The organism is Brevundimonas sp. UBA4553 (assembly GCF_002387245.1).
GTDB lineage: Bacteria > Pseudomonadota > Alphaproteobacteria > Caulobacterales > Caulobacteraceae > Brevundimonas.
On the sequence record NZ_DGLD01000002.1, the window covers coordinates 1 to 54,967 of the forward strand.

Sequence of the window (54,967 nt, forward strand, 5' to 3'; positions counted from 1 at the left end):
ATCCACCGCCGCCAGCCACTCTCTGGCCCAGGAGGCCGACGTCCTGGCCGCCTCGGTGTCGCGTTTCCGCACCGGCCAGGCCGCTCCCGTCGCGGCCGCCCCGAAACCCGCCCCGGCCCCCGTCCGCGCCCCGCAACCCGTGGCCCAAACCGTCGCCGCGCTGAAGACCGTCGGTCGTGGCGGCGCCGCACTGAAGCCGCAGGCCGTCGAAGACGGCTGGGAAGAGTTCTGATGACGACGCTTCTCGCCCTTCCGGCCGTGCTTGACCTGCGCGCGGCCGAACCTCTGAAGGCGCAACTCCTGGCCGTACGCGGCCAGGAGACGGCGCTGGACGCCTCGGCCGTCGAACGCCTGGGCGGCCTGTGCCTCCAGGTCCTGCTGTCGGCGCTCCAGACCTGGCGCGCCGACGGTCAGGCCTTGACCTTCGTCAATGCCTCCGAGGCTTTCACCTCGCAATGGAGCGCCTTCGGCGCCTCCGCCTCCGATCTCGCTATGCAAGGCGAACCCGCATGAAGACCGTTCTGACCGTCGACGACTCGCGCACCATGCGCGACATGCTGATGCTGGCGTTGAAGGACGCCGGCTATCGGGTGGTGCAGGCCGAGGACGGCGTCCACGGTCTGGAGGTGCTCCAGGCCGAGAGCCCGGACATCGTCATCACCGACATCAACATGCCCCGGATGGACGGCTTCGGCTTCATCGAGGGCATGCGCGCCGATCCCAACCACAAGGCCACCCCGGTGCTGGTCCTGACCACCGAGAGCGACGCCGCCAAGAAGCAGCGCGCCCGCGACGCCGGCGCCACCGGCTGGATCGTCAAGCCCTTCGACCCGGCCAAGCTGGTCGACGCCGTCCGTCGCGTCGCGGCCTGAGGACACCAGACTTATGAGCGACGATCCGTTCGAGGCCATCAAGGTCACCTTCTTCCAGGAGTGCGCCGAACTGCTGGGCGACCTGGAAGCCAACCTGCTGGCGCTGGAAACCGGCGAGGGCGACATCGAGACGATCAACGCCGTCTTCCGCGCCGTTCACTCGGTCAAGGGCGGGGCGGGGGCCTTCGGCCTGGAAGACCTGGTGCGCTTCGCCCACGTCTTCGAGACCCTGATGGATGAGCTGCGCTCGGGTCGGAAAGAGTGCGACGACGTCACGATCAAGACCCTGCTGCGGGCTTCCGACGTCCTGGCGGACCATATCGCCGCAGCGCAAGGGACCGGCGCGCCGGTGGACGCCGCGCGCTCGGCCGGTCTGGTCGCCGAGCTGGAGGTCCTGACCCACGGCGTCGTCGCCGCGCCGGCGCCCGTCGCTGCAGCCCCGGTCGAAGACGACTTCGGCTTCACGCCCCTGACGCTGGATCTGGCCGACTTCGGCGCGCCCGCCGAACTGCCGGCGCTGGATCTGCCGCCCCTCGACCTGCCGGACCTGGCGGCGCCGTCGGCCGCCGGCTGGCGCATCGTCTTCCGCCCGCATCCGCGCCTCTACGCCAGCGCCAACGACGTCAGCCTGCTGCTGCGCGAACTGTCGCGCCTGGGTCCGACCTCGGTCGAGCTGGACGCCAGCGGCCTGCCGATGCTGGACGCGCTGGACGCCGAGGACGCGCACCTGATCTGGACCATCGTCCTGAACGGCGACGCCGCCGAAGCCGCCGTCCGCGACGTCTTCGACTTCGTCGAGATGGATTGCGACCTGAGCATCACCGCCCTGGACGGCGGCGCCTCGATCCAGGCGGACCTGCCGCCGCTGCCGGTGCTGGACGCCGCCCCCGCCGAGCCCGAGTTCGACCTCGCCGCCCTGCTGGCCAAGGCCGCCGCGCCGGTCGAGACGCCCGCCCCGGTCGCCGTCGCGGCTCCGGCCCCAGTCGCTCCCGTCCCGGCGCCCGTCGCCGCCGCGCCGAAACCTGTTGCGCCCGCCGTACCGACGCCCACCGCCGCGCCTTCGGCCCCGGCCGCCGTCGCGCCTGTCACCATTCGCGTCGACCTCGACCGCGTCGATCGCCTGATCAACGTGGTCGGCGAACTGGTCATCCAGCAGGCCATGCTGGCCCAGCGCGTGATGGAGAGCGGCCTGGCCCGGTCGTCCGACATCGCCCTGGGTCTGGAGGATCTGGAACTGCTGACGCGCGACATCCAGGACAGCGTGATGGCCATCCGCGCCCAGCCGGTGAAGTCGGTGTTCCAGCGCATGCCGCGTCTGGTCCGCGAAGTCGCCGAGATGACCGGCAAGCGCGTGCGTCTGGTCACTTCGGGCGAGGACACCGAGGTCGACAAGACCGTCGTCGAGCGCCTGGCTGAGCCGATCACCCATATGCTGCGCAACGCCATCGACCACGGGCTGGAAAGCCCCGAGGAGCGCGAGGCCGCCGGCAAGCCGGCCGAGGGCACGGTGCGTCTGGCCGCCCTGCATCGCTCGGGCCGCATCGTCATCGAGATCGCAGACGACGGCAAAGGCATCAATCGCCCCCGCGTGCGCGGCATCGCCGTGGATCGCGGCCTGATCGCCGAGGACGCCGTCCTGACCGACGACGAGGTCGACAATCTGATCTTCCTGCCCGGCTTCTCGACCGCCGAGACCGTCACCGACGTCTCGGGCCGCGGCGTCGGCATGGACGTGGTCAAGCGTTCGATCCAGGCCCTGGGCGGGCGCATCTCGATCAGTTCGGTTCCGGGTAAGGGTTCGACCTTCACCCTCAGCCTGCCGCTGACCTTGGCCGTTCTGGACGGCATGGTGGTGGGCGCCGCCGAACAGACCCTGGTGGCCCCCCTGTCGGCGATCGTCGAAAGCCTGACCCCGCGCGTCGAGGACATCCACTACGTCGGCGGCCATGACGCCGTGATCCGCTTCCGTGAAGAGTTCGTGCCTCTGGTGGATGTGGGCCGCGTCATGGGCTTCCGTGACGACGCCACGCCCCTGATGGGCGGGGTGGTCATGATCGTCGAGACCGAGGCCGGCTCGCGCGCCGCCCTGCTGGTGGATGCGATCAACGGCCAGCGCCAGGTGGTCATCAAGAGCCTGGAAACCCACTACCGCCACGTCGACGGCGTTTCCGCCGCAACCATTCTGGGCGACGGCAGCGTCGCCCTGATCCTCGACATCGACGCCCTGGTCATCGCCGGGCGCCGCAAATCCAACCGCCCCGAACTGAAGATGGCGAGCTGAGTACCATGACCGAAGTCACCTCCAACGTCGCCGGCGCCGACCGCGAACTGATCGCCTTCCGCATCGGCGAGCAGGAATTCTGCGTCGACATCATGAACGTCCGCGAGATTCGCGGCTGGACCCCCGCGACGCCCCTGCCGCGCTCGCCGTCCTACATGAAGGGCGTGATCAACCTGCGCGGCATCGTCCTGCCGATCATCGACCTGGGCGCCCGCTTCGGCCTGGCCACGGCCGAGCCGACCGCCCGCCACGTCATCATGGTGGCCCACATCGGCAGCCGTCTGGTCGGCCTGCTGGTCGATGCGGTGTCGGACATCGTGCAACTGACGGACTCTACCATCCAGCCGACGCCGGATGTCGCCAGCGACCACGTGAAGACCTTCGTCAAGGGCATCTTCGCCGTCGAGGGCGGCCGCATGATCAGCCTGATCGATCTGGAGCACGTCCTGCCGGCTGAAAGCGAAGCCGAAGCCGCATGACGACCGCCGCCGGGCGCACGTCCCTGGTGGAAGGCGAGTTCGTCTTCACCGCCGAGGATTTCCGCCACATCGCCCAGACCCTGCACGCCCACGCCGGCATAGCCCTGAGCGAAGGCAAGGCCGCCCTGGTCTATTCCCGTCTGGCCAAGCGCCTGCGGGTTCTGGGGCTGCGCAGCTTCCGCGACTACTGCGCCCTGATCGAGGGCGTGGAAGGCGTCGACGAGCGTCAGGCCATGACCGCCGCCCTGACCACCAACGTCACCCGCTTCTACCGCGAGCCGCACCACTTCGATCACCTGCGCGACAAGGTGATGCCGGAACTGGCCGCACGGGCGCGGGCCGGCGGGCGCGTGCGGCTGTGGTCGGCCGCCTGTTCCAACGGACAGGAGCCCTATTCGATGGCCCTGACCGTGCTGGACGTCCTGCCCGAAGCGGCGGATCTGGACGTGCGCATCCTGGCCACCGACATCGACCCCAACATGGTGGCCGAGGGCGCGGCGGGCGTCTATTCCGAGGAACTGCTGTCGCCGGTCCCGGCGTCGGGCCGCAAGCATTTCACGCCGGTCGCCGGCTCGCCCGGACAGTTCAGCGCCGACGCCACCCTGCGTCGCCTGGTCTCCTTCCGTGAGCTGAACCTGATCGGCGACTGGCCCATGCGCGGCAAGTTCGACGTCATCTTCTGCCGCAACGTGGTCATCTACTTCGACGACGCGACGCAGGAGATGGTCTGGGGCCGCTTCACGCCCATGATGACGCCCGGCGCCACCCTCTATATCGGCCATTCGGAACGTGTCAGCGGCCCGGCGATCTCGCAGCTGCAGACCTGCGGCCTGACCGCCTACAGACTGGGCGCGCGGGCATGAGCCAGACCCCCGTCCGCGTTCTGGTCGTCGATGACAGCGCCACCATGCGCAGTCTGATCAGCGCCGTCCTGCGTCGCGATCCCGAGATTTCGGTGGTCGGCTCGGCCGCCGATCCACTGGAGGCCCGCACCGCCATCAAGGAGCTGAATCCCGACGTCATCACCCTGGACGTCGAGATGCCCAACATGAACGGGCTGGAGTTCCTCGAGAAGATCATGCGGCTGCGGCCCATGCCCGTGGTCATGGTCTCGACCCTGACCCAGGCGGGGACCGACGTCACCCTGGCGGCGCTGGAAGTCGGCGCCGTGGACGCCGTCGCCAAGCCCGCGCCCGGCGTCCCGGCTCAGGAGGCCTTCGCCGACCTGGCCGAGAAGGTGAAGATCGCCGCCCGCTCGCGGGTGCGTCCGCTGGAAACGCGTGAGACGCGCGCGGTGGACGGCGCCTATCGCGCCGACGCCAACCATGTTCTGGCCATCGGCGCCTCGACCGGCGGCGTCGAGGCCCTGCTGAACATCCTGTCGGCTTTCCCGGCCAACTGTCCCGCGACCGTGGTGACGCAGCACATGCCCGCCACCTTCACCAAGAGCTTCGCCGCGCGCCTGGACAAGGCGTCTGGGGCCACGGTCACCGAGGCCGTCGACGGTGCGCCCCTGGCGCCCGGCCACGTCTACATCGCCCCCGGCGGCGAGCGGCACCTGGAGGTGTCGGGCGGACGTTGCCGTCTGGTCGCCGCTGACACCGTCAACGGCCACCGCCCCTCGGTGGACGTCCTGTTCAACTCAGTGGCCCGCCTGGGCCGTAACATGACCGGCGTCATCCTGACCGGCATGGGCAAGGACGGGGCCAAGGGGCTTCTGGCCATGCGCCAGGCCGGCGCCCGCACCCTGGGCCAGGACGAAGCCTCCAGCGTCGTCTACGGCATGCCGCGCGCCGCCTTCGAACTGGGCGCCGTGGAGCGCCAGCTGTCTCTGCCCCGTCTCGCCCCCGCCATTCTCGAACTGTGCGCCGCCGCTGCGCCCGCCTCAAAGCCTGTTGCGTAAGGACCGCCTATGCCTGCCGCCTCCGCCCTCAATGTCCTGGTCGTCGACGACCAGCTGACCATGCGTTCCCTGATCCGCAACAGCCTGCAACAGATCGGGGTGCGTGAGATTTCCGAAGCCGCCGACGGCGAACTGGCGCTGCGCGCGATCATCGCCAAGCCGGTGCACCTGGTGATCTCCGACTTCAACATGCCGAACCTGGACGGCCTGGGCCTGCTGCGCGCCATCCGCGCCCACCCGCCGACCTCCAAGACCGCCTTCATCATGCTGACGGGCCGCGCCGATCGCGAGTTGGTGCAGCGCGCGGTGCAGTTCGGCGTGAACAACTATCTGGTCAAACCCTTCACCACCGCCCAGCTGAAAGAGAAGCTGGAAGGCGTGTTCGGCCCGCTGACATGATTGGCGTCGGCGACCAGCAGATGACGGAGCGTCGGATCCACGTCGGCCAGGGCGATCACTATGTGACGTCCGACCGCGACGTCGTGCTTTCGACCGTCCTCGGCAGCTGCGTCGCCATGTGCCTGCGCGATCCCCTGGCCGGGATCGGCGGCATGAACCACTTCCTCCTGCCCGAAGGGGCGGGGGCCGGAACGGACGCGGGGCGTCGCTACGGCGCCTACGCCATGGAACTGCTGATCAACGACGTTTTGAAGGCGGGCGGGCGTCGCGACCGTCTGGAAGCCAAACTGTTCGGCGGCGGCCGGATGTTCGACTCTCTGAAGGACGTGGGGACGTCCAACGCCGACTTTGCGGAACGTTTTCTGGCCGACGAGGGCATCCCCGTCGTCGGCGCCAGCCTCAGGGGCGCCGGGGGGCGTCGACTGCATTACTGGCCGGTGACCGGTCGGGCGCTGCAACGCGCGGTTACGGATGCGGTCGCCCCGCGCCCGACGCCGCCGCCGCCGCCGCCCGTCGACTCCGGTGCGCTGGAGCTGTTCTGATGAACGACTACGACACCAAGGGACTGCTGACGGCGGTGGCCGCCGAACTGGCCGACATCCGCACCGGCGTGGACGAGGCGGGCGGCCTGGTGGCCGAACTGCTGCGTCTGGCGCCGCCCGAGCAGCGCCTGACCTTTCTGACGCGGATGCAGGCCTTCGACGTGCTGAGCCAGCGCGTGGACGCCCTGTCCGGTCTGGCCGGCGCCCTGGCGGCGGACCAGCCGATGGACACCGCCCTGGCCGCCCTGCCTCTGGCCGAAATGGCCGATCGCCTGCGCGAGCTGTCGCTGCGGGTGAAGTCGCCGGCGACTTCGGCTCCCGTGGCCGTGTCCGGCGACCTGCTGCTGTTCGACTGATCCGATGAGCGCTCAAGACCGCGTCAATCTGGAGCAGTCGACTGTTTTGCTGATCGACGACAATCCCCAGGCGCTGGACATGCTCAGTTCGGTGTTCCAGGGCTTTGGCGTCAAGGAACAGATCAAGTGCGCCTCGGCGACCGAAGGGGTGCGGGTTATCCAGAACCGCGCCGTCGACCTGATCGTCATCGACTGCGCCGACCCCGAGATGGACAGCTACGCCTTCGCCCGCTGGCTGCGGCGCGAGACCCCCGCGCCCATGCGCTTCATCCCCATCATGCTGCTGACCGGCCACGCCTCGCAGGCCAAGGTCCAGGAAGGCCGCGACTGCGGGGTCAGCTTTGTCGTGACCAAGCCCCTGACGCCCGCCGTCCTGCTGCGACGCATCCTGTGGCTGGCGGGCGACGAGCGCGAGTTCGTCGAGAGCGCCAACTACGTCGGACCTGATCGACGCGTGCGGAATTTCGGTCCGCCGCTGGGCGTTCCGGGTCGCCGCGAAGGCGATCTGTCGACGCACGTCGGCGCCGCCGTCGAGGAAAACATGGACCAGTCCGACATCGACATGCTGATGAAGCCCCAAAGGGTCGCCCTGTGAGCACCGCCAAGTGACCGAAGCCCGCACCCTGAAGATCAAGACCACGCTCGCGCGCCAGATGGCCCAACCGGGCGGACGCTCTGTCGCCGACATCGAGCGCCGCGCCAACGAGCGGCTGGAGCGCCACCGCGACGACGTCATGATCACCGTCGGCGGCACGATCACCGAGCTGGAGCTGGTCGTGGCGGCGGCAGCGCCCGGCAGCGAGGCTCAGGTCTACCGCCTGGCCTCATCGCTGCTGGACACCGCCGGGTTCTTCGACACAGGCCCGCTGTATGACGCGGGCTACAGCCTGTGCGACGTGGCCGACCGGATGCAGACCGGCGGCGCCTGGAACTGGCCCACAGTCGCGGTCCACGTCCAGGCCATGCGGTTGATCCTGACCGGCGGCTGCAAGGCCGACGCCGTCAGCGACGCCCTGCTGCTGGGTCTGCGCTCCGTAGCCGCGAAGGCGAGGCAGGAATAGGTCCTTCTCCCGCAAGGGGAGAAGGGATGATTAGCCGTAGCGGGCGATCCCCAGGTCGGCCGTCTCGATGTCCGGGGTCTTGCCGCTGATGATGTCGGCGATGACGCGGGCCGAGCCGCAGGCCATGGTCCATCCCAGCGTCCCGTGGCCGGTGTTCAGGAACAGGTTGTCGAACTTCGTCTTCCCGATGACCGGAGTGCCGTCCGGCGTCATCGGGCGAAGGCCGGACCAGTAGGTGGCCGCCTTCAGATCGCCCGCGCCGGGGAAGAGCGAACCCACAGAGTGCTCCAGGGTATTGCGGCGCTGCTCCGGCAGGACGTTGTTGTAGCCCGATATCTCGGCCATGCCGCCGACGCGGATCCGGTCGCCCAGACGGGTGATGGCCACCTTGTAGCTCTCGTCCATGATGGTCGAGACGGGAGCGGCGGGCTCGTTCACGATCGGGGCGGTGATCGAATAGCCCTTCACCGGATAGACCGGCAGGGTCAGGCCCAGCGGCTTGACCATCTGCGGCGAATGGCTGCCCAGGGCGAGAACATAGGCGTCGGCGGTGATCCGGCCCCGGCTGGTCTCGACGCCCGCGATGCGGCCCTTGTCGGTGATCAGGGCCTTGATGGCGGTGTCGTAGAGGAAGGTCACGCCTTGCCCGATCGCCACATCGCCCAGAGCATTGGTGAACTTGAAGCAGTCGCCGGTCTCGTCCCTGGGCAGGCGCAGGCCGCCGACGAACAGATCGCGCGTGGCCGCCAGGCCCGGCTCGGCGGCGATGCAGCCATCCTGGTCCAGCACCTCGAACGGCACGCCGCCCTGACGCAGGACCTCGGTGTCCTTGTAGATGCCGTCCAGTTGCTTCTGCGTGCGGAAGAGCTGCAGGGTGCCCTGCGTGCGGTGATCGTACTGCAGGTCCAGTTCGGTATTCAGGGCGGTCTGCACCTCCTGGCTGTATTCGGCCAGACGCACCATCCGCGCCTTGTTCAGCGCATAGCGGGCCGAGGTGCAGTTGCGCAGCAGGGCCAGAAGCCAGCGCACGGTCGCCACGTTCATGTGGGGCTGCAGGATCAGCGGGGCGTGGCGCATGAACAGCCACTTGACCGCCTTCGCCGGAATGCCCGGCGCGGCCCAGGGCGAAGAATAGCCGGGCGAGATCTCGCCCGCGTTGGCGAAGCTGGTCTCCAGCGCCGGACCGCTCTGGCGGTCGATCACCGTGACCTCGTGGCCGGCCCTGGCCAGATAGTGGGCGGTCGTCACCCCGATGACGCCGGCGCCCAGGACTGCGATCTTCATGGTCTTGACCTTACGCGAAGTTGCCCGCGCCGTTTCCCTAGACCAGTTTTTGCGTTTGTCGAGCGTTGGAGGGGTGTGTGCATTGCAACATGGGGCGGCCGTGAAACGGTTTGGCTCGGACCCGCCCAAACATGAGCGGAAATTCTCTCGCCGCGGCAAGGCCTTGAATGCGGGCTAGGTCTCTGTCCGGCGCAGCAGCACGCCGCCCAGCGGCGGCAGGATTCCGGCTTGCGTGACATTGACGCTATCGACAACGACATAGCCTTCGGGGACGCTCCAGTCTTGCGCCTCGTGTCCGGGGTTGAAGGCCGCCAGCAGGGTCTCGCCGTCGCCTTCGCGCGTGATGGTCAGAAGGGGGTGGGTCGTCAGCACGGTCATGTCCCCGATGCGCAGAGCGGGACAGGCCCGGCGCAGGCCCAGGATGCGGCGCGTGGCCTTCAGCATGGAGTTCGGATCGGCCTCCTGCGCGTCCACCGCCAGCGCCGGATGGCGGGCGTCGATCGGCAGCCAGGGCTCAACGGTCGAGAAGCCGGCGAAGGGCGCGCCGGCTCGCCACGGCATAGGGGTGCGGGCGCCGTCGCGGCCCAGGGTCTGCGGCCAGTTGGCGATGGCCTCGGGATCGACCAGGCGGTCGTAGGGCACCTCTCCCTGAGGCAGGCCCAGCTCCTCGCCATAGTAGACGAAGACGTCGCCGCGCAGGCAGACCAGCAGCAGCATCAGCATTTCGGCCAGCGCCCGTTCGTCGCGGCCCTCGGCCCAGCGCGACACGACGCGCGGCGCGTCATGGTTGGAAAAGGCCCACGACGGCCAGCCTTCGTCCGCCTCGCCCGGCCACATTTTCGCGCCCGTCCTGACCAGATCCGCGGTCAGCCGGTCGGCGTAGAGGTAGAGGAAGCCATAGGCGCTGTTCAGCCGCCCCTCGGCGGTGAAGGCCTTCATCTCGCGCGCGGCGTGATCGCCGGGAATCTCGGCCACGGTGAAGCGGTCGCCGTCGTAGCGCTCTGTCAGCGCCCGCACCCGTTCGAGAAAGGGCAGGATGTCGGGCGACGACTGGTTGTGGACCTTGTCCTGAAAATCGAACGGCCGGGTGCGTCTGCCGCCGGGGGGCAGGGGCGGATTGTCGCGCAAGTCGGGGTCGCCGATCATGAAGTTGATCGCGTCCAGTCGAAAGCCGTCGACACCCCGGTCCAGCCAGAACTCGGCGGCGGCCAGCAGGGCGTCCTGCACCGCCGGGTGGCGGCCGTTCAACTGCGGCTGCTCGGGCAGGAAGTTGTGCTGATAATATTGCCCGCGCCGCGCGTCCCAGGTCCAGCCCGGCCCGCCAAAGACCGACTGCCAGTTGTTCGGCGGCGATCCGTCGGCCCTGGCGTCAGCCCAGACATACCAGTCGGCATGGGGGCCGGTCCGATCCCGTCGGCTGGCCTGAAACCACGGGTGCTGGTCCGAGGTGTGCGACCACACCTGATCAACGATGACCCTCAGCCCCAGACCGTGAGCCTTCGCCAGCAGGGCGTCGAAATCGGCCAGGGTCCCGAACACCGGATCGACGCCGCAATAGTCGGCGACGTCATAGCCGAAGTCCTTCATCGGCGAGGGATAGAAGGGCGAGATCCACACGGCGTCCACGCCCAGAGAGGCCACGTGGTCCAGATGCGCCGTAATCCCCTTCAGGTCGCCGATCCCGTCGCCGTTCGTGTCGGCGAAACTGCGCGGGTAGATCTGGTAGATCACGGCCCCGCGCCACCAGTCGTGACGGGCTTGGGGCGGCGTCATCAGGACGACCGCGTGGCGTCGGTCAGAGGCTCGCCGTAGTGGCGATCCTCGTGCAGGTTGGCGGCCAGCGGGGCGGTGGTCCGCTCGATCAGGCGGTGCACCACCGGCTTGTCCGGGCCCTGATGCAGGGCGTAGATTCGCTGCGAGATGTCGGCGTCCGCCTGGGTGATACGCTGGTTGTGGCGCACATAATCCAGCCAGGTCGCGGTCTGATACTTCTCGACCCAGATATCCGGCTCGGCCAGGTCGCGCAGCAGGCGCCACTGGCGGGCGCCGTCGCGGCGGCGCACCCGGCGGCGCTCGTCCATCACGGCCAGGAAGGCGTCGATGTCCTGTTCCCGGATGCGATAGGCGATGGAGACGACGATCGGCCCGCTGCGCGGCTCGATGGGAAGCTGCGTCTGAGGCTCGGTCCAGCGGCGCAGCAGGTCCATGTTCAGGTTGGCGGTCGAGGGCAGGGGGACACGCAGACCGATCACCACCGACAGCAGCAGCACGCCGGCGGACAGGCCCAGGGCGGCGTCCAGACCCTGGCTCTGGGCCAGGGATCCCCACAACCAGCTGCCGCCCGCCATGCCGCCGAACGCGGCCATCTGATAAAGGGCCAGCGCCCGCGCGACGACCCAACGCGGCACCGACATCTGCACCGTGACGTTGAAAGTCGACAGCACCAGAACCCAGCCAGCGCCGGCGATCATCAGGGCCGGCAGGGTCAGGATCAGCCAGGGGCTGTAGCCGATGGTCGCCGCCGCGGCGGCGAAGGCCAGACCGGCGATGCGGACGATGGCCTCGGTCTCGTACTTCGCGCGCAGCTTGCCGACGAACAGGGCGCCGCCCACCGCGCCAATCCCGAAGGCGCCGAGCAACAGACCGAAAATCAGGGGGCCGCCGCCGCCCTCGCGCGCGACCAGCGGCATCAGGGCCTGAACCGCGCTGGCGCCGACGCCGAAGACCACGGCGCGCAGCAGCACCGCCGTCACGCGCGGCGACAGGAAGGCGTAGCGCACGCCGCCGGCCATGGCGGCGAGCAGCCCCTCGCGCGGCAGGGTCTGCTTGGGCCGTTCGGGCTTCCAGCGGAACAGGACGACCAGCAGCCCCAGATAGCTGACGGCGTTGACGGCGAAGGCCGCGGCAGCCCCCGCCGCCGCCACGATCATGCCGCCGATGGCCGGGCCGACGCTGCGGGCCATGTTGAAGCCCATGGAGTTCAGGGTCACCGCCCCGGCCAGGTCCTCGCGCGGGACCATGTCGCCGACCGACGCCTGCCAGGCCGGCCCGTTGAACGCCGTGCCGCAACCGATCAGGAAGGTGAAGCTCAGCAGCACCCAGGGCGTGATCAGGCCCAGCCAGGTCATGGCGGCCAGACCGGCGGAGACCAGCAGCATGAAGCTCTGGGCCGCCAGCATGATCCTGCGCCTGTCCACCGTGTCGGCTAGGGCTCCCGCCGCCAGGGACAGCAGCATGATCGGCAGGGTGACGGACGCCTGCACCAGGGCCACCATCTGAGCCGAGGCGATGGAGGACATCATCCAGGCGGCGCCAACCGACTGGATCAGACCCCCGAAATTGGTCACCAGACTGGTGATCCAGACGGCGCGGAAAATCGGATGGTTCAGCGGCGCGAGCGCCCCGGTGCGGACGCGGGCGGGGGCGTCAGGGCTGGTCATTGGGCGGACCGGCTGGAACTGAACTTCAGGATGGCGGCGCCCGATCGGTGACTGCGGAACGAAGCCCTACTGCACCCCTTTGGCGGCGGCTTGGCAAGGCGTTGGGGGGATATTGGCGCCTTCTCTTGCTCCCGCTCACCCCGGCGTCCGCCGGGATGAGCGGGGAGGGGTGTGGTGCCTATGTCTTCAGCAGGGCGTCCGCCGCCGACTGGTTCAGGCCCGCCTCGCCCGCCAGCGCCGGGCCGTTCAGCAGGGCGGCGTCGGGGCGGGGCGGGGCTTTGCGCCCGGTCAAGACGGTCAGCAGCCGGTCGATCCTCTGGTCCGCCAGGTCCTGAAAGCTGCAGGCCGCGAGAACCCGGTGGAAACTCGCGGCCACCGCCTCGGCGTCCAGGGGCTGGTCCTGCGTTAGCGCGAGGCCCTGTTCGGCGGCGGACAGCAGGTCGTCGGCGGCGATCGCCAGTTCGCGTCTCAGATGATCGATCTCCGCCAGGATCTGTTGCGGCGTCATGGTCAGATCTCGCCCACGACCGAGGTCAGCTTCTGCTTCAGCACCGCCAGGGTGAAGGGCTTGATGACGTAGTTGTTCACCCCGGCCTGACGCGCGGCGATGACGTTCTCGACCTTGGCCTCGGCGGTGACCATGACGAAGGGCGTGGCCTTGGTCTTTTCCTCGGCGCGGACCTGTTTCAACAACTCCAGCCCGGTGACCGGCTGCATGTTCCAGTCCGACAGGACCAGGCCGTATGACTTCTCCTTCAGCAGGGCCATCGCCGCCGCCCCGTCGGGCGCGTCGTCGACGTTGACGAAGCCCAGCTGGTTCAGCATCCCCCGCACGATCCTCACCATCGACTTGTAGTCGTCCACCACCAGGACGTTCATGCTCTTGTCCGCGGCCATTCCATTCCTCGTTGCACGGGCGCGGCCGAACCGGCCGCGGTGATTGAAGGACGCGCCACCCCAGGGATGGCGATACACTTTTAAGCTGCATAAATTTAAGCTTGGCTTAACCGATGCGACTCATGGTTGCGTGCAGGGAGGGCGGCGGCTCGGTCGCTCTGGATGGGGCGATCGACCGTGGACGACGTCATCAACGAATTCGTCGCCGAGGCCCGCGAGGGGATCGAGGCGGTGGACGCCAAGCTGGTCCGCTTCGAGCAGACGCCGGACGACCCGGACCTGCTGGCGGACATCTTCCGCCTGATCCACAGCCTGAAGGGCGGGTCGGGCTTCCTTGGCCTGATGCGGTTGCAGACCGTGACCCATGCCGCCGAGAACGTGCTGGGCCTCTATCGCGACGGGACGCTGGCGGTGGACGCGACGTCGGTCACCGTCATCCTCGACGCGGTGGACGTGGTCCGCGCCGTGATCGAGGGGCTGGCGGACACCGGCGTCGAACCCGAAGGCGACGACCGCGCCCTGATCGCGCGGCTGGACCGTATCCATGCGGGCGACAGCACCCCGGCGGCGCTTGCGCCCGCCGCGTCGCGCCCCCCGCTGGACCGGGTGGGCGGCGAGGCCACGCTGGACGCCGCCTGCGAAGGCGCGCTGGCGGTTCTGGTCACGGCCCCCGACATCGGCCCCCTCTTCGCCGGCATCGACCTCGACCGGGTGCAAGCGGAATGGCGCGAGGCCCTGTGCGGCGTGGCCCGGGCCACGGCGGCGCCCGGCGCCTTGCAGCGTGCTCTGGCCGAGACCTTCGGCGAGGCCCTGGCGTCGCATGAAGCCGCCTTCGTTCAGGCCGTGCGTCAGAACCTGATCGATCTGGAAGCGGATAGCGAGGCGGTCGACACGCTTCTCGCCCCGCCCGTCGAGCGCGAGGCCGAACCCGCCCGCGCCGACCGCGCCGAACCGGCCAAGGGCTCCCAGACCATCCGCGTCGGCGTCGAGACGCTGGAAGGCCTGATGACCATGGTCAGCGAGCTGGTGCTGATCCGCAATCAACTGATCCAGACCCTGCGCGACCAGCCCGAGACCCCCTTCGCCGGGCCGCTGCATCGCCTGAACCAGGTGACCAGCGAACTGCAGGAAGGGGTGATGACCACCCGGATGCAGCCGATCAGCGGGGCCTGGGCCAAGCTGCCGCGACTGGTGCGCGACCTGGCCTCGGACCTGGGCAAGCGTATCGACCTGATCATGACCGGCGAGGACACCGAGCTGGATCGTCAGGTCATGGAGCTGATCCGCGACCCCCTGACCCACATGATCCGCAACGCCGCCGATCATGGGCTGGAAACGCCGGAGCAACGCCGGGCGGCGGGCAAGCCCGAGACGGGCCGGATCGCCCTTTCGGCCCGGCACGAGGGCGGGGCTATCCTGATCGAGCGACGGTCGCGGCCTGCCCGCCGCGCGCATCCGGGACAAGGCGATCGAGGCGGGACTGATCACCCCGACCCAGGCGGCGGCCATGAGCGACGCCGAGGCGCGCCAGATGATCTTCCTGCCCGGTTTTTCGACCGCCGCCTCGGTGACGGCGGTGTCGGGGCGCGGCGTCGGCATGGACGTGGTCCGCACCAATATCGAGGCCATCGGCGGCGCCGTCGAACTGACCTCGGTCGAGGGGCAGGGGACGCGCTTCACCATCCGCATCCCCCTGACGCTCAGCATCATCGCCGGTCTGGTGGTCGAATGCTGCGGCGAACGCTTCGCCATGCCCCAAGCCAGCATCATCGAACTGGTCAGCGCCAACGGCGCAGCCGGCCGCCGCATCGAACAGATCAACGGCGCCGAGGTGCTGCGGCTGCGCAACCGGCTGCTGCCGCTGGTATCGCTTCAGGCCCTGCTGGGACTGGAGGCGCCCGAGGGGCCGCGCGGCGAGGCCTGTATCGTCGTGGCCCGCGTCGGGGCCTTCGACTTCGGCGTCATCGTCGACCGGGTGTTCGACACCGAGGAGATCGTGGTCAAGCCGGTGGCCGCCATCCTTCGCCACCTGAAGCTCTATTCCGGGGCCACGATCCTCGGCGACGGGGCGGTCATCATGATCTTGGACTTCAAGGGCATGGCGGTCGAGGCGGGCGCGGGGGGGCTGCTGACCGGGGGCGAGGACATGGCCGTCGAGGCCGCTGTTTCCGACGACCGGACGGAATCCCTGCTGGTCTTCCGCGCGGCCGACGGCGGGCTGAAGGCCGCGCCCCTGGCGGGGGTGGCGCGCATCGAGGAGGTGGAGCCGGCCGCCCTGGAATGGGCCGACGGCCGCTCTCTGATCCAGTATCGCGGCCAGTTGACGCCGGTGCTCGGCGCCGACGGCGCCGCCCTGAACCAGCGCCCGCCCGAGAAGCGCCCCCTGCTGGTCTTCTCGCGCGGTGACCGCAGCCTGGGTTTGATGGCCGAGGAGATCGTGGACATCGTCGAGGCGGCGGCGACCGCGGAACTGGCGGGGGCGTCCACCGGCGTCAGCGGCAGCGTCGTGGTGGCGGGCCGGGCGACCGAACTGATTGACGTGGACTTCTACTGGCGGCGCTGCGACGGCCCGGCCGATCCGCGCGCCGGGGCTGCTGTTCAGGAGGCCAAGCGCCTGCTGGTCGTGGACGACAGCCCCTTCGTGCGGATGCTGCTGGGACCCTTGCTGGCGCAGGCGGGCTATGAGGTGGAGGTGGCGATCGATCCCGAGGCGGCCTTGGCCCTGCATGACGCGGGCGCCGCCTTCGACCTGATCCTGGCCGACACCAGCACCGCCGGCGCCGCCGCGCGACGGATGGCGGTCGCCTTCGGTCAGGCCTCTGCCTGGCACGCCACGCCCCTGCTGGGGCTCGGCGTCCAGACCCTCGCCGGTCCGTCGCCGGACGCTCTGTTGAGCGACGTGGCCGATGTTCTCTCGCAAGATCAGGAGGCCGCATGACGCCCGCTTCATCCGACACCGGGCTTGAAGGCCTGGTCGCCGTCCGTGTCGGCGACCAGATGATCGGCGTGCCGCTGTTGCGGGTTCAGGACGTGATCGCCCCGGTGCGCATTGACCGCGTGCCTCTGGCCCCGTTCGAGGTGGCCGGGTCGCTGAACCTGCGCGGCCGCATCATCACCGCCGTCGACATGCGCCGTCGCCTGGGCCTGCCGCCGCGCGCGGTCGGCCAGCCGCACATGAGCGTCATCGTCGAGCGCGGGGGCGAGCTCTACGCCCTTCAGGTCGAGGACGTCGGCGACGTCCTGTGGCTGGAGCGCGCGGCCAGAGAGCCTCTACCCGTCACCCTCGCGCCCGAATGGCGGGCCCTGTGCGACGGCCTCTACCGTCACGACGACGCCTCCCTGCTGATCCTCAACATCGAACAGACCTTCACCCTGTCCGCTCCGGCCGTCGCCGCCTGAGCCGACCCTCAAGGAGCCTGCCATGTCGCGCACCGCCGTCGCTGAGCCGCTGGACGACCTGATCGTGGGGCCGGACCCCGACGCCTTCGCCCGCGCGGTGATCCGCTCGACCTCCGCAGCCCTGATGATGGTCGATCGCGACCTGACCATCGTCGATCTGAACGACGCCACCCGCGCCCTGTTGAAGGCCCATGAGGGGGCGTTCGCCAAGGCCTTCCCCGGCGTGTCGCTGGAGCGGATGATCGGGACCTCCATCGACGTCTTTCACAAGGATCCGGCGCACCAGCGCGCCATGCTGGCCCAGCCGCTGGCCCGTCCGCACATCGCCGAGATCAGCGTCGGCGACCTGCGCTTCGCCCTGCGGGTCATGTCGGTGCTGGACGCCGGCGGCGACTACGTCGGCAATGTGCTGGAGTGGAACGACGTCACCGAACTGCGCAAGCACGCCGGGATGCTGGAGGCGCTGAGCAAGGCCCAGGCGGTGATCGAGTTCGGTCTGGACGGCGTGATTCAGAGTGCTAACGGCAACTTCCTGAACACAGTGGGCTATCGGCTGGAGGATATTGTCGGCCGCCATCATTCGATGTTCGTCGATCCGGTCGAGGTGCAGTCCGGCGCCTATCGCGCCTTCTGGGAGAAGCTGGGGCGGGGCGAATACGACGCGGGCCAGTATCGGCGGCTCGGCAAGGACGGGCGCGAGGTCTGGATCCAGGCCAGCTACAACCCCATCCTCGATGCGCGCGGCGCGCCGTTCAGGGTGGTGAAATACGCCACCGACATCACCGATCAGAAGCTGGCCACCGCCAATTTCGAGGGCCAGATCGCGGCCATCAACAAGGCCCAGGCGGTGATCGAGTTCAACATGGACGGCACCATCCGCGACGCCAACGACAACTTCCTGACGACCGTCGGCTATCGTCGCGACGAGGTGGTGGGGCGTCACCACAGCCTGTTCGTCGAGCCGGGCCAGGACCGCTCGCCCGACTATCTGGCCTTCTGGGACAAGCTGCGGCGCGGGGATTATGACGCGGGCCAGTATCGCCGCATCGGCAAGGGCGGGCGCGAGATTTGGATCCAGGCCAGCTACAACCCGATCCTCGATCTGAACGGCCGGGCCTTCAAGGTGGTCAAATACGCCACCGACATCACCGCCCAGAAACAGGTGGCGGCGCGGGTCACGGAAATCTCGGGCATCGTCGCCTCGGCGGCCTCGCAGATGCGGGCCACCGCCGAGGGCATGGCCGGCACGGCCGAGGAAACCACGCGCCAGGCCGGGGCGGTGACGGCGGCGGCCGAGGTCACCTCGGTCAACGTCCAGACCGTGTCCTCGGCGGGCGAGGAACTGACCGCCTCCATCAGCGAGATCGCGCGTCAGGTGGCCGAGTCCAGCAGCATCTCCCAGCACGCCGTGACCGAGGCCGACCGCACCAGCGAGGCCATCCGCACCCTGGCCGAGGCGGCGCAGAAGATCGGCAACGTGGTCACCCTGATCAACGACATCGCCGGCCAGACCAAGCTCCTGGCGCTGAACGCCACCATCGAGGCGGCGCGGGCGGGCGAGGCGGGCAAGGGCTTCGCCGTCGTGGCCTCGGAGGTGAAGAGCCTGTCGGACCAGACGGCGCGGGCGACACACGAAATCTCGTCCCAGGTCTCGGCCATGCAGTCGGCGACCCAGACCTCGGTCGGGGCCATCGGCAGCATCACCGACACCATCCGAAAGGTGGCCGACATCGCCTCCGCCATCGCCGGGGCGGTGGAGGAGCAGTCCGCCGCCACCCGCGAGATCGCCGCCAATGTGACCCAGGTCGCCGAGGGCACGCGTCAGGTCTCGACCAGCATCGCCGGGGTCAACGCCGCGGCGGTTCAGACCAGCGACGCCTCTTCGGAACTGCTCAACGCCTCGGGCGAACTGGCCCGCCAGGCCGAGGCCCTGACGGCGGAAATGGATCGTCTCGCCGCCGCCTGAACCCCGTGGGCCGCGACGCGACGGCGTAGAGGGGGCGAAGGCGGCGCGACACCGCCTTCGCCCCCTGAGTAATTGGCGGGGGCGCTTTCTCTTGATCCGCCCTTGTCGCGCAGCGACGGGGGAGGGGGACCGCGTAGCGGTGGAGGGGGCGAGCCTCGAAGCGGCGCCATTTCTCGATAGGCCAGATCCTGCTTCCGCCCCCTCCACCACGCTGACGCGCGGTCCCCCTCCCCCGCAGGCGGGGGAGGATCAAGATCAGCCGTCCCGCCTGAACACGCCCCTCAGCCCCAGGACCGGCGCAAAGCCGCTCTCCAACCCCACCACCGTTTCCGCGCTACCCAGCACCAGGGCGCCGTGCGGTTCCAGCGCCTGACCGATCTGGGTCAGGGCGGTCTGCTTCCGCTCGCGGTCGAAGTAGATCAGCACGTTGCGGCAAAAGATCAGGTCGAACCGGTCCAGGCCCGCCGTCCCGGCCAGCAGGTTGTGCGGGGCGAAGCGGACCATCGACCGCACCTGCGGCGACAGGCTCCAACCGTCGCCCGCCCGCGTGAACCAGCGCGCCAGCCGCGCCTCGCTCAAACCGCGCCTAACCTCGAAATCGCTGTAGAGGCCGGTGCGGGCGCGTTCCAGAATGGGTTGGGACATGTCGGTGGCCAGGATGTCGATGCGCCAGCCGGGCATCCGCGACTGTTCCTCCATCAGCAGCATGGCGAGGGAATAGGGCTCCTGCCCGCTGGAACAGGCGGCGCTCCAGATACGCAAGGTCCGGTTTTGCGCCCGCGCCGCGATCAGGTCGGGCAGGATGACGTCGCGCAGCTGATCGAAGGGGGTCGTGTCGCGAAAGAAGAAGGACTCATGCGTCGCCATGGCGTCGATGCAGCGTTGGGCCAACGAGCCGGAAGGCTCGGCGCCGACGCGGGCCAGCATCTGATCCAGCCCGTCGAAGCCGTCCTTGCGCGCCAGCGGCTCCAGCCGGCTTTTCAGCAGATAGTCCTTGTCCGCCGTCAGCACGAGGCCGGAGCGGTCCAGCACCAGCTTGCGGAAACCCTCATAGGCGACGGTCATGCGCAGGCCCTCCGAACCCAGGGCGCAATCTGGTCGAGCGGCAGGACCGCCTCGGCCAGACCCGTCTTTGCTGCAGCGCCGGGCATGCCCCAAACCACGCTGGTCGCCTCGTCCTGCACCACGAAACGCCCGCCCGCCTCGGCCACGGCGCGGCAGCCCTCGGCCCCGTCGGCCCCCATGCCGGTCAGGATCACTGCCAGCAGGCCGGGGCCATAGGCCGCCGCCGCCGACCTCAGCATGGGATCGACCGAGGGGCGGCAGAAGTGCTCTGGCGCTTCCTGATTGAGGCGGATGACCGGCACGCGTCCGCTTTGGCCGACCGTCATGTGCCAGCCGCCCGGCGCCACATAGACGCGGCCCGGCAGGACAGGTTCGCCGTCGCGCGCCTCGGCGGCGGGGCGTCCGCCCGCGCGTTCCAACTGCTCGGCCAGCATGGCGGTGAAGGTCGGCGGCATGTGCTGGGTCAGCAGCACCGCCTGCTCCAGCTCGCCCCTGAGGTCGGCGAACAGGCTCATCAGGGCCGGCGGCGCGCCGGTCGAGCCGCCGATGGCGACGACCTGGGGCCGGTTCGGCGGCGACAGAGGAGCGGTGCGGGTGGTGATGGGCGTGGGCGCGGTCGTGGCGGTCGGCGCGGCGCCCCCCCCGCCGAGCGCCTTAACCTTGGCGATCAGTTCGCGCGCAAACTCCTCGGCGCCGACCAGCCCGCCGGTCTCGGGTTTGGGCACATAGTCGGCGGCTCCGGCCTGTAGGGCCTGCAGGCTGATGCGGGCGTTTCGCCGCGTCAGGGTCGAGGCCATGACCACCTTCACGTCCGGCTGGCGTTGCAGGATCAGGGGCAGGGCGGTCAGCCCGTCCATCACCGGCATCTCGATGTCCAGCACCACCACGTCGACGGCGGTGCGCCCCAGTTCGGTCAGGGCGGCCTCGCCGTTGGCGGCGCGCGCCACGACGCGCAGCGCCGGGTCACGTTCCAGCGTCTGCACGATCAGCCCGCGCACGATGGCGCTGTCGTCCACGACCATGACGCGAATGCGGGGATCTGGAACGGGCGCGGCTTCCGGCAAGGCGAACATCCTTCAGGTTGAACGCAAAATGTAACCCATAGTTGTAAACAAGCTGTCGCCGTGACGCGCGGGGCTGCGGGGCCTATAGAGGCCGCTTCCTTTTCATCGCCGCCCGCCGGAACATCCTTCGTGACGCCTGAAACCGCCTCGCCCGTCTGCGTCGCCGCCCTCTATCGCTTTGCGCCGATAGCGGATCGCGAGGCGGTGCAAATGCGTCTGCTGGCGCTGTGCGGCGACGAGGTGCGCGGCACGCTTCTGGTCGCGCACGAGGGGCTGAACGGCACCATCGCCGGGCCGGACGCCGCCGTCGCCCGCGTGGTGGACGGCATCCGCGCCATGCCCGGTTTCGATCGGCTGGAGCTGAAATACTCGACCGCCGAGGTCATGCCCTTTCACCGCATGAAGGTGCGGCTGAAGGCCGAGATCGTCACCATGGGCGTGAGCGACATCGACCCGGTCGAGGGCGTCGGCGCCTATGTCTCGCCGCAGGACTGGAACGCCCTGATCGCCGATCCCGACACCATCGTCATCGACACCCGCAACGACTACGAGGTCGAGGTCGGGACGTTTGAGGGCGCGATCCAGCCCAACACCCGCACCTTCCGCGAGTTTCCCGACTGGTTCCGCAGCGAGGGTCGCGCCCTGCTGGACCGGCCCAACCCGCCCAAGGTGGCCATGTACTGCACCGGCGGCATCCGCTGCGAAAAGGCCACCGCCTTCCTCAAGGCCGAGGGCGTCGAGCAGGTCTTCCACCTGGAAGGCGGCATCCTGAAATACCTCGAGACCATCCCCGAGCCGGAAAGCCTATGGCGCGGCGACTGCTTCGTCTTCGACGAGCGGGTCGCGGTCGGCCACGGCCTGAAGGAGGGCGACCATAGCCTGTGCCGCGGCTGCCGTATGCCGGTCAGCCCCGAGGCGCGCCTGTCGCCCCTCTATATCGAGGGCGTCTGCTGTGAGCGCTGTCATGCTGCGCGCACCGACGAACAGCGCGAGGGCTACGCCGAGCGGCACAGGCAGATGGAGATCGCGGCGCGCCGCGGCGTCGGGCACGTGGGGGCGGTGCAGAAGCGGGCGGATTAACCCGCCTCCGCGGGGATGAGCGGAAATCGGGGGCGTTTCGCCTCTCGCCGCGCCCGTGCCATGCTCGCGTCGAGCCTGCACGGAGCCCGCAGATGTCGTCCTTCCGTCCCGTCGCCGACCTCGACACCCATGAGGTGACGAACCAGCCGCCTCCGCTGGAGGACGTCAACCTGTTCAGCGGCGACCGGGCGCTGGCCGACGCCGTGCGCTGTGCTGGCGGCACGCAGCACGAAACCCGACTGACCGCCCTGGGCGCCCGTTGCGGCTCGGCCGAGGTCATCGACTGGGGCGTGCAGGCCAACCGCGTCCCGCCGGTGCTGGACACCCACGACCGCTACGGCCGCCGCATCGACGAGGTGACCTTCCATCCGGCCTATCACCAGCTGATGTCGCTCGGGCTGGAGGCGGGCCTGGCTTCCGCCGCCTGGGACGGGACGGCGAACGGTCATGTCCTGCACGCCGCCATCCTGTTCCTGACGGGACAGGCGGATTCCGGGACCAGCTGTCCCATGACCATGACCTATGCCTCGGTTCCTGCGCTGGCCGTCGAGCCCAAGGTGGGCGGTTTCTGGATCGAGAAGATCAGGGGCGGGCGCTACGATCCCGCCGCTCGGCCCGCGCCGGACAAGTCGGGCGTCACCCTCGGCATGGCCATGACGGAGAAGCAGGGCGGGTCCGACGTGCGCGCCAACGCCACCCGCGCCGAGCCGACGGGCGAGGACGGCTGGTATCGGCTGACGGGGCACAAGTGGTTCTGCTCGGCGCCAATGTCCGACGCCTTTCTGACCCTGGCCCAGGCGCCGGGCGGCCTGACCTGTTTCCTGCTGCCGCGCTGGCTGCCGGACGGGACGCGCAACGCCGGGTTCCGCGTCATGCGGCTGAAGGACAAGATGGGCGACCGCTCCAACGCCTCGTCCGAGGTCGAGTATCACGGCGCCCTGGCCCAACGTCTGGGTGAGGAAGGGCGAGGCGTGGCGACCATTATCCGCATGGTCCAGCACACGCGGCTGGACTGCGTGGTCGGCTCGGCCCAGCAGATGCGCGGGGCCTTGGCCCAGGCGGTCTGGCACGCGCAGCACCGCACGGCCTTCCAGAAGCGGCTGATCGACCAGCCGATGATGGCGGCGGTCCTGGCCGATCTGGCGCTTGAGAGCGAGGCGGCGACGGCCCTGTCGCTGCATCTGGCCGGGACCTTTGACCGCGACGATCCGGTCGGGCGGCTGCTGACCCCGATCGCCAAATACTGGGTCTGCAAGCGGGCGCCGGGGATGATCTATGAGGCGATGGAGAGCCTGGGCGGCGCCGGCTACGTCGAGACCGGCCCCATGCCGCGTCTGTTCCGTCAGTCGCCGCTGAACGCCATCTGGGAGGGCTCGGGCAATGTCATCGCGCTGGATGTCCTGCGCGCGATCGGACGCGAGCCTGATGCGGTCGAGGCGCTGCGGACCTTCCTGGAAGGCGCGCGCGGGCGCGACGACGCCTACGACCGCTGGATGGACGGTCTGGATTTCGCGCCCTCGTCCGAAGGGGCGGCGCGTCTGTCGATCGAGCGGCTGGCGCTGGCGGCGCAGGGAGCGGTCCTGCTGATCAACGAAAGCCCCGTCGCCGGGGCCTTCTGTCGTCTGCGTCTGGCCTGGCGCGGCGCGGCCTACGGCGCGTTTGACGCGGATATCAATACGGGCGCGATCCTGGATCGGGCCTCGCCCGCCTGAAACAACAGGCGGCGGCTCGCACGCGCGAACCGCCGCCGCCGGTCAGCTGAGGACGACGATCGCCACGCGGCGATTCTGCGCCCGGCCTTCGCGGGTGTTGTTCGGCGCGACCGGCTTGGTCTCGCCGTAGGAGATGGTGGCCATGCGGTTCAGGGCGATGCCCTGATCGCTGAGGTAGCGGCGCACGGCTTCAGCGCGGGACTGGCCGAGCTGTTCGTTGGCGCGGGTGTCGCCGGAGGAATCGGTGTGGCCCTGGATTTCCAGGTAGACGTTGCGGTTCTCGGCCTTGAGGCGTTGAACCAGTTCCGCCAGGCGCTGCTCGGCCTCGGGCGACAGGGCGTCGCGGTTGACCGGGAACTTCACCGAGTCGTCCGAAAGCACCACTTCATACAGGAACTTGCCTTCGGCCAGCTTGTGCGCGGCGTTGGCGCGTTGAAGCGCTTCACCGGCGGTGCCTTCGACCTGGGTCAGGTGGGCGTCGACCTGAGTGACGCGCTCATCGACCACAGCCACATTGTCACGCACGAAGCGATGGCTCGCACACCCGCTCGCGGTCAGTCCTACCAGCACCACGACTGCACTGGCGGCGACCGCCTTAGATGTCAGTTTGATCAAGTTGAGTCTCCTTCGTGCCGGTGCGCTACTCCGGGGATTGCGCGGCGCTGCACCCGCGGATGCAGGGAACGGCGGAGCAAAGACGCGCAATGAGGAAGATGGTTTCAGCTTAGCCATAGAAAAAATTCTGTAGACCGATGGTTTTGTTAAGTAAGGCTTATTTGCGGCGGAGCGCCATGATGTTGACGCGGATGGCGGGTTACGAAAGATGCGCCTCTCAGTCCTGAGGTTACACGCCGGGATATTCATGTTCTTTGCTTTCGCTTCGTTGAAAGCCAGCTGCGCGGGCTGGGTCGCTTGAGCGATCGAGCCCCCCGGCGGCGGCCCCAGGGGCAGGGCGGACGCCGCGGCGCGGCCGTGGTGGTCAGCGTCGGCGTGCATCTGGGCCTGATGATCCTGATCCTGCTGGCTCCCGTCCAGACGCCGCTCTATCCGCCAGAGGCCGAGGCCATCGCAGTCACCCTGGTCGATCCTCCGCCGCCCGCTCCTGCGCCCGCGCCCTCCCCGGACGAGGGCGGCGGCGGTTCGCCAGCGCCCGCTTCCCAGCCGGCGCCGACCCCTGTCGCGCCCCCGACCCCGGTCAAGGCCCCGGCCAAGGCCGCGCGCGCCGCGCCGGTGCGGCCGTCCCCGCGCCCCAGCCGCCCCGCGCCCCGTTCGCCGACGGTCGCCCCCGTGCCGATCACGGCCCCCGCGCCCAGCGTCGCCTACGTCTTCATGGGCGACGCGGCCCTGGCGGGGGCGCTGACGGCCGGCGGCGGGGCTGGAAACGGCGCGGGCTCCGGCACGGGCAGCGGGGTCGGCGACGGCAGCGGATCGGGCAGCGGCTCGGGGTCCGGCTCGGGCTCGGGCGGATCGTGCGACATGGTGCGCCGGCTGCAGAACGCCCTGCGTGACGCCCCCGGCGTCCGCGCCGCCCTGACCGAGGCCTATCGCAACTCGGGCGCCAACGGCCGGGCCATTCTGATCTGGGACGGCGACTGGGTGCTGAGCCCCGGCCAGGAGGGCAAGGGGCTGGCGGGGGTGCGTCAGGCCGTGGCCGTCACGGTCGGCTTTTCACCGCGCGCCTGCAAGGCCGAGACGGTGCGGGGCTATGTCGTGCTGACCCTGGGCGACCAGGCCGGCGCCCCGCGTCTGGCGCTGGGGACCGGTCAGTGGCGCTGGTCCGATCTGCTGTCGCTGAACTAGCCGAGGCCCAGCGGCCCGTAGAGCCAGGTCAGCCAGACGCCGATCGACAGGAAGACGCCGAACGGCAGGCGGTCGGTCCCGGACACCCGGCGGCGCATGATCAGCAGGGCCAGCACCAGGCTGAGACCCGCCGCCGAGGCCCAAAGCAGCACGCTGGGCAGGCCCATCCAGCCGACCCAGGCGCCGCCCGCGCCCAGCAGGAAGGGATCACCACCGCCCAGGCCCTCGCGCCCGCGCACGAGCCTGTAGAGACGCGCGAGCAGCCACAGGCCGACGAAGCCGACGATCGCTCCCAGCAGCGGCGGGATCAGAGCCGGCAGGAGCGCCGACGGGCTTCCTGCGGGATAGAGCAGAACCGCCGACAGCAGACCGCCCGCGAAGAGGGGCAGGGTCAGGGCGTCGGGTAGCCAGAAATGCTCGGCGTCGACCAGGGCGAGAATCAGCAGGTTCCAGCCCAGCACCGCCGTCATGGCGGCCAGGGTGAAGTCGGGGGAAGACAGCCCTGCCCAGACGCCGATCAGCCCCGATCCCAGTTCGATCAAGGGATAGCGGGCCGGGATGGTCGCGCCGCAATCGGAACAGCGTCCCCGCGAAAGCGCCCAGCTGATCACGGGGATCATGCGCCAGGGCTTCAGCGTTCGGCCGCAGCCGCCGCAGCGCGAGCGTCCAACGATCACGTCCTCGCCGCGCGGCAGTCGCAGGCTGACCAGTCCGAGGAAGCTGCCGACGAACAGGCCGAGGCCCCCCAGGAAGGCGGCATGGATCAACATGGGTCGCCTCCCCGGCGTCTGCTCATGGTCCTGCACTAGCCGCCTGCGATGATTTGGGGGAGGCGAAATCGCGAATTGTCGACCGACGGAATGTGAAATCCGCGCCGGGTCAGGACGGCTTTTCACAATGGCGCCGCTACAGCTTCATGGAACGGCGTCTGATCTGTCGTGGTTCGGCGGCGGCGGTGTCACATCCGGCTTCTAGGGGAAGGACCGGGCAGGCGGGCGCCGATCATCCAGTTCCGGACAATCCGTCCGGACGTCCTCCTGCATGTCTCATTGGCTCAGACACGGTGGAGAACGATGGCCGCTCTCAAGACGAAAACCCTGCTCGCGGTCGCCGCCAGCGCCCTGGCCCTCGCCGCCTGCGGTGGCGACGGCACCTCGGAACTGCAAAATCCCGGCAACACCGGCTCCAACCCGGGCACGGGCGGCGGCGGCAATAACGGCGGCGGCAACAACGGCGGCGGTTCGACCGGCGCCTGCCCGACGCACCCGAACGTGACCAAGGTCACCGTCGGCACCGAAGAGCACTGCCGCATCTCGGGCGAGATCACCACCAACCTGACCCTGACGGCCGGTCCGGCCTATCAGCTGATCGACAATGTCAAGGTCGGCAAGGACGTCGGCTTCGACGGCCAGGCCGCTGGCGGCGTTTCGACGGTCCTGTCGATCGATCCGGGCGTGCGCATCTATGGCGGCACCCGCATCGCCCAGCTGTCGATCCAGCGCGGTTCGCGCATCAACGCCCAGGGCACGGCGGCGCAGCCGATCGTCCTGAGCAGCGCCGACGCCATGGGCTACGCCACCACCCTGGGTCTGGCCAACGCCCGTTCGCCCCTGGGCGCCGGCGTCCGCGACGACCCCTATTCGGGCGAGTGGGGCGGCCTGCAGATCCTCGGCCGCGGCGTGATCAACAACTGCCCGGCGGCCCCGGCCGTCTGTGAAGCCGAAGCCGAAGGCGGCTCGGGCAAGTACGGCGGCAACGTGCCGAACGACAACTCGGGTACGCTGAAGTACGTCCGCGTCGAATACGCCGGCGTCCGCTTCTCGGAAACCAACGAGCTGAACTCGATCGCCTTCTGGGGCGTCGGTTCGGGCACCACGGTCGACTACATCCAGGCGCACAACGGCGGCGACGACACCATCGAGTTCTTCGGCGGTTCGGTGAACGCCAAGCACCTGGTCATGACCGGCGCCGATGACGACAGCTTCGACTGGACCTTCGGCTGGAACGGCAAGGTCCAGCACCTGGTCATCGTCCAGAACCCGCTGCAAGCCGCTGGCGACGCGGGCTACGAGGCCGACAACAACGAGCTGGGCTTCGACATCCTGCCGCGTTCGGCCCCGACCATCTCGAACGTGACCCTGGTGGGCAACACCACGGCCGGCGCCGGTCTGCGCCTGCGTCGCGGCACCGCCGGCAAGCTCTACAACCACGTCGTGGCCGGCAACTTCCAGCGCGGTCTGCGTATCGACGACGCCGCCACCTACGCCCAGGCGGACGCCGGCAACCTGTCGCTGCGCTCCTTCTACATCTCCACCGCGACGCCGTTCCACAGCACCCAGGCCCAGGCCGTCTTCGCCAAGGACGCCAACAGCCGCACGGGCGCCTCGACCCTGTCGTCCTACACCTCGGGCGGCCGGGCCTACATCAACGGCGTCAACGAGAACGGCGTGACCTCGGTCGACCCGCGCACGATCGACGCCTTCTTCGACGCGGCGCCCTACGCCGGCGCCATCCGTGACTCGGCCTCCAACTGGACGCTGAACTGGACCCGCTGGCTGAACGACTGACCCACGGTCCCCTGAGAGGCGGCGAACGGCTCCGCGCTGTTCGCCGCCTCGACCTTGCTTCCCTTCTTCCGGCGCTCGCACCGAAGGACCCCTTGAGATGACGCCCACCCGCACGTTCGGCCTCGCCGGCCTGCTCGCCAGCACCCTTCTGACCGCGCCCGCTCTCGCCTGGGCTCAGGACGCCACGGCGCCCTCCGCACCGCAGACGCCGCCGACCGATCCGGACGCGGTTTCGACCGTCGAGGACATCGTCGTGCGCGGCCGCTTCGTGCCGGACATCAAGCGCGAGACGTCCTCGGTCGCCAACATCCTGACCGCCGAAGACATCCAGCGCTCGGGGGATTCCGAGATCGGCGAGGCGCTGGCGCGCGTCACCGGCCTGTCGATCGTCGGCGACGGCTATGTCTATGTCCGTGGTCTGGGCGATCGCTACTCGAGCATCATTCTGGACGGCTCCAGCCTGCCCAGCCCGGAACCACTGAAGCGCGTGGTCCCGCTGGACCTGTTCCCGACCTCGCTGGTCTCGAACGCCGTCATCGAGAAGACCTACGCCGTGCAGCATCCCGCCGAGTTCGGCGGCGGTCTGATCGCCCTTGAAACGCGCGCCATTCCCAATGAGCGATTCTTCCAGTTCGGCGCCTCGATCGCCGCCGAGACGGAATCGATCGGCAAGGACGGTCTGTACTGGGACGCCGGCGGCGGCCTGTCGAACATCGGCATCGCCGACAACAGCCTGAACCTGCCGAACATCATCGGCATCGACCCCTCGCTGAAGTCGTTCCAGAACAACCCGTCGATGCTTCAGGCGGCTGGGCGTTCGCTGCGCAACATCTGGTCGATCGACGCCGACAAGAACCTGCCCGACTTCGGCTTCAACCTGTCGGGCGCCGAGATCGTCGACCTGTCGAACGGCGTGCGCCTGGGCGCCTTCGTCGCGTTCGACTACGACTATCAGGCCCGTAACCGCGAGGGCGTCCGCAACTCCTTCGAAGTGGGCGGCGCCTTCAACGAACAGATCAGCCCGGAAGCCTGCGAAGCGCAGTCGGACCTGTCGAACGCGGTCGGCTGCGGCTTCCAGCGCGGCGAACAGGAATACGCCATGAACGCGCTCGGCGCCTTCGGCGTCGAGTTCAACGAGAACCATGAGCTGAAGCTGACCAGCCTGCTGCTGCGCAAGACCCGCCAGCAGACCCTGATCGAGCGCGGCCTGTTCTCGGCCGACCCGGGCCTGATCCGCAGCTTCCAGCGGCTGAACTGGATCGAGCAGCAGATGACGTCCAACCAGCTGTCGGGCAAGCACGCCTTCGACCTGCCGATGGCGCTGGACCGCCTGACGGTCAACTGGCGCGCGGCCTATTCGACCGCCTCGCGCGACACGCCCTACCGCCGCGAATACTCCTATCGCCTGGAGCCGGACAACGTCTTCCGCCTGACCCCGGGCTCCGATTCCAACCGCACCTTCTTCAGCGCCCTGGAAGACGAGAACGTCGAGTTCGGCGTCGACTTCACCCTCAGCGGCATGATCGCCGACCGTGAGGTCATCCTGCGCGCCGGCGGCCTGCATCTGGACCGCGACCGTGATTTCGCCAGCCGCCGCTACTCCTTCCAGCCGGCCGCAGGCGTGATCATCACGCCGGAACTGCGCAGCTACGTGCCGGAAATCATCTTCAGCCCGGACAACATCGGCGGCGATGCGGGCTACACCCTGCGCGACGTGACCGATCCGTCGGACTTCTTCACCGCCGACATGCAGGTCAGCGCGGGCTATGTGTCGGCCGAGGCTGAACTGTTCGCCGGCCTGCGGGTCACCGGCGGCGTCCGCTACGAGGATTCCGAGCAGCAGGTGAACAGCTTCATCCCGCTGGGCGAGACCGGCGCGGGCGATGCGATTTCGGCGCGCCTCGCCAAGGACTACTGGCTGCCGGCCGTGACGGCGACCTGGGAGTTCGCCGACAACATGCAGCTGCGCTTCGGCTACAGCCAGACGATCAACCGTCCTGACCTGCGCGAACTGTCGAACGCCCTGTTCCTGGACGACGACTCCAACACCCTGGAGCGCGGCAATCCCAACCTGCAGATCGCCGAGATCCAGAACTACGACCTGCGCTGGGAATGGTATTTCGCCCAGCGCCAGTCGGCCACGATCGGCCTTTTCTACAAGTCCTTCGACAACCCGATCGAGCGCACCTACCAGCCGATCGGAGAAGGCTTCGGCCGGTCGTTCCAGAACGCCGAGGAAGCCACGCTGATGGGCGTCGAGGCCGAGGTGGACTACACCCTGCCGATGGATCAGTGGGCCCCCAACGCACGCTGGTTCGACGAGAATGAGCTGTTCGTCGTCGCCAACGTCACCTGGACGGACTCCGAGGTCACCGACGCCTCCTACACCCGCGCCCTGCAGGGCCAGTCGGAATGGCTCGGAAACCTGCAGTTCGGGTTCGAGAACACGACGGCCCGCCGTCGCGCCACCCTGCTGGTCAACTATCAGGGCGAGCGGATTTCGGACGCCGGCATTATCACCGGCACCACCCGCCTGCCGGACGTGGTCGAGACGCCCCCGATCCTGCTGGACCTGGTCGCCAGCCAGACCTTCACGGTCGGCGGCCGCGACTACGACATCGGCGGCAAGATCGAGAACATCCTGGGCGAGGAATACGAGCGCAGCCAGTCCTTCGCCAACGGCGGCAAGGGCGTGGTCGAGAGCTACAAGCTGGGCACGACCTTCTCGCTCAGCCTGTCCACGACCTTCTGATCCGCATACGGCGGCGTTGTCACAACAACGTCTCGCCGCCGTCATCGTCACGTGAGGCTCTGACCCCGGCTGCTGGAGTAAGCAGCCGGGGTCTCCGTTTTCGGGGGTGTTCGGAGCGTCGGCGTGATCGCACGGGTCGGGGAATGGGGGCGACAGGCGCGCACGGCGATAGCTGCGCGGCCGGGACGGATTCGCGCCGGCGTGGAGATCGCCCTGGTCGCCCTGCTGGCGGTGCAGGCCGGGCGCCTGGCCTGGGTCTTCGTCGCGCCCCAGCCGGAAACTGCGGTCGCCGCGCGAGTTGAGGTCGCTCCCCTCGACGCCAGCATTTTCCAGCGTTTCGACGCCTTCTTCCGCACCGGCGACAAGAGCAGCCTGGCCGAGGCGGCCGGGGCCGACAGCGACGCCCTGCGCCTGTTCGGGCTCCGCGCGGGCGGGGCCGACGGCGGCTCGGCCATCATCGGCCTGCCTGACGGCCGACAGGTCTCGGTCGCTGTGGGCGAGACCATTTCCGAGGGCCTGACCCTGGCCTCGGTGGGCGAGGATTTCGTCACCGTGTCGCGCGGCGGATCGGTCAGCCGACTGGTCTTCACCGAGACGCCCGCAGGCGCTGCAACCCCGCCTCCGCCGCCCGCGACGGCCCAGGTCATGACCCCGACCAGCGGCGCGCCCGCCCCGGTTTCCGCTGCGGCCCCTGCCGCCGCCGCCCCAGCCGGGCCGGTGGTCGATCCGCAACGCCTGATGGCTCAGGCTTCGCTGCGGCCGCGCATGGACGGGCTGCGCATTCGCGGCTTCACCCTGGCTGCGCGCGGCGACGGGGCGGCGCTGCGGGCGGCGGGTCTGCAATCCGGCGACGTCATCCTGGCCGTCAACGGGGCCGAACTGAACAGTCTGGAACGCCTGTCCGAACTGGGCGGCGAGCTTTCCGGCAGCAGCGCCGCCGAGATCCGCTTCGAGCGGAACGGCCGGGTGCAGACCACCACCATAAGGACCGGCCAGTGATGCGCCTTCACCGCTCTTTCGCCGCCGTCGCCCTGTCGGCCCTGATCGCCGCCCAGGGGCCGCTGCTGGCCGCGCCCGCCATGGCCCAGGACGGCGCTCGCCAGACTCTGAACGTCCAGGGCGCCGACATCCGCGCCTTTATCCAGGACGTGGCCCGCACGACCGGCCGCACCTTCATCGTCGATCCCGCCGTGACAGGGACTGTGACCGTGACCAGCCAGCGGGCGCTGAGCCGCACCGAGCTGTTCGAGGTCTTCCTGTCCACCCTGCGCGCCAACGGTCTGGTGGTGACGCCCACCAATTCCGGGGCCTATCGCATCAGCCCGGCCCAGGGCGCGGCGCAGGGACCGTCCACCGTCGGGTCAGAGCGCTTCTCGACCCAGGTCTTCCAGCTGCGCAACATCGACGCCGCCTCGGCCGCCGAGACCATTCGTCCCCTGGTCGGTCCGCAGGGGCAGGTCCTGGCCAATCCCAGCGGCAACAGCGTCGTGGTCGCCGACTTCGCCGACAACCTGACGCGCATTCGCGGCCTGATTCAGCGCATCGACGTGGACCGGGCCTCCTTCGACGTGGTGACGCTGGAGAACTCCTCCGCCGCCGAGATCGCGGGCGTCCTGGCCCAGGTGCTGGCCCCGCCCGGCGGCCAGCCGGGGCAGGGGATGGTGTCGGTGACGCCGGTGGCCAGCTCCAACTCCGTCATCCTGCGCGGCGACCCTGCGGCCGTGGCCCGGGTGCGGCCTCTGGTCGAGGATCTGGATCGTCGGGCCCGCTCGGCCGATGACGTCAAGGTCGTCTTCCTGCAACACGCCAACGCCGAACAGCTGCTGCCCGTGCTGCAACAGATCGTCGGGCAGCCGGTGACTGCGGCCAGCGCGGCCGCGACCCCGGCCATCGCTCGTCCCGGAACCGGAGGCGGCGAGGCACCGACGCCCCAGCCTGTCGCCACCGCCGCGACCCAGGCCGCGCCCGGCCAGAAGGCCAGCATCGCCCGCTTCCCCGGCGCCAACGCCCTGGTCATCTCGGCCTCGGCCGACACCCAGAGGATGCTGGCCGAGGTCATCCGTCAGCTCGACAGCCGCCGTCAGCAGGTCCTGATCGAAGCTATCGTGGTGGAGTTGGGCGACACGGCCGTGCGCGAGTTGGGGGTTCAATGGCTGCTGGCCGGATCGGACGGCAATCCCATCGGCCTAACCAACTATTCCGACAGTTCGACGCCTCTGCTGCCCATCGCGGGCGGCGCGGCGGCGGGGCAGTTGGAGAAGGACGATCCCCTGCGCGAGCAGCTGCAAAATCTGGCGCTCAACAGCCTGATGGGCGCCAACGGCTTTATCGGCGGGGGCGGCGGCCGCCTTGGCTCGGACGGCCTGTTCGGTTTCATCATCAATGCGGCCAAGTCGGACGAAGGCTCCAACCTGCTGCAGACCCCGTCGCTGATGACCCTCGACAACGAAGAGGCCACCATCCTGGTCGGGCAGGAGGTGCCGATCACCACGGGCGAGGCCCTGCTGGACGGCAACTCCAACCCCTTCCGCACCACCCAGCGTCAGGACATCGGCGTCAAGCTGATCGTCAAGCCGCAGATCAACGCGGGCGGATCCATCACCCTGTTCCTGCGACAGGAGGTGTCGAGCATCAACGGCGTCCTGACCAACGGCGCGTCTGATCTGGTGCTGAACAAGCGCGAGCTGGAGACCACGCTCGTGGTCGATGACGGCGAGATCGCGGTGGCCGGTGGTCTGCTGGATCAGAACGACCGCCTGTCGATCGACAAGGTGCCGGGGCTGGGCGACATCCCGCTGGTCGGAAATCTGTTCAAGTCGACCAGCCGCCAGCGCGGACGGACCAATCTGATGGTCTTCATCCGTCCGACCATCATCCGCACCCCGGGCGACGCCCAGCAACTGAGCGCCGACCGCTGGGGCTATATGCGCGGCGAGCAGCTGCGCTCGCAGCCCGGCGTCGAACCCAGCCTGGACGAGATGCTGCGCGACTATATGCGGACCCAGGCGCCGGTCGCGCCCCGCGCCATCGACAACCCGGCGCCGGGCGGAACCGCGCCGGTGGGCGAGGTGACCATCAGTCCGCTGGCCCCCGCCGCAAACGCCGTCCCGCCGCAGGGCTGAGGGCCATGATCACCTTGGTCAATCCGACCCTGCCCTATGGGTTCGCCAAGCGGAACGGCGTCATCCTGCTGGACGCCGGCGACATCGCCATAGTCGGTCTGCGCCAGGGCGCCGATCCGCTGGCCCTAATCGAGACGCGTCGGGCTCTGGGGCGGCCCTTGCAGGTTCAGGCCATGGGCCAGGCCGAGTTCGACCGCCGCCTGTCCGACGTCTATGCCGGCGACCTGAGCGCGGACGAGACGATGGAGATGCCGTCGGGCCTCGACGGCCTGATCGACGACCTGCCCGCCGCCGCCGACCTGCTGGACTCCGCCGACGACGCTCCGGTCATTCGCATGATCAACGGGATCATCGCCGAGGCCGTGCGCGCGGGCGCGTCGGACATCCACCTGGAGCCCTACGAGAGCGCCCTGATCGTGCGGATGCGCGTCGACGGCGTCCTGCGCGAAGCCCTGAGCCTGAACCCGCGCATCACGCCCCTGCTGGTGTCCCGCATCAAGGTCATGGCGCGGCTCGACATCGCCGAGAAGCGCGTGCCGCAGGATGGCCGCATCCCTCTGGCCCTGGGCGGCAAGACGCTGGACGTGCGCGTCTCGACCCTGCCGTCGCGGGCGGGCGAACGGGTGGTGCTGCGCATTCTCGACAAGGATCAGGCGGGCCTGTCGCTGGACCAGTTGGGCATGGACGGCGAGGCGCTCGACGCCTTCCGCAGCGCTCTGCGTGAACCCAACGGCATCATTCTGGTCACCGGGCCGACCGGCTCGGGCAAGACCACCAGCCTCTATGCCGGGCTGTCACTGCTCAACGACGCCACCCGCAACATCCTGACGGTCGAGGACCCGGTCGAATACGCCATCGACGGCGTCGGCCAGACCCAGGTCAATCCCAAGGTCGGCATGACCTTCGCGGCGGGTCTGCGCGCCATCCTGCGTCAGGACCCGGACGTCGTCATGGTCGGCGAAATCCGCGACGTGGAGACGGCCAGTGTCGCGGTGCAGGCTTCGCTGACCGGCCACCTGGTCTTGTCCACCGTCCACACCAACGACGCCGCCGGGGCCGTGACGCGCCTGCGTGACATGGGCGTGGAGCCCTTCCTTCTGGCCTCGACCCTGCGTCTGATCGTGGCCCAGCGACTGGTGCGCCGCCTGTGCGGCGACTGCCGTCAGTCCGAGCCTGCCGACGCCGCCACGGCCCGTCTGATCGGTGTCCAGAAAGGCGCGACCGTCTGGCGCGCTCAGGGCTGCGGGTCGTGCAACCACACCGGCTATGTGGGCCGCGTCGGCGTCTATGAGACGCTGAAGATCGACGACAAGGTGCGCCGCCTGATCGCCGCCGAGGCGGACGAGGAGGCTCTGATCGCGGCCGCCTTCCCGAACGGCGGGACGCTGACGGACCGGGCGCGCGGTCTGGTCCTGGCGGGCGTGACCTCGGTCGAAGAGGCGGTGCGGGTGACGCGTCAGGAGACGCCCGAGGCCCATCCGCTCAATGAGACCGCCGCCTGATGCCCGCCTTCGACTATCAGGCCGTGGACGTTTCCGGCCGCACCGTCGCGGGCGTGCTGACCGCGCCGGACGAGGCGGAGGCGCGCAAGGCGCTGGCCCGTCGCCGCCTGATGCCACTGTCGCTCAGCCGCGCCTCGGGCGCCGCCGCGGCGATTGAGAAGACCCCGCGTCGCAGCCGCAAGCTGTCGTCGCGGACCCTGGCCCTGACCACCCGCCAGCTGGCCACCCTGATCACCCTCGCCCCGGTTGACGAGGCCCTGCGCACGCTGATGCTGCAGGCCGAGCGGCCCGACGTGCGCGCCGTCCTGTCTGGCGTTCATGCGGGCGTGGTCGAGGGCCAGCGCCTGTCCGAAGCCATGGCGCGTCAGGGCGCGGCCTTCCCGCCCCTCTATCGCGCCACCGTCGCGGCGGGCGAGGCGTCCGGCGCGCTTGGCCCCATTCTGGAACGACTGGCCGAGGGGCTGGAGCGCGACCAGCAGGTGCGCGGCAAGGTGGTCACCGCCCTGGTCTATCCCGCCGTCCTGGCCCTGGTGGCGCTGGGCGTGGTGACGGCCCTGATGGTCTTCGTCGTGCCCAAGGTGGTCGACCAGTTCGACAGCATGAACCAGACCCTGCCCCTGCTGACGCGAACGGTGATCGGCGTGTCCGACCTGATGCGAAACTGGGGTTGGTTGATCGGCCTGGTGCTGGCGTGCGGCGTCGGCGGCTTCGTCTTCGGGATGCGCAATCCCGGCTTCCGGCTGGCGGTGGATCGACGCGTCTTGCGCCTGCCCGTCGTCGGGCGGCTGACGCGCGACCTGCACGGGGCGCGGATGGCCCGCACCCTGTCGACCATGATCGCGGCGGGCCTGCCGGTGCTGGAGGGCCTGACCATTACGTCCCGCACCGTGTCCAACCGGGCCCTGCGCGCCTCGACCGAGATGATGGCCGACGCCGTGCGCGAGGGCGGGGGCCTGTCCGCCGCCATGCGCCGCGCCGACGTCTTCCCGCCCATCCTGGTGCACATGACCGCGTCGGGCGAGGCCAGCGGACGTCTTGAGCCGATGATGGAGCGCGCCGCCGATTATCTGGAACGCGAGTTCAGCACCTTCACCGCCGTCATGCTCAGCTTCCTCGAGCCCGCGATCATCGTGGTCATGGGCGGCGTGGTCGCCCTGATCGTCCTGTCGATCCTTCTGCCCATCCTTCAGATCAACACCCTGGCGATGGGGTGAGAGAGGCGCATCATGTTTGGTCCTAACGCTCGCCGCGCGGCGGCTCGCTCCTTGAAGAAGATCGCGCGCCTTAGCGCTCAAGCAGCAAGCGACCGCGTCGCTTGCGATAGCGCCTCTCAGCGTAAAGCCCGTCACGGCTTTACGCTCGTCGAACTCATGGTGGTCATCGTCATCATCGGCCTCCTGGCCACGGTGGTGGCGATCAACGTCCTGCCGACGCAGGACAAGGCCATGGTGGGCAAGGCCCGGGCCGACATCGCGACCCTGGAACAGGCTATCGAGACCTATCGCCTCGACAATCTGACCTTCCCCGACGCCCAGAGCGGATTGCAGGCCCTGACCGCGCCGCCGGCCGGTCTGGCCCGCCCCGAACGCTATCGCGAGGGCGGCTATATTCGCCGCCTGCCGGAAGACCCCTGGGGCAACGCCTATCAGTACCGCCGCCCGTCCGCCCACGGCGGTCAGTTCGACGTCTTCTCCTTCGGCGCCGACGGCAAGGAAGGGGGCGAGGGGAATGATGCGGACATCGGCAACTGGCAGAGCTGAGGGGCGCTATTGCTCGCCGCGCGGCGGCTCGCTGCATGAGCGCCGGTCGCGCGCCGGCTTCACCCTGGTCGAGCTTCTGATGGTGGTGGCGATCATGGGTCTGGCCGCCTCGGCGGTGGTTCTGGCCGTGCCCGACCCCCGCCCGCCGGTGGGCGACGAGGCCGAGCGCTTCGCCGCGCGGCTGGTGCGGGCGCGCGAGGAGGCCCTGCTGACCAACCGCGCCGTGGCGGTGGAGGCGACGGCGGGGGGCTACGCCTTTTCCAGCTTCGACGGCGTCCAGTGGTCGCCCCTGATCGACGGCCCCTTCGCCGAGGAGCGCTGGGCCGAGGACACCGCGGCGCGGCCCGAGGGTCAGCCTGCGGATACGCCCCTGCGCGTGGTCTTCGATCCGACCGGCGTGGCGGACGCCGCGCGCCTGACCCTGTCACGCGGCCCACGCGCAGTGACCGTCGCCATCGACGCCGCGGGCGAGGTGAAGGTCGATGGCTGAACGAGCGAGAAGGGGTCGGGCCGGCTTCACCCTGATCGAACTGCTGGTGGCGCTGGCGGTGTTCGCCCTGGCGGCCCTGGCCCTGCTGAACCTCGGCGGCGAGAACACGCGTTCGGCCGCGCGCGCCGAGACGCGGACCCTGGGCGGGATCGTGGCCGAGAACCTGGCGGTCGAGGCCATGACAACGCAGCCCGCCCCGGCGCCCGGCGACAGCGACGGAAGTCAGCCTCTGGCCGGTCGAGACTGGCGCTGGACCCAGTCGGTGGCGGCCACCGACAACCCCGACATCCTGCGTATCGACATCCGCGTGTCCGACGATGAGGGGCAGGCGGCCGAGCGCATCCTGTTCCGGGCGGTCGGGTCATGAGGTCACGCGCCACAGATCGGGCCGGCTTCACCCTGATCGAAGTGATGATCGCCCTGCTGATCTTCGCCCTGCTGGCTGCGGCGGGCGTGCTGGTGCTGAGCCAGAGCATCGACAACCGGTTCGTCGTCAAGGCGTCCACTGACCGCACGGCCGAACTGCAACGCCTGCGCGCCACCCTGCGCGCCGACCTGGGCCAGGCCGCGCCGCGCCGCGTCCGCGCCGCCAACGGCCAGCCCGCCTTCGCGCCTATCCTCGCCGCCGAGGCGCCGGGCGACCCGCTGCTGGTGCTGGTGCGCGCTGGGTGGAGCAACCCGGACGATCGTCCACGAGCCTCCCTGCAACGGGTCGAATACCGCCTGGTCGAGGATCGGCTGGAACGACGCGTCTATCCCTATCTGGACGGCGCGCGGCCCGGTCCGCCTCAGGTGCTCTATCAAGGGGTCAGCGCCCCCGCCCTGGCCTTCATCGCCCAGGGCGCCGAGACGCCGCGCTTCGTCCCGTCGCCGGATCGGCCCCTGCCGGACGCCGTGCGGCTGGACCTGACGCTTGAAGGCTACGGCCCCGTGCGCCAGCTGTTCGTGGTCGGGGGCGGACGATGAAGGCGCGCTTCAGGCGTCGTGAAGGCATGGCCCTGCTGACCGTCCTGCTGCTGGTGGGGGTGATGGCGGCGGTGGCGGTGCTGGTGCTGGACGACATCCGCTTCTCGGTTCGTCGCACCATGAACGCCGAAACGCAAAGCCAGGCCCAGTGGTACGCGGCCGGGGCCGAAGCCCTGGCGCGGCGCCAGATCAACCGCCTGCGCGACCTTGATCCGGTGAAGACGCCGATCCAGCCCGACTGGAACGGTCGCGTGCTGAACTTCCCAGTCGAGGACGGTTCGATCACCGCGCGTCTCAGCGATGGTCAGGCCTGTTTCAATCTGAACAGCGTGGTCGAGGGCCAGATGGAGGTCTATGTCGCCCGGCCGCTGGGGGCGCAGCAGCTCGTCGCCCTGGGCCGCGCCCTGAACCTGCCAGACGGGCGGATGCGGGCGATCGCCGACGCCCTGACCGATTGGATCGACACCGACACCACGCCGCGCGCCCAGGGGGGCGAGGACGCCGCCTATGCGGGGCAGGCCCAGGCCTATCGCACCGCCGGGACCCTGCTGGCCGAGGTCAGCGAGTTGCGGGCGGTCAAGGGCATGGACGCCGAGACCTACGCCCGGCTGCGGCCCTATGTCTGCGCCCTGCCGACCACGGACCTGTCGCCCCTCAATCCCAACACGCTGACGCCGGAGCAGGCGCCGCTGCTGGTCATGCTGGCCGATGGCAAGCTCAGCCTGGCCTCGGCCCGCGCCGCCATCGCCGCCCGTCCCGCGAACGGGTGGAGCGACGCCAACGCCTTCCTGATGCAAGGGCCGATGGCGGGGGTGCTGCTGCCGACCACGGTGCAGGACCAACTGACGGTCCTGACCCGCTTCTTCAACTTGCGCGTGGATGTGGAGTACGGCGGCGGCCGCGCTGTCCGCACGGCCCTGATCGAGCTGCCTCAGACCGGTCCCGCGCGCACCATCATCCAACGCTGGACCCTGGACGAATGAGCCGCATCCGACTGATCCTGATCCCGCCCTCGGTGGCACTGCCGGCGTCCTGCCTGACGCTGGATGCGCAAGGGAACGTGCTGACCCGTGGCGTAGCGGAACTGGGCGGCGCGCAGCCCGAGCCGATGCGCACCGTGGCGGTGGTTCCGGGCGCGGACGTCCTGATCCGCTGGCTCGACCTGCCGTCGGGCAGCCCGGCCCAGGTCGCCGCGGCCGCCCTGCACCTCCTGCGCGACGATCTGGCCGCGCCCGCCGAGCGATTGAGCGCGGCCCTGGGGCCGATCGCGGCCGCAGGCGAGCGACGGCTGGTCGCTGTGGTCGGGCGCGGCCTTTTGCAGGCCTGGGGCGACTATCTGTCGAGCCTCGGTCTTAAGGCCGACGTCATCATCCCCGACAGCCTGATCCCGCCCGAGCCGGTGGAGGAGGGACGGCTGAGCGCGGCCGTCTTCGGCGCCGATCTGGCCCTGCGCGGGCGCGAACTGGCGATGAGCGTTCAGCCCGACCTGGCCGAGGTGGTTGTCGCCAACCGGGAGCTGGACCGCATCGGGCGCCCCGACGAGATCGAACGCTTGCTGACCGCCGCCGCCCTCAATCCGCCGATCAATCTGCTGGTGGGCGCCGGACGCCGCGTCGAGGCCGATCGGCGCGGCTGGAAACGGGCCGGAGCCCTGGCGGCGGCCCTGATCGTCTCGCCGCTGATCCTGACCCTGGCGACGGCGGGGCACGACGCCTGGCGCGCCCGCGACGCGGACCGTCGCGCCGAGGCCGCCGCGCGCCAGGCCTTCCCCGATATCCCGGCGAACGCCGACGCGGTGGCCGAGGCAGAGCGCCGTCTGGCCACAGCCCCGCCGCCGGGGGGCGCGACGGCCGCCGCCGCCGCTCTGTTCGCCGCCGTCGAAGGCGTCGAGGGCGCGGAGCTGGACAGTCTGACCGCCGACGCCGACGGGGTTCGGGCCACGGTCACCTATCTGGCCTATGAGGATCTGGACGCCTTGCAACAGGCCATGGCGGCCAGGGGCATGAGCCTGACCGATGAAAGCACCGTCGACGATCAGGGCAAGATCGTCTCGGAAGTGCGCGTGGGAGGCGCCTGATGAACCGGATGATCCAGACGGCCGGCCTGTGGTGGGGCGGGCGCTCGGCGCGTGAACAGCGGATGCTGGCGGTCATGGGGCTGCTGATCGCCGCTGTCCTGGTCTGGCTTCTGGTGGTGCGGCCCGCCTGGGCCTGGCGTGAAGCGGCGGCCGATCGCCGGATCGAAGCGACGGCCAGTCTCGCACGCATTGAAGGCGGACTGGCGGCCCGGGGGGCGACGACCAAGGCCGAAGCTTCCGCTTCCGCGACCATGAACCTGGCCGAGGTCGAGCAGGCGGCGCGCAGCGCGGCCGAGGCGACCGGGCTGCCGGTCACCCTGTCGGTGGACGAGACGGGCGGCATAGGCTTCGACGCGCCGGGCGTGACCTCGGCGGCCCTGTTCGGGTGGCTGGCGACGCTGAAGACCGAATACGCAGTAGACGCCGTCGACCTGACCGTCATCGAGAATGCGGACGTGACGCTGGACGCCCGTGGATCGTTGAAGGGTCGGGCTCTATGACGCAGGCTGAACCGCCGGTGATAAATAATACTATCTGGACGCGACGGGGGCGGAGTCGGTAACGCTAGGCTGTGACCAGGCCCGACTCAGATCCCAAGTTGACGCCGCGCGAGCTGGAGATCGTCCGGCTGGCGGGCTTGCGGCTGGGGGACAAGGAAATTGCGCAGGAACTGAACCTGTCGCCGCGCACCGTCCAGAACCACCTGCACCGCGCCTACGAAAAGCTGGGCGTATCCGACCGCCTGCAGGCCGCCCGCCGCCTGAGTGATCTCTACTCAGGGGGATCATTCCCTCTATCCGCTCCCTCCCGCGCTGCTCCACCTGAGCCTGTCTCCGCAGCGCCCTCGACAGCGCTCGGGGGCGGGAATGCGCGGCGTTCACTCTATGAGCGATACGCAGCGTTGGACGGCTGGCGCCGGCCCAGGAAGCTGGGGGGCTCCCTGTTGTGGCTGATCATGGGCTGGTCTCTGGCCTGGTTGATCATCGCCGCAGTCGGCGCCAGCCTCGCCAACCCCGTCCTTGAGTCCGTCCAGCGCCTGCGGTGATCGTCCCCCGCAGGAGGCTCGATGGCTATGCCAGTCCCTAAACAGAGGCGCCCGGTGCGGGCCGCCGTATCCGCTGGCGGCGGGTGCAGGCCATGCACGGGCTGACGTATAGCGGTGCACCCCTTTCACATCTTCATGTTGAGCGCCAACCTCATCGCTTTGGGATTGATCCTGTGGCGGGGGGAGTGGATCGACCGGGCGGCGACCTTTGCGTTGATCGCGGCGGTGGCCATCACCACGGTGCTGCAAATGTTGCATGTGCCGGGCATGATCGTGTGGGCGGCCCTGCTGGATGTCGCGCTGTTTCTGACCTTCTGGGTGCTGGCCGAGCGCGGCGAGCGCTGGTGGATCGTCGCCCTAGCCGGATTTCAGTTCATCGCGGTCATCGCCTATCTGGCGCCCTTCTTCGCCTGGGATCGGCTGCACTGGGCCGTCGTCACGGTGAACTGGGCCGTATGGTTCCTGGACACCGTCTGCGTCTTCGTCGGCGTCTGGGAGGCGTCCTACGCCCGGCGCTTCGCGCGGGAGGCGCGTGATGGCGCAGCAATGGACCATGGAAACCGCCTGCGTGCTGCTGCGGCGGTGGAGTAGGAGCCGGAGCGAAAGCACGGTCGAGAGCCCTCAGCCGTCGATGAGCATGGACGGGCTGGAGGCCTGGCTGCTGGAGCAGGCCCCGGCCTCCCTGGCCGAGGCCGAACGCCTGCTGGAGCTGATCTCGGTCCATGAAGCCGGGATTCACGGCGACATGAGCGCCCTGTGTCAGGTCGGCGGCGCTGTCCGCAACGACCTGCAGCATCAGCGCAGTCGGGTGGACGTCAGCTTCGCGCCGCGCGCCTCCGGGCCTCTGGCCGGGCGGGCGTGAAAGTCATCATTGGCTGACGCAGGGTAAGACTTTCAACGGCAAGGCTCGACTGCTAGAGCGCGGCTCTTGTCCGCGACAGAGCCGTGCGCCGTCGCTCCGCCCAGCGGTTATCCCTTCCATGAATCTCCCTGTCCGCGCCGCGTTTCTCGCGTCCGCCTCCTTGCTCGTGCTCGCTGGCGCCGTCCCGGTCTTGGCTGAGGATCGACCGGCTGTCGCGGAGGAGGGGCCGACCCAGGTGTCCGAGATCGTGGTGACGGCCCAGCGGCGCGAGGCGCCCCTGGCGGCCACGCCTCTGTCGCTGACGGTCGTGGCCCAGCCGCTGCTGGACGACGTCGGCGTGCGCGACATCAAGGACCTGCAGATACTGACGCCGGGCCTGATCGTGGCCTCGACCTCGAACCAGACCTTCACCACGGCACGCATCCGCGGCGTCGGCACGGTGGGCGACAACCCGGGGCTGGAAAGCTCGGTCGGCGTCATGATCGACGGCGTCTATCGCCCGCGCAACGGCGTGGCCCTGGGCGACCTGGGCGAGATCGAACGCGTCGAGGTGCTGAAGGGCCCGCAGGCCACCCTGTTCGGCAAGAACACCTCGGCCGGCGTCATCAATGTCGTCACCGCCGCCCCGTCGTTCACGCCGCGCATGGCGGGCGAGGCGACCTTCGGCGACCATGGAACCGCCGGCGGCTCGGTGTCGCTGACCGGCCCTATCGTGGACGAGGTTCTGGCCGGGCGGCTCTATGTCGCCGCCCGCCGTCGCGACGGCCTTTATGACGTCAGGACCGGGGACGGCCCGCGCACCGCGACCGACGACCAGAACGAGCACTATGACACGGTGCGCGGCCAGCTGCTGTGGCAGGTCACGCCTGACCTGAGCGCTCGCCTGACCGCCGACTGGACCGAGCGGGACGAGCGCTGCTGCGTCGGGGTGCAGCTGGTCACCGGCGGCACGGCGCCGCTTCTGGCGACCTTCGCGCCCGACGGCGGGGTGGCGGCGACGCCCAACCCCTGGGCGCGCGTCGCCTGGTCGAATCGCGACACCAACACCCGCATCCGTGACAAGGGTCTGGCCCTGCACCTGACCGCCGATCTGGGCTGGGCGCAGCTGGAAAGCACCACGGCGGTGCGCGACTGGCGCGGCGTCATCAGTCAGGACTGGGACTTCACCTCGGCCGACCTGGCCTATCGCCCTGACGACGGCAGCTGGTCCAACCGCTTCCGCACCCTGACGCAGGAGGTCCGCCTGTCGGGCCGGCGTGACCGCCTCGACTGGTCGGGCGGCCTGTTCCTCGCCGACGAGAAGCTGACCCGTCGCGACAGCCTGCTCTACGGCGCCGACTATGAGGCATATGTCAGCCGCCTGCTGTCACGCTCGACCACCAATCCTCTGGGCGATCCCGCCTACGTCTCGACCCTGACCGGCCTGCCGGTCGGCCAGAGCTTCGTCGAGGGCGAGGGCCAGAAGGACCGCTACTGGCAGACGACGCAGTCCGCGGCCCTGTTCGCGCAGGCCTCCTACGCCGTGACCAACCGCCTGACCCTGACCGGCGGTCTGCGCCGCACGCATGAGACCAAGGACATGAGCGCGGCCTACACCAACACCGACGGCGGACGCGCTTGCGCCGCGGCCCTGGCCAATGGCGTGACCAACGCCACGCTTTGCCTGCCGTGGTCGAACCCGGCCTTCAACGGCTTGGCCTCGTCGGACACGGTCAAGGACCAGGCCTGGACCGGCCTGGCCCGCGCCGAGTTCAAGGCCGCCGAGGGCGCGCGCCTCTACGCCTCGTGGTCGCGCGGCCGCAAGAACGGGGGCTTCAACCTGGATCGCGGCCAGACCAATCTGGTCCCCGACACCTCGCGCGCCTTCCCGGCGGAAAGCGCCGAAGCCTGGGAGGTCGGGGTCAAGAGCGTCCTGCTGGACCGTCGCCTGCTGGTCGGCGCCGCCGCCTTCCGTCAGACCTACGACGACTTCCAACTGAACACCTTCCTCGGCACCACCTTCCTGGTCCGATCCGTGCCGCACGTGCGCGCCAAGGGCGTGGAGGCCGACTTCATGCTCCTGCCGGTCGAGGGACTGTCGCTGCAGGGCGGCGTCACCTACGCCCAGACGGAATATGGGGATGAGACCGTGCCCGGTCTGCCGCTTCTGGCAGGCCGTCGTCTGGCCTTCACGCCGCTGTGGAGCGGCTCTCTGGCCGGGACCTATGAGCGGTCGGTGGGCAGCGGCCTGACCGGTCGCGTCACGCTCGCCGCCAAGTATTCGTCGGAATATAACACCGGCTCGGATCTGGATCCGGCCAAGAGCCAGCCCGGTTTCTGGCTGGTGGACGGCCGCGTGGCCCTGGCTCGGGACGAGGCCTGGAGCGTCGAGCTGTGGGGCCGCAACCTGTTCGATCAGGACTATCGCCAGGTGGCCTTCGGCGCCCCGTTCCAGGCAGGCACCCTCGGAGCCTTCCTGGGGGCACCCCGCACGGTCGGCGTGACCTTGCGAATGATCCGCTAGGGCCGGGTGGCGCCGGACGGGGAATCCCCTATGTCTGGCGCCCTAACCTTCGGAGAGACAACATGACCCAGACGCGCGACCAGGTCCTGAGCGGCGAAGTCGAGATCGACGGCGCCACCTTCGTGAACTGCGAGTTCAGGAACGCGCGGCTGGTCTATCGCGGCGGCACCCCGCCCAACTTCAACAACTGCCAGTTCACCCAGTCGAATTTCGCCTTCTTCGACAGCGCCGCGAACACGCTGAACTTCCTGCGCGCCATGGCGCCGAAAGAAACCAACATGCGCGGCGTGGTCACCGGCCTGATGCCGGAACTGGGCCTTTAGGACGTTCGGTCGGCCCGGCGCGCTTCCTCGCGGGCGGCGCGCTCGGCCTGACCCCGCCAGCCGTAGCCCTCGCCGTGCTTGCCGACGCTGGAGAAGACGGCTTCCTCGGCCTTGTGGAAGTATTGCTCGGCCACCATCCACCCCTTGAAGGGGCGCAGCACCCCCAGGCACATCAGCGCCAGGATCGGCAGGGTGACGACGAAATGCACCCAGATCGGCGGGTGGACGTTGAACTCGAAGATCATGAAACCGATCATGCCGACGATGCCGACCGCCGACATGACGAAGAAGGCCGGGCCGTCCGCCGGATCGGCGAAGCCGTAGTCCAGTCCGCAGTTCGAGCAATCCTTGCGGATCGTCAGATAGCCCTGGAACAGAGGCCCCACGCCACAGCGCGGGCAGCGGCAACGGACGCCGGTCTTCAGCGGGCTGAGGGGCGGATAGACGGGGTCTGACACGGCAACACCTGACGGACACGGTGACGATAACGTCGATACCCTCGATGTCGGCCTTTCGCGGGCGCGTCGCAAGCGGGTGATTTGTCCTACCCTCGGGGTAAGGTTTTCGGCTCGGCTCTTTAACCGGCGTTAACTGTGATTAAAGCCCTTTCGCGCGAGTGTGCGCGCGTATGTCCGGGGCAACCGTCAGCAAGCGCGTACTGAAGACGACCGTGGCGGCGGCTGCGGCGGGCGTCGTCGTGTTCGCGCCCCTGGCGCCGCACGCCGAGGGCGCCAACATCAGCAGCGGCCCGGTCGAGATCCGCGTCGGCGCCAACAGCGGCTTCACCAAGATCGAATTCGCCGGGGTCGTCGGCTCCCGCGCCCGCGTGCGCCAGGACGGCCGCGCCGTCATCGTCCGCATCGGCACGACCGCGGCCCCCGACGTCAGCCGTCTGCGCGTCGACCCGCCCAAGGGGGTCGAGAAGGTCGAGACCCGCTCCGTCCAGGGCGCGACCGAACTGGTCCTGACCCTGGCCGAAGGCGCGGGCGTCCGTTCCGGCGCCGCCGACGGCGCAGTCTGGCTCAACCTCTATGCGCCGGGCGCTGCGCCTGCCGGCGCCAAGCCCTCGGTCGTGCCCGCCGACGGGGCCGTGCCAGTCACCGCCGAGGTCAAGGACGAGACCACCCGCCTGACCTTCGCCTGGGCCGCCCCCGTCGGCGCCGCCGTCTTCCGGCGCGGCGACGCGGTCTGGGTGGTGTTCGACGCTCCCGCCCGGATGAACATGCCCGCCGGCGCGAAGGCGGGCGACGCCGCCGGGGCGCGCTGGGCCGCCGGTCCCGACTTCACCGCCATCCGCATTCCCGCCGCCGAGGGCCAGACGGTCTCGGCCCGCGCCGACGGAGCGTCCTGGATCGTCACCCTGGGCGGAACCGCGGCCAGCGTGACCGGCGTCGACATCGGCCGCGACGACAGCGTCCAGACGGCGTTGACCGCGCGCATGGCCGGGGCGACCAAGACCGTCTGGCTGACCGATCCCATGGTCGGTGACCGCTTCGCCGCCGTCACGGCCCTCGCGCCCGGCAAGGGCATGGCGAAGGGCCGCCGCACCGTCGACCTGGCCCTGTTGCCCACCGCCCACGGCCTGGCGGTGGAGACCCCGACCGACGACCTGACGGTCAAGGCCGAGGGCGACATCGTCACCCTGTCGCGCCCCAGGGGCCTGCGTCTGTCGCCGCCGACCATCGGGCTGGAAGCCGCCGCCCAGGAGGTCCACGCCCCGCGCGCCGCCGTGCGCCCGGCCCTGATCATCGCCGACTGGGCCGATCTGGGCGGGGACAGCTTCAACGAGCGGCACCGCACGCTGCAGGTCGCCGCCGAACTGGAAAGCGGCCGCGCCGCCGAAAACCCGCGCGCGCCCGTCGAATCCCGTCTCGCCTACGCCCGCTTCCTGGTCGGGCAGGGACTGGGCTACGAAGCCGTCGGCGTGCTCAACGCCCTGGTCAAGCAGACGCCCGCCATGCAGGGCGTGGCCGAGGTGCGCGGCCTGCGCGGCGCCGCGCGCGCCTCCATCGGTCGCCTGGCCGAGGCCGAGGCCGATTTCTCGTCCGGGGCGCTGGCGGGCGATCCGTCCACCCGCGTCTGGCAGGGCTATATCGCCGCCCAGCGCAGCGACTGGACCACGGCGCGTCAGGCCTTCGCGGCCGGCGCGGGCGTGGTCGACAACTTCACGCCTGAATGGCGCGCCCGCTTCGGCACGGCGCACGCCCTGGCCGCCGTCGAGACCGGCGATCTGGACGCCGCGCGCGAGCTGCTGGCCTATGTCTTCAGCCAACCGGGCGTGTCGGCGGCGGATCAACTGGCGGCCCGTCTGGTCCAGGCCCGGCTGTTCGAGCTGGAGCAGAAACCAACCCAGGCCCTGGCCCTCTACAAGGCCGTGGCTCGCGCTCCGCTGGACGGAATCTCCACGCCCGCCCGTCTTGGCGTGGTGCGTCTGGAAATGACCAAAGGGACACTGAAGCCCGATCAGGCGGCCGCCCAGCTCGAAGCGCTCAAGTGGCGCTGGCGCGGGGACGGGACCGAGTTGGCGGTGATCCGCAGCCTCGGCGAACTCTATCTGTCGCAGGGCCGCTATCGCGAGGCGCTGACGACGCTGAAGGCGGCGGGGCGCAAGATCGTGGTCCTGCCTGGCGGCGACAAGCTGCAGACCGATCTGGACAACGCCTTCCGCGCCCTGTTCCTCGACGGCGCCGCCGACGGCCTGCAGCCGGTCCAGGCCCTGGCCCTGTTCTTCGACTTCCGCGAACTGACCCCGGTCGGCGCCGACGGCGACGAGATGGTGCGCCGTCTGGCCCGCCGCCTGATCGACGTCGACCTGCTGGATCAGGCGGCCGAGCTGCTCAAGTATCAGGCCGACAACCGTCTGGACGGCGTGGCCAAGGCCCAGGTCTCGACCAATCTGGCCGCCGTCTATCTGATGAACCGTCAGCCGGAGCAGGCGCTGCAGGCGCTCTGGTCGTCGCGCACCACGCTTCTGCCCACGGCCATGAACACCGAGCGCCGCGCGCTGGAGGCCCGCGCCCTGATGGAGCTGGGGCGCTACGATCACGCCCTGGAGCTGCTGGGCAAGGACGCCTCGCCCGCCTCTCGTGACGTTCGGGCCGAGATCTTCTGGAAACAGCAGCAGTGGGGGGCGGCCGCCGCCCTCTATGAGCAGCAGCTGGGCAATCGGCATCGCGACGCCCTCATCCCCCTGACGGCGGACGAGGAGAACCGTCTGATCCGCGCCGGGGTCGGCTATTCGCTGGCGCGTGACGGGACCGCGCTGAACCGTCTGTCGAACAACTATTCCGGTTTCGCTGAAAAGGCCCGGTCGCCCGGCGGCATTCGCATCGCCCTGGCCGGGCTGGACGGGGCTGACGGATCGGGCCGCCCGCAGGACTTCGCCGCTCTCAGCGCCGGGGCCGACACCTATGCCGGATGGATCGCGGCGACCAAGGCCGAGTTCAGACAGAAAACGGGCGGAGATCGCCCTGCGACCCCCGCCCGAAATCAACCCCCGGCGGCGGCAAGACCTGCTGCCGCCTGATGGTTCGGCCTCTGCATGAGAGGCGCCTGGACCCCCGTGGGGGCCCGAAGGCTTAGCCGTTGACGGCGTCCTTCAGCGGCTTCGACACGCGGAAGCGCACAGCCTTCGAAGCGGCGATCTTGATGGTCGCGCCCGTGGCGGGGTTGCGGCCTTCGCGCTCGGCGCGCTCGGCGGTGTCGAAGACGCCCAGGTTCGAGATGCGAACGTCCGAGCCCGAAACCAGGCTCTTGTGGATGTTCTTGACGATCGCGTCGAGGACGCGGCCGGCGTCGGCCTGCGAGACACCTGCGTCCTTGGCGACGGCGGCGATCAGTTCGGCTTGAGTGGTCATAAGGGTTTTCCCAGTGGTGGTCGTCCGATTCCCGGACGAAGACCGGAGGATCAACACGCGTTTGCCTCAGCTTGGCAAGCCCGCATGACGCTCAAACCCCCTGAGGCTGGGGATTTATCCCCCGCCGGCGCCTCTCTGGAAGCTCTCGACCAGGCTTCCGGCGACCAGCCGCCAGCCGTCCACCAGGACGAAGAAGATCAGCTTGAACGGCAGCGAAATCACCACCGGCGGCAGCATCATCATACCCATGGACATCAGCACGCTGGCGACCACCAGATCGATCACAAGGAACGGAACGAAAAGAAGAAATCCGATCGTGAAGGCCTTCTTCAACTCGCTGATCATGAAGGCCGGCGTGACCACCCGCAGCGGCAGCTCCTGCACGTCCTGGGGGGGCTCGATTTTCGACAGGCGGGTGAACAGGGCCAGGTCGCTGCGATCCACCTGGGCCAGCATGAAGGTTTTCACCGGTTCGGAGGCCGCATCGAAGGCTTGGGGCAGCTCCATCTGCTGATCCATCAGCGGGCGGATGCCCGAATCATAGGCGTCCTGCCAGGTCGGAGCCATGACGATGGCGCTCAGGAACAGGGCCAGTGACACCAGGACGGCGTTAGGCGGCGACTGCTGCATCCCCAGGGCGGTGCGCAGCAGGGACAGCACCACGATGATGCGCACGAAGCTGGTGGTCATGATGACGATGGAGGGCGCCAGCGACAGCACGGTCATCAGCCCGACCAGCTGCACCACCCTTTGGGTCAGGCCTGCGCCGGTCCCCAGGTCGATGTTGATGGCCGATCCGTTCTGCGCGGCCTGGGCCGCCTCCTGCGCCAGCGCGCCCAGCGGCCAGACCAGACACAGGGCCGTGGTGATCAGCGACAGCAGGGCGGCGCGCTTCAATTCCGCGCGCGAGGGCAGGGCGAAGACGGCGGGACGGCTCATTTCGCCTCTCCTGATTCGACCACCGGGCCGCGCGGCTCGATCAGTTCGCGCCCTTCGCCCAGCAGGAGCAGTCGTTCCTCGGCGTCGACGCGGACCAGCACCAGTCGCCGTGCGGGGTCCAGCACCAGGGTCTCGATCACCTGCAGCCGCCGCGCGCCGCGCTCGGCCTGAAACTTCGCCAGAACCTGGGGCGCATAGCGACGCGCCGCCCAGGCGGCCAGACCAATCAGGCCCAGAGTGATCGCCAGGCCGAACACCGCCCGGAACAGATCGAGGAAATTCATGCGGTTTCTAGGCCCCACCGGCGCTCACAGGCGCGCCGCGTCGCCCGCACGTTTCGCGCCTCGTGGTTAACGGCGCGTTTAGGAACACGGAATATTAACCATGCAGGCGGCAAATTCTGCCGGTCCGATCCTCGAGGGTTACGCGTGTCCGTCACCGACCTGCCTCTGCTGAACCAGATCAAGGGCCGTCTCGGATGGCTCGACGATCGCCAGCGCGTGATCGCCCAGAACGTCGCCAACTCCGACACCCCCGGCTACATGGCGCGCGACCTGAAGGCGCCGACCGACTTCGCCGAGGCCATGCGCACCGGAGGCGGTCTGAAGATGGTCGCCACCAACGCCCGTCACATCACCCCGCCGGGGCAGGCCGCGCGCTTTGATTCGCTCAACGCGCCCGATTCCGAGACCACGCTCGACGGCAACTCGGTCGTCGTCGAGGAGCAGATGCTGAAGATGGCCGAGAGCCGGATGGCCTATGACGCCGCCATCGGCTTCTACCAGAAGTCCATGCAGATGATCCGCATGGCCGCCAAGAAGCCCGGCGTCTGAGGCAGGAGACTAAGCCATGCCCGATCCCGTCACCGTCGCGCCGCGCAACACCGCCATGGGCGTGGCCGCCAGCGCCCTGAAGGCGCAGCAGTCGCGGATGCGCGTCATCGCCGAGAACATCGCCAACGCCCAGTCGACGGCCCTGGTCGCGGGCGGCGAGCCCTATCGCCGCCAGACCCCGGTTTTCCAGGCGCGCAAGGTGGACGGGGCGACCGGCGTGGTCCTGGCTGAGGTCCGGCCGGACCAGAGCCCTTTCCGCATGGAATACGACCCGTCGCACCCGGCGGCTAACGCCGAGGGCTATGTCCAGCGGCCCAATGTCGACACCCTGGTCGAGGCCATGGACATGCGCGAGGCGCAGCGCGCCTACGAGGCCAACCTGAACGTCATCGAGACGGCGCGGAACATGGAGACCCGCACCCTCGACATCATCAAGAAGTAAGGGCTAGCGCATGAATCCCATGATGGCGGCCAAGGCCTATGCGGCGGTTCAGGGCGGAGCCATGCCCACCGCGACCCCGCCCAGCGCAGCCTCGGCGGCGCAGGGGCCAGGCTTCTCCGAGTTGCTGCAGAACGTCATGGCCTCGACGGCGCAGCAGACACGCGGCGCCGAAACCCAGATGAGCCAGATGGTCCAGGGTCAGGGCAGCCTGATCGACGTCGTCACCGCCGTCTCGTCCGCCGAAGCCTCGCTGGAAACCGTCATGGCGGTGCGCGATCAGGTCATCTCGGCCTATCAGGAAATCATGCGGATGCCGATCTGACGCAGAGGGGGCAGGGATCGAACTCTCGCCCTTGGCGGTTCTCTCTCGTGAACAGGGAGAAAACCATATGCTCAAGGACAAGAATTCCTCGGCTATCGTGGCGGTGAAGGATCTGGATCGGGCCAAGGCCTTCTATTCCGACGTGCTGGAGCTGAACCTGGCCGACACGTCGATGGACGGGGTGCTGGGCTATCGCACGGGCGGCACCTGGCTGACGGTCTACAAGTCCGACTTCGCCGGGACCAATCAGGCCAACGCCGTGACCTGGGACGTCGGGGTCGAACTGGACGACATCGTCGAGAGCCTGAAGGCCAGGGGCGTCGCCTTCGAGCACTATGACGGCATGGGCCGCGAAGGCGACGTCCATGTCGCCGGGCCGATGCGGCTGGTCTGGTTCAAGGACCCCGACGGCAACATCCTGCACTTGATCGGCGGCGTGCCGGTCTAGCCCTCCAGCGACACCACCGGCTGTTTGATCTCGGCGCGGGCGTGGCCACGCTTCTTCAGCCAGGCGCGGATGCGTTTCTGGATCGGATTGTCGACGCCGTAGTGGAACAGGAAGGCGAAGACGAAGGCCGCGCCTACGCCCATGACCCACAGCGCCCAGCGCGCAGCCTCGCCCAGGTTCAACCTGTTGGCCGTGACCTCGGCCAGACCGAACCAGCCGATGCGCACCACCTCGTTGGAAATGAACATGGCGAAGGAGACGACCGCCGCCTGTTCGACCAGCTTTGAGGGTCGCTTCACCGGCACGGCCCCGGCGGCCAGGATAATGATGGAGATGAAGACCAGCGAGATCAGGGCGTGCTTGTCGAAATATTGCACGATCGCCAGGCCGACCGATGCCAGCAGCAGGGCCCAACCGGCCAGGCGCGGGTTGATCCAGACGCCCTGCGCGAACCAGGCCAGCCCCATGCCTAGGACGAACAGGGGCAGGGCGCGCCAGATGCCGAGCGCCAGCGGCATCTGATAGACGGGATAGTTCAGGATGGCCCAGCACAGCTCATTGGCCGCCAGATAGCCTACCACCACCAGCCCCAGCGCCATCCACGGCCCGACCTGCGTCAGGCCGCGCAGCACCCAGGGGAAGGCCAGGTAGCAGCCCAGCAGGGCCGAGATCGACCAGCTGGGGGCGTTCCAGCCCAGACCGCCGTGCACGCCGAACGACTGCACCAGGGCGACTTGCGCAGGCAATTGGTCCCAGGCGAACCACTCGGGATGGGTCGGCGGCAGGCCGATGGCCGTGCCCAGCAGCACCATGGCCACCAGGAGGCCCAGCATGATCAGATGGGCCGGAAACACCCGCAGCGACCGCTTGAGGAAGAAGTCGGTCTTCGACATCCGCCCGCCGCCGACCGCCACGCCATAGACGCGCATCAGCACGTATCCGCTGTCGATCAGGAAGAAGTTGGTCAGCAGGAAACCGCCGCGCTCGAACACCGGGTGGACCGCCTCGGCCAGAGCGTGGGGCGCCGAAGCCTGGAAGTGGTGCAGGATGATCAGCGAGGCCACGATGAAGCGCAGCGCATCCAGCCACCCGCCGCGCATGATGGGCGGTGGTTCGTTATGAGACGAAAACGCGGTCCAACCCATGACGAGGCCTCCTTCAGCGGCGAGGACTCGCAAGAAGGGGGCCGCTTGCGCTAGGGTCGCTTTCGGGGCCTTCCCACCCCTTCATTTCCAGTTCCTGACCTGACGCGCGGGCTTGTCCGCTGGCGTCAGGCGCGTGCGTGCTCCCCGAAACGGGCCCGCTGCGGGCCCATGGCCACAGGATGCTGAACCATGCCTTTCATCACGACCGACGACGGGACCGAGATCTTCTACAAGGACTGGGGGACCGGGCAGCCGCTCGTCTTCCATCACGGCTGGCCGCTGAGCGCGGACGACTGGGACGCCCAGATGCTGTTCTTCCTGGGCCAGGGCTATCGCGTCATCGCCCATGACCGGCGCGGCCACGGTCGTTCGACCCAGACGGCCGAGGGCAATGAGATGAACACCTACGCCGCCGACGTGGCGGCGCTGGCCAAGCATCTGGACCTGCGCGACGCGGTCCACATCGGCCACTCGACCGGCGGCGGCGAGGTGGCGCGCTACGTCGCCCGGCACGGCGAGCCGGACGGCCGCGTGGCCAAGGCGGTCCTGATCGGCGCCGTGCCGCCGCTGATGCTGAAGACCGAGGCCAATCCCGGCGGTTTGCCGCTGGAGGTCTTCGACGGCTTCCGCGCCGCCCTCGCGGCCAACCGGGCGCAGTTCTATCGTGACGTGCCGGCCGGTCCCTTCTACGGCTTCAACCGCGACGGCGCTCAGGTGTCGCAGGGCGTCATCGACAACTGGTGGCGGCAGGGGATGCAGGGCGGGGCCAAGGCTCACTACGACTGCATCAAGGCCTTCTCTGAGACCGATTTCACCGAGGACCTCAAGGCCATCACCGTGCCGACCCTGGTCCTGCATGGGGACGATGACCAGATCGTACCCATCGACGACTCGGCGCGACTGTCGGCGCCCCTGCTGAAGAACGGCACGTTGAAGATCCATCCCGGCCTGCCGCACGGGATGTGCACCACCCATGCCGACGTTATCAACGCCGACCTGCTGGCCTTCATCAAGGGCTAGGGCGAGAGGATCAGCCCCGGACGAGGCGCAGGAATTCCTCGCGCGTCCGGGGGTCTTCGCGGACCGTGCCCAGCAGGCAGCTGGTCGACAGGCTGGCGCCGGGCACGTCCACGCCGCGCATGGTCATGCAGCTGTGCTCGGCCTCGATGACCACGCCGACGCCGTGCGGACGCAGCACGTCCTGGATGGCGTGGGCGATGTCCGAGGTCATCTTTTCCTGAATCTGCAGGCGCCGCGCAAAGCCGCGCACCACGCGCGCCAGCTTGGAGATGCCCACGACCCGGTCGGTAGGCAGGTAGCCGACGTGGGCCATGCCGACGACCGGCAGCATGTGGTGTTCGCAGAAGCTGACGAAGCGGATGTTCTTCAGGACGACCAGCTCGTCGTAGCCG

General features: G+C 69.3%; 56 protein-coding genes and 2 pseudogenes (1 of these 58 cut by a window edge). 43 read left to right on the plus strand and 15 right to left on the minus strand.

Features of this window, described 5'->3' with window-relative positions:
- The 12 genes and pseudogenes from B4A39_RS01345 to B4A39_RS01400 form a co-directional block, all read left to right on the plus strand.
- Positions 1-232 (plus strand): annotated as a pseudogene (locus tag B4A39_RS01345) (chemotaxis protein); the annotation flags it as partial.
- On the plus strand, positions 232-513 hold the full coding sequence (locus B4A39_RS01350; protein ID WP_292032446.1) for an STAS domain-containing protein: 282 nt from the start codon (positions 232-234) through the stop codon (positions 511-513). The pseudogene B4A39_RS01345 and the gene B4A39_RS01350, both read left to right, overlap by 1 nt.
- Complete coding sequence (locus B4A39_RS01355) at positions 510-872, plus strand: response regulator (protein ID WP_292032448.1); 363 nt, start codon at positions 510-512, stop codon at positions 870-872. Before B4A39_RS01350 ends, B4A39_RS01355 begins: the two co-directional genes overlap by 4 nt.
- Before the next feature lie 13 nt (positions 873-885).
- Positions 886-3,153, plus strand: a complete 2,268-nt coding sequence (locus tag B4A39_RS01360) for a chemotaxis protein CheA (RefSeq protein WP_292032451.1) — start codon at positions 886-888, stop codon at positions 3,151-3,153.
- A 5-nt stretch (positions 3,154-3,158) separates the two neighbouring features.
- Positions 3,159-3,632 carry a chemotaxis protein CheW gene (locus B4A39_RS01365; protein WP_292032453.1) on the plus strand — a complete coding sequence of 158 codons (474 nt, stop codon included), beginning with the start codon at positions 3,159-3,161 and terminating at the stop codon, positions 3,630-3,632.
- Positions 3,629-4,495, plus strand: coding sequence for a CheR family methyltransferase (locus B4A39_RS01370; protein WP_292032454.1), 867 nt, complete (start codon positions 3,629-3,631; stop codon positions 4,493-4,495). Before B4A39_RS01365 ends, B4A39_RS01370 begins: the two co-directional genes overlap by 4 nt.
- Positions 4,492-5,535 (plus strand): protein-glutamate methylesterase/protein-glutamine glutaminase, encoded by a 1,044-nt coding sequence (locus B4A39_RS01375; protein WP_292032456.1) that lies wholly within the window; start codon positions 4,492-4,494, stop codon positions 5,533-5,535. The genes B4A39_RS01370 and B4A39_RS01375 overlap by 4 nt, the downstream gene beginning before the upstream one ends.
- 9 nt (positions 5,536-5,544) lie before the next feature.
- Complete coding sequence (locus tag B4A39_RS01380) at positions 5,545-5,934, plus strand: response regulator (RefSeq protein WP_292032458.1); 390 nt, start codon at positions 5,545-5,547, stop codon at positions 5,932-5,934.
- Positions 5,931-6,476 (plus strand): chemotaxis protein CheD, encoded by a 546-nt coding sequence (locus B4A39_RS01385; protein ID WP_292032461.1) that lies wholly within the window; start codon positions 5,931-5,933, stop codon positions 6,474-6,476. The genes B4A39_RS01380 and B4A39_RS01385 overlap by 4 nt, the downstream gene beginning before the upstream one ends.
- The gene (locus B4A39_RS01390; RefSeq protein ID WP_292032463.1) at positions 6,476-6,832 is read left to right on the plus strand and encodes a hypothetical protein; all 357 of its coding nucleotides are present in this window, start codon (positions 6,476-6,478) and stop codon (positions 6,830-6,832) included. The genes B4A39_RS01385 and B4A39_RS01390 overlap by 1 nt, the downstream gene beginning before the upstream one ends.
- 4 nt (positions 6,833-6,836) lie before the next feature.
- Complete coding sequence (locus B4A39_RS01395; protein WP_292032465.1) at positions 6,837-7,427, plus strand: response regulator; 591 nt, start codon at positions 6,837-6,839, stop codon at positions 7,425-7,427.
- 10 nt (positions 7,428-7,437) lie between these two features.
- The gene (locus B4A39_RS01400) at positions 7,438-7,893 is read left to right on the plus strand and encodes a chemotaxis protein CheE (protein WP_292032467.1); all 456 of its coding nucleotides are present in this window, start codon (positions 7,438-7,440) and stop codon (positions 7,891-7,893) included.
- 30 nt (positions 7,894-7,923) lie between these two features.
- Here B4A39_RS01400 and B4A39_RS01405 read toward each other — a convergent pair whose 3' ends face one another.
- The 5 genes from B4A39_RS01405 to B4A39_RS01425 all read right to left on the minus strand — a co-directional run bounded on the left by B4A39_RS01405 (position 7,924) and on the right by B4A39_RS01425 (position 13,514).
- Complete coding sequence (locus B4A39_RS01405) at positions 7,924-9,336, minus strand: D-amino acid dehydrogenase (RefSeq protein WP_312217494.1); 1,413 nt, start codon at positions 9,334-9,336, stop codon at positions 7,924-7,926.
- Between the two features lie 15 nt (positions 9,337-9,351).
- The gene (locus B4A39_RS01410) at positions 9,352-10,950 is read right to left on the minus strand and encodes an alpha-glucosidase (protein WP_292032471.1); all 1,599 of its coding nucleotides are present in this window, start codon (positions 10,948-10,950) and stop codon (positions 9,352-9,354) included.
- A complete protein-coding gene (locus B4A39_RS01415) occupies positions 10,950-12,617 on the minus strand; it encodes an MFS transporter (protein WP_292032472.1) in 1,668 nt (555 codons plus the stop codon). The genes B4A39_RS01410 and B4A39_RS01415 overlap by 1 nt, the downstream gene beginning before the upstream one ends.
- Before the next feature lie 178 nt (positions 12,618-12,795).
- Positions 12,796-13,125: a hypothetical protein gene (locus B4A39_RS01420; RefSeq protein ID WP_292032475.1), complete on the minus strand. Its 330-nt coding sequence runs from the start codon at positions 13,123-13,125 to the stop codon at positions 12,796-12,798.
- A gap of 2 nt (positions 13,126-13,127) precedes the next feature.
- On the minus strand, positions 13,128-13,514 hold the full coding sequence (locus B4A39_RS01425) for a response regulator (RefSeq protein WP_292032476.1): 387 nt from the start codon (positions 13,512-13,514) through the stop codon (positions 13,128-13,130).
- A 162-nt stretch (positions 13,515-13,676) separates the two neighbouring features.
- On the opposite strand from B4A39_RS01425, the pseudogene B4A39_RS16420 reads away from it, so the two are divergent.
- The 4 genes and pseudogenes from B4A39_RS16420 to B4A39_RS01445 form a co-directional block, all read left to right on the plus strand.
- A pseudogene (locus B4A39_RS16420) lies at positions 13,677-14,597 on the plus strand (Hpt domain-containing protein); the annotation flags it as partial.
- A gap of 400 nt (positions 14,598-14,997) precedes the next feature.
- On the plus strand, positions 14,998-16,452 hold the full coding sequence (locus B4A39_RS01435; RefSeq protein WP_292033286.1) for a chemotaxis protein CheW: 1,455 nt from the start codon (positions 14,998-15,000) through the stop codon (positions 16,450-16,452).
- The gene (locus B4A39_RS01440; protein WP_292032480.1) at positions 16,449-16,913 is read left to right on the plus strand and encodes a chemotaxis protein CheW; all 465 of its coding nucleotides are present in this window, start codon (positions 16,449-16,451) and stop codon (positions 16,911-16,913) included. Before B4A39_RS01435 ends, B4A39_RS01440 begins: the two co-directional genes overlap by 4 nt.
- 22 nt (positions 16,914-16,935) lie before the next feature.
- The gene (locus B4A39_RS01445) at positions 16,936-18,879 is read left to right on the plus strand and encodes a methyl-accepting chemotaxis protein (protein WP_292032482.1); all 1,944 of its coding nucleotides are present in this window, start codon (positions 16,936-16,938) and stop codon (positions 18,877-18,879) included.
- A 255-nt stretch (positions 18,880-19,134) separates the two neighbouring features.
- On the opposite strand, the gene B4A39_RS01450 is transcribed toward B4A39_RS01445, so the two are convergent.
- The gene (locus tag B4A39_RS01450) at positions 19,135-19,944 is read right to left on the minus strand and encodes a CheR family methyltransferase (RefSeq protein WP_292032484.1); all 810 of its coding nucleotides are present in this window, start codon (positions 19,942-19,944) and stop codon (positions 19,135-19,137) included.
- Positions 19,941-21,008, minus strand: a complete 1,068-nt coding sequence (locus B4A39_RS01455; RefSeq protein WP_292032488.1) for a protein-glutamate methylesterase/protein-glutamine glutaminase — start codon at positions 21,006-21,008, stop codon at positions 19,941-19,943. Before B4A39_RS01455 ends, B4A39_RS01450 begins: the two co-directional genes overlap by 4 nt.
- Positions 21,009-21,137: 129 nt before the next feature.
- On the opposite strand from B4A39_RS01455, the gene B4A39_RS01460 reads away from it, so the two are divergent.
- Together B4A39_RS01460 and B4A39_RS01465 are read left to right on the plus strand one after the other, a co-directional pair.
- On the plus strand, positions 21,138-22,088 hold the full coding sequence (locus B4A39_RS01460; RefSeq protein WP_292032493.1) for a rhodanese-related sulfurtransferase: 951 nt from the start codon (positions 21,138-21,140) through the stop codon (positions 22,086-22,088).
- Between the two features lie 92 nt (positions 22,089-22,180).
- On the plus strand, positions 22,181-23,800 hold the full coding sequence (locus tag B4A39_RS01465; protein ID WP_292032495.1) for an acyl-CoA dehydrogenase family protein: 1,620 nt from the start codon (positions 22,181-22,183) through the stop codon (positions 23,798-23,800).
- Between the two features lie 42 nt (positions 23,801-23,842).
- Here the strand turns inward: B4A39_RS01465 and B4A39_RS01470 are convergent, their stop codons facing one another.
- Entirely contained in the window at positions 23,843-24,415 is a 573-nt protein-coding gene (locus tag B4A39_RS01470) for an OmpA family protein (protein ID WP_409449581.1), read from the minus strand.
- Positions 24,416-24,712: 297 nt separating this feature from the next.
- On the opposite strand from B4A39_RS01470, the gene B4A39_RS01475 reads away from it, so the two are divergent.
- The gene (locus B4A39_RS01475; RefSeq protein WP_292032497.1) at positions 24,713-25,600 is read left to right on the plus strand and encodes a hypothetical protein; all 888 of its coding nucleotides are present in this window, start codon (positions 24,713-24,715) and stop codon (positions 25,598-25,600) included.
- Here the strand turns inward: B4A39_RS01475 and B4A39_RS01480 are convergent.
- Entirely contained in the window at positions 25,597-26,370 is a 774-nt protein-coding gene (locus B4A39_RS01480) for a prepilin peptidase (RefSeq protein WP_292032499.1), read from the minus strand. The genes B4A39_RS01475 and B4A39_RS01480 overlap by 4 nt on opposite strands.
- Positions 26,371-26,673: 303 nt before the next feature.
- Here B4A39_RS01480 and B4A39_RS01485 point away from each other — a divergent pair, with 303 nt between their 5' ends.
- From B4A39_RS01485 to B4A39_RS01570, 18 genes are all read left to right on the plus strand, one after another.
- Entirely contained in the window at positions 26,674-28,167 is a 1,494-nt protein-coding gene (locus B4A39_RS01485; protein WP_292032502.1) for a hypothetical protein, read from the plus strand.
- Positions 28,168-28,264: 97 nt separating this feature from the next.
- Positions 28,265-30,919 carry a TonB-dependent receptor domain-containing protein gene (locus B4A39_RS01490; protein ID WP_292032503.1) on the plus strand — a complete coding sequence of 885 codons (2,655 nt, stop codon included), beginning with the start codon at positions 28,265-28,267 and terminating at the stop codon, positions 30,917-30,919.
- Positions 30,920-31,042: 123 nt separating this feature from the next.
- Positions 31,043-31,918 carry a type II secretion system protein N gene (locus tag B4A39_RS01495; RefSeq protein WP_292032506.1) on the plus strand — a complete coding sequence of 292 codons (876 nt, stop codon included), beginning with the start codon at positions 31,043-31,045 and terminating at the stop codon, positions 31,916-31,918.
- On the plus strand, positions 31,918-34,041 hold the full coding sequence (gene gspD / locus B4A39_RS01500; RefSeq protein WP_292032507.1) for a type II secretion system secretin GspD: 2,124 nt from the start codon (positions 31,918-31,920) through the stop codon (positions 34,039-34,041). The genes B4A39_RS01495 and gspD overlap by 1 nt, the downstream gene beginning before the upstream one ends.
- Positions 34,042-34,046: 5 nt before the next feature.
- Positions 34,047-35,543: a type II secretion system ATPase GspE gene (gene gspE, locus B4A39_RS01505; protein WP_292032508.1), complete on the plus strand. Its 1,497-nt coding sequence runs from the start codon at positions 34,047-34,049 to the stop codon at positions 35,541-35,543.
- Complete coding sequence (gene gspF / locus B4A39_RS01510; protein ID WP_292032510.1) at positions 35,543-36,757, plus strand: type II secretion system inner membrane protein GspF; 1,215 nt, start codon at positions 35,543-35,545, stop codon at positions 36,755-36,757. Before gspE ends, gspF begins: the two co-directional genes overlap by 1 nt.
- Before the next feature lie 60 nt (positions 36,758-36,817).
- Positions 36,818-37,303, plus strand: coding sequence for a type II secretion system major pseudopilin GspG (gspG, locus tag B4A39_RS01515; RefSeq protein WP_292033291.1), 486 nt, complete (start codon positions 36,818-36,820; stop codon positions 37,301-37,303).
- A complete protein-coding gene (locus tag B4A39_RS01520) occupies positions 37,275-37,793 on the plus strand; it encodes a GspH/FimT family pseudopilin (RefSeq protein ID WP_292032512.1) in 519 nt (172 codons plus the stop codon). The genes gspG and B4A39_RS01520 overlap by 29 nt, the downstream gene beginning before the upstream one ends.
- Positions 37,786-38,160, plus strand: coding sequence for a type II secretion system minor pseudopilin GspI (gene gspI / locus B4A39_RS01525; protein WP_292032515.1), 375 nt, complete (start codon positions 37,786-37,788; stop codon positions 38,158-38,160). The genes B4A39_RS01520 and gspI overlap by 8 nt, the downstream gene beginning before the upstream one ends.
- Entirely contained in the window at positions 38,157-38,759 is a 603-nt protein-coding gene (gspJ, locus tag B4A39_RS01530; RefSeq protein WP_292032517.1) for a type II secretion system minor pseudopilin GspJ, read from the plus strand. Before gspI ends, gspJ begins: the two co-directional genes overlap by 4 nt.
- Entirely contained in the window at positions 38,756-39,742 is a 987-nt protein-coding gene (gspK, locus tag B4A39_RS01535) for a type II secretion system minor pseudopilin GspK (protein WP_292032519.1), read from the plus strand. Before gspJ ends, gspK begins: the two co-directional genes overlap by 4 nt.
- Complete coding sequence (gspL, locus tag B4A39_RS01540; protein ID WP_292032521.1) at positions 39,739-40,836, plus strand: type II secretion system protein GspL; 1,098 nt, start codon at positions 39,739-39,741, stop codon at positions 40,834-40,836. Before gspK ends, gspL begins: the two co-directional genes overlap by 4 nt.
- Positions 40,836-41,336, plus strand: a complete 501-nt coding sequence (gspM, locus tag B4A39_RS01545; RefSeq protein ID WP_292032524.1) for a type II secretion system protein GspM — start codon at positions 40,836-40,838, stop codon at positions 41,334-41,336. Before gspL ends, gspM begins: the two co-directional genes overlap by 1 nt.
- 71 nt (positions 41,337-41,407) lie before the next feature.
- The gene (locus B4A39_RS01550; protein ID WP_292032527.1) at positions 41,408-41,881 is read left to right on the plus strand and encodes a response regulator transcription factor; all 474 of its coding nucleotides are present in this window, start codon (positions 41,408-41,410) and stop codon (positions 41,879-41,881) included.
- A 114-nt stretch (positions 41,882-41,995) separates the two neighbouring features.
- A complete protein-coding gene (locus tag B4A39_RS01555) occupies positions 41,996-42,472 on the plus strand; it encodes a hypothetical protein (RefSeq protein ID WP_292032529.1) in 477 nt (158 codons plus the stop codon).
- Positions 42,435-42,743 (plus strand): hypothetical protein, encoded by a 309-nt coding sequence (locus tag B4A39_RS01560; protein ID WP_292032531.1) that lies wholly within the window; start codon positions 42,435-42,437, stop codon positions 42,741-42,743. Before B4A39_RS01555 ends, B4A39_RS01560 begins: the two co-directional genes overlap by 38 nt.
- Positions 42,744-42,861: 118 nt before the next feature.
- Positions 42,862-45,246, plus strand: coding sequence for a TonB-dependent receptor (locus B4A39_RS01565; protein WP_409449582.1), 2,385 nt, complete (start codon positions 42,862-42,864; stop codon positions 45,244-45,246).
- 62 nt (positions 45,247-45,308) lie between these two features.
- On the plus strand, positions 45,309-45,569 hold the full coding sequence (locus B4A39_RS01570) for a hypothetical protein (protein ID WP_292032535.1): 261 nt from the start codon (positions 45,309-45,311) through the stop codon (positions 45,567-45,569).
- Here B4A39_RS01570 and B4A39_RS01575 read toward each other — a convergent pair.
- Positions 45,566-46,027, minus strand: a complete 462-nt coding sequence (locus B4A39_RS01575; protein WP_292032536.1) for a DUF983 domain-containing protein — start codon at positions 46,025-46,027, stop codon at positions 45,566-45,568. The genes B4A39_RS01570 and B4A39_RS01575 overlap by 4 nt on opposite strands.
- A gap of 170 nt (positions 46,028-46,197) precedes the next feature.
- On the opposite strand from B4A39_RS01575, the gene B4A39_RS01580 reads away from it, so the two are divergent.
- A complete protein-coding gene (locus B4A39_RS01580; RefSeq protein ID WP_292032539.1) occupies positions 46,198-49,095 on the plus strand; it encodes a tetratricopeptide repeat protein in 2,898 nt (965 codons plus the stop codon).
- Between the two features lie 52 nt (positions 49,096-49,147).
- Here B4A39_RS01580 and B4A39_RS01585 read toward each other — a convergent pair whose 3' ends face one another.
- The 3 genes from B4A39_RS01585 to B4A39_RS01595 all read right to left on the minus strand — a co-directional run bounded on the left by B4A39_RS01585 (position 49,148) and on the right by B4A39_RS01595 (position 50,649).
- Positions 49,148-49,426, minus strand: a complete 279-nt coding sequence (locus B4A39_RS01585) for an HU family DNA-binding protein (RefSeq protein WP_105564062.1) — start codon at positions 49,424-49,426, stop codon at positions 49,148-49,150.
- 114 nt (positions 49,427-49,540) lie between these two features.
- Positions 49,541-50,365 carry a flagellar type III secretion system pore protein FliP gene (gene fliP / locus B4A39_RS01590; protein ID WP_292032551.1) on the minus strand — a complete coding sequence of 275 codons (825 nt, stop codon included), beginning with the start codon at positions 50,363-50,365 and terminating at the stop codon, positions 49,541-49,543.
- The gene (locus tag B4A39_RS01595; RefSeq protein ID WP_292032553.1) at positions 50,362-50,649 is read right to left on the minus strand and encodes a flagellar biosynthetic protein FliO; all 288 of its coding nucleotides are present in this window, start codon (positions 50,647-50,649) and stop codon (positions 50,362-50,364) included. Before B4A39_RS01595 ends, fliP begins: the two co-directional genes overlap by 4 nt.
- A 144-nt stretch (positions 50,650-50,793) precedes the next feature.
- Between B4A39_RS01595 and flgB the strand changes: the two genes are divergently transcribed.
- From flgB to B4A39_RS01615, 4 genes are all read left to right on the plus strand, one after another.
- Positions 50,794-51,198 (plus strand): flagellar basal body rod protein FlgB, encoded by a 405-nt coding sequence (gene flgB / locus B4A39_RS01600; RefSeq protein ID WP_292032555.1) that lies wholly within the window; start codon positions 50,794-50,796, stop codon positions 51,196-51,198.
- A gap of 55 nt (positions 51,199-51,253) precedes the next feature.
- Positions 51,254-51,640, plus strand: a complete 387-nt coding sequence (gene flgC, locus B4A39_RS01605) for a flagellar basal body rod protein FlgC (protein ID WP_409449586.1) — start codon at positions 51,254-51,256, stop codon at positions 51,638-51,640.
- Between the two features lie 10 nt (positions 51,641-51,650).
- Positions 51,651-51,962, plus strand: coding sequence for a flagellar hook-basal body complex protein FliE (gene fliE, locus B4A39_RS01610; protein WP_292032559.1), 312 nt, complete (start codon positions 51,651-51,653; stop codon positions 51,960-51,962).
- Positions 51,963-52,029: 67 nt separating this feature from the next.
- Positions 52,030-52,410, plus strand: a complete 381-nt coding sequence (locus B4A39_RS01615) for a VOC family protein (protein WP_292032562.1) — start codon at positions 52,030-52,032, stop codon at positions 52,408-52,410.
- Here B4A39_RS01615 and B4A39_RS01620 read toward each other — a convergent pair.
- Positions 52,407-53,555 carry an acyltransferase family protein gene (locus B4A39_RS01620; RefSeq protein WP_292032564.1) on the minus strand — a complete coding sequence of 383 codons (1,149 nt, stop codon included), beginning with the start codon at positions 53,553-53,555 and terminating at the stop codon, positions 52,407-52,409. The genes B4A39_RS01615 and B4A39_RS01620 overlap by 4 nt on opposite strands.
- Before the next feature lie 189 nt (positions 53,556-53,744).
- On the opposite strand from B4A39_RS01620, the gene B4A39_RS01625 reads away from it, so the two are divergent.
- On the plus strand, positions 53,745-54,575 hold the full coding sequence (locus B4A39_RS01625; protein ID WP_292032566.1) for an alpha/beta fold hydrolase: 831 nt from the start codon (positions 53,745-53,747) through the stop codon (positions 54,573-54,575).
- Positions 54,576-54,585: 10 nt separating this feature from the next.
- On the opposite strand, the gene folE is transcribed toward B4A39_RS01625, so the two are convergent.
- Positions 54,586-54,967: the 3' portion of a GTP cyclohydrolase I FolE gene (gene folE, locus B4A39_RS01630; protein WP_292032568.1), read on the minus strand. 206 nt of this gene lie beyond the right edge of the window; only the last 382 of its 588 coding nucleotides appear in the window; its start codon lies beyond the right edge, outside the window; its stop codon occupies positions 54,586-54,588.

Excerpts from the sequence above, each read along its gene's own strand:
- gspD (WP_292032507.1), top strand. The coding sequence starts at position 31,918 with ATGCGCCTTCACCGCTCTTTCGCCGCCGTCGCCCTGTCGGCCCTGATC.
- B4A39_RS01580 (WP_292032539.1), top strand. The coding sequence starts at position 46,198 with ATGTCCGGGGCAACCGTCAGCAAGCGCGTACTGAAGACGACCGTGGCG.
- fliE (WP_292032559.1), top strand. The coding sequence starts at position 51,651 with ATGAATCCCATGATGGCGGCCAAGGCCTATGCGGCGGTTCAGGGCGGA.
- gspL (WP_292032521.1), top strand. The coding sequence starts at position 39,739 with ATGAGCCGCATCCGACTGATCCTGATCCCGCCCTCGGTGGCACTGCCG.
- B4A39_RS01620 (WP_292032564.1), bottom strand. The coding sequence starts at position 53,555 with ATGGGTTGGACCGCGTTTTCGTCTCATAACGAACCACCGCCCATCATG.
- B4A39_RS01420 (WP_292032475.1), bottom strand. The coding sequence starts at position 13,125 with ATGACGCCGCAACAGATCCTGGCGGAGATCGATCATCTGAGACGCGAA.
- B4A39_RS01385 (WP_292032461.1), top strand. The coding sequence starts at position 5,931 with ATGATTGGCGTCGGCGACCAGCAGATGACGGAGCGTCGGATCCACGTC.
- B4A39_RS01425 (WP_292032476.1), bottom strand. The coding sequence starts at position 13,514 with ATGGCCGCGGACAAGAGCATGAACGTCCTGGTGGTGGACGACTACAAG.
- gspF (WP_292032510.1), top strand. The coding sequence starts at position 35,543 with ATGCCCGCCTTCGACTATCAGGCCGTGGACGTTTCCGGCCGCACCGTC.
- B4A39_RS01395 (WP_292032465.1), top strand. The coding sequence starts at position 6,837 with ATGAGCGCTCAAGACCGCGTCAATCTGGAGCAGTCGACTGTTTTGCTG.
- B4A39_RS01370 (WP_292032454.1), top strand. The coding sequence starts at position 3,629 with ATGACGACCGCCGCCGGGCGCACGTCCCTGGTGGAAGGCGAGTTCGTC.
- B4A39_RS01625 (WP_292032566.1), top strand. The coding sequence starts at position 53,745 with ATGCCTTTCATCACGACCGACGACGGGACCGAGATCTTCTACAAGGAC.
- gspM (WP_292032524.1), top strand. The coding sequence starts at position 40,836 with ATGAACCGGATGATCCAGACGGCCGGCCTGTGGTGGGGCGGGCGCTCG.
- B4A39_RS01355 (WP_292032448.1), top strand. The coding sequence starts at position 510 with ATGAAGACCGTTCTGACCGTCGACGACTCGCGCACCATGCGCGACATG.
- B4A39_RS01390 (WP_292032463.1), top strand. The coding sequence starts at position 6,476 with ATGAACGACTACGACACCAAGGGACTGCTGACGGCGGTGGCCGCCGAA.
- B4A39_RS01595 (WP_292032553.1), bottom strand. The coding sequence starts at position 50,649 with ATGAATTTCCTCGATCTGTTCCGGGCGGTGTTCGGCCTGGCGATCACT.
- B4A39_RS01560 (WP_292032531.1), top strand. The coding sequence starts at position 42,435 with ATGGAAACCGCCTGCGTGCTGCTGCGGCGGTGGAGTAGGAGCCGGAGC.
- B4A39_RS01360 (WP_292032451.1), top strand. The coding sequence starts at position 886 with ATGAGCGACGATCCGTTCGAGGCCATCAAGGTCACCTTCTTCCAGGAG.
- gspE (WP_292032508.1), top strand. The coding sequence starts at position 34,047 with ATGATCACCTTGGTCAATCCGACCCTGCCCTATGGGTTCGCCAAGCGG.
- B4A39_RS01570 (WP_292032535.1), top strand. The coding sequence starts at position 45,309 with ATGACCCAGACGCGCGACCAGGTCCTGAGCGGCGAAGTCGAGATCGAC.
- B4A39_RS01465 (WP_292032495.1), top strand. The coding sequence starts at position 22,181 with ATGTCGTCCTTCCGTCCCGTCGCCGACCTCGACACCCATGAGGTGACG.
- B4A39_RS01585 (WP_105564062.1), bottom strand. The coding sequence starts at position 49,426 with ATGACCACTCAAGCCGAACTGATCGCCGCCGTCGCCAAGGACGCAGGT.
- B4A39_RS01410 (WP_292032471.1), bottom strand. The coding sequence starts at position 10,950 with ATGACGCCGCCCCAAGCCCGTCACGACTGGTGGCGCGGGGCCGTGATC.
- B4A39_RS01440 (WP_292032480.1), top strand. The coding sequence starts at position 16,449 with ATGACGCCCGCTTCATCCGACACCGGGCTTGAAGGCCTGGTCGCCGTC.
- B4A39_RS01565 (WP_409449582.1), top strand. The coding sequence starts at position 42,862 with ATGAATCTCCCTGTCCGCGCCGCGTTTCTCGCGTCCGCCTCCTTGCTC.
- B4A39_RS01450 (WP_292032484.1), bottom strand. The coding sequence starts at position 19,944 with ATGACCGTCGCCTATGAGGGTTTCCGCAAGCTGGTGCTGGACCGCTCC.
- gspJ (WP_292032517.1), top strand. The coding sequence starts at position 38,157 with ATGAGGTCACGCGCCACAGATCGGGCCGGCTTCACCCTGATCGAAGTG.
- gspK (WP_292032519.1), top strand. The coding sequence starts at position 38,756 with ATGAAGGCGCGCTTCAGGCGTCGTGAAGGCATGGCCCTGCTGACCGTC.
- B4A39_RS01350 (WP_292032446.1), top strand. The coding sequence starts at position 232 with ATGACGACGCTTCTCGCCCTTCCGGCCGTGCTTGACCTGCGCGCGGCC.
- B4A39_RS01380 (WP_292032458.1), top strand. The coding sequence starts at position 5,545 with ATGCCTGCCGCCTCCGCCCTCAATGTCCTGGTCGTCGACGACCAGCTG.
- B4A39_RS01365 (WP_292032453.1), top strand. The coding sequence starts at position 3,159 with ATGACCGAAGTCACCTCCAACGTCGCCGGCGCCGACCGCGAACTGATC.
- B4A39_RS01480 (WP_292032499.1), bottom strand. The coding sequence starts at position 26,370 with ATGTTGATCCATGCCGCCTTCCTGGGGGGCCTCGGCCTGTTCGTCGGC.
- B4A39_RS01445 (WP_292032482.1), top strand. The coding sequence starts at position 16,936 with ATGTCGCGCACCGCCGTCGCTGAGCCGCTGGACGACCTGATCGTGGGG.
- B4A39_RS01415 (WP_292032472.1), bottom strand. The coding sequence starts at position 12,617 with ATGACCAGCCCTGACGCCCCCGCCCGCGTCCGCACCGGGGCGCTCGCG.
- flgC (WP_409449586.1), top strand. The coding sequence starts at position 51,254 with ATGGGCGTGGCCGCCAGCGCCCTGAAGGCGCAGCAGTCGCGGATGCGC.
- B4A39_RS01490 (WP_292032503.1), top strand. The coding sequence starts at position 28,265 with ATGACGCCCACCCGCACGTTCGGCCTCGCCGGCCTGCTCGCCAGCACC.
- B4A39_RS01485 (WP_292032502.1), top strand. The coding sequence starts at position 26,674 with ATGGCCGCTCTCAAGACGAAAACCCTGCTCGCGGTCGCCGCCAGCGCC.
- gspI (WP_292032515.1), top strand. The coding sequence starts at position 37,786 with ATGGCTGAACGAGCGAGAAGGGGTCGGGCCGGCTTCACCCTGATCGAA.
- fliP (WP_292032551.1), bottom strand. The coding sequence starts at position 50,365 with ATGAGCCGTCCCGCCGTCTTCGCCCTGCCCTCGCGCGCGGAATTGAAG.
- B4A39_RS01520 (WP_292032512.1), top strand. The coding sequence starts at position 37,275 with ATGCGGACATCGGCAACTGGCAGAGCTGAGGGGCGCTATTGCTCGCCG.
- B4A39_RS01375 (WP_292032456.1), top strand. The coding sequence starts at position 4,492 with ATGAGCCAGACCCCCGTCCGCGTTCTGGTCGTCGATGACAGCGCCACC.
- B4A39_RS01615 (WP_292032562.1), top strand. The coding sequence starts at position 52,030 with ATGCTCAAGGACAAGAATTCCTCGGCTATCGTGGCGGTGAAGGATCTG.